This is a genomic window from Streptomyces yerevanensis, from assembly GCF_000716805.1.
In the GTDB taxonomy this organism is placed as follows: Bacteria; Actinomycetota; Actinomycetes; order Streptomycetales; family Streptomycetaceae; genus Streptomyces; species Streptomyces flaveus.
Window position 1 is genome coordinate 113,597 of record NZ_JNWJ01000027.1, and the last position, 56,984, is coordinate 170,580.

General features: G+C 69.8%; 52 protein-coding genes (2 of these 52 running past the window's edge). 26 read left to right on the forward strand and 26 right to left on the reverse strand.

Translation table 11 applies throughout. The annotated features are described in order from the left end of the window. The 5 genes from OP79_RS27010 to OP79_RS27030 form a co-directional block, all read left to right on the forward strand. Positions 1-664, forward strand: partial view of a substrate-binding domain-containing protein gene (locus OP79_RS27010; protein ID WP_033323672.1) — the 3' portion only. 410 nt of this gene lie to the left of the window's left edge; the window shows 664 of its 1,074 coding nt (coding positions 411-1,074); its start codon lies off the left edge, out of view; it ends in the stop codon at positions 662-664. A 13-nt stretch (positions 665-677) separates the two neighbouring features. Continuing rightward, on the forward strand, positions 678-1,853 hold the full coding sequence (locus OP79_RS27015; RefSeq protein WP_033323673.1) for a toxic anion resistance protein: 1,176 nt from the start codon (positions 678-680) through the stop codon (positions 1,851-1,853). Then, the gene (locus OP79_RS27020) at positions 1,850-3,409 is read left to right on the forward strand and encodes a vWA domain-containing protein (RefSeq protein ID WP_033323674.1); all 1,560 of its coding nucleotides are present in this window, start codon (positions 1,850-1,852) and stop codon (positions 3,407-3,409) included. Before OP79_RS27015 ends, OP79_RS27020 begins: the two co-directional genes overlap by 4 nt. Positions 3,410-3,413: 4 nt before the next feature. Then, positions 3,414-3,998, forward strand: a complete 585-nt coding sequence (locus OP79_RS27025; RefSeq protein WP_033323676.1) for a hypothetical protein — start codon at positions 3,414-3,416, stop codon at positions 3,996-3,998. Positions 3,999-4,210: 212 nt separating this feature from the next. Then, a complete protein-coding gene (locus OP79_RS27030; protein WP_033323677.1) occupies positions 4,211-4,558 on the forward strand; it encodes a DUF190 domain-containing protein in 348 nt (115 codons plus the stop codon). A 215-nt stretch (positions 4,559-4,773) separates the two neighbouring features. Here OP79_RS27030 and OP79_RS27035 read toward each other — a convergent pair whose 3' ends face one another. The 3 genes from OP79_RS27035 to OP79_RS27045 form a co-directional block, all read right to left on the reverse strand. Next, a complete protein-coding gene (locus OP79_RS27035) occupies positions 4,774-6,177 on the reverse strand; it encodes a cation:proton antiporter (protein ID WP_078492030.1) in 1,404 nt (467 codons plus the stop codon). A 365-nt stretch (positions 6,178-6,542) separates the two neighbouring features. Beyond that, on the reverse strand, positions 6,543-7,268 hold the full coding sequence (locus OP79_RS27040) for an HNH endonuclease family protein (RefSeq protein ID WP_245685463.1): 726 nt from the start codon (positions 7,266-7,268) through the stop codon (positions 6,543-6,545). 245 nt (positions 7,269-7,513) lie between these two features. Beyond that, positions 7,514-9,337 carry a phosphoenolpyruvate carboxykinase (GTP) gene (locus OP79_RS27045; RefSeq protein ID WP_033323678.1) on the reverse strand — a complete coding sequence of 608 codons (1,824 nt, stop codon included), beginning with the start codon at positions 9,335-9,337 and terminating at the stop codon, positions 7,514-7,516. Between the two features lie 341 nt (positions 9,338-9,678). Here OP79_RS27045 and trhA point away from each other — a divergent pair, with 341 nt between their 5' ends. From trhA to OP79_RS27065, 4 genes are all read left to right on the forward strand, one after another. Then, positions 9,679-10,395, forward strand: coding sequence for a PAQR family membrane homeostasis protein TrhA (gene trhA, locus OP79_RS27050; RefSeq protein ID WP_033323679.1), 717 nt, complete (start codon positions 9,679-9,681; stop codon positions 10,393-10,395). 103 nt (positions 10,396-10,498) lie between these two features. Then, entirely contained in the window at positions 10,499-12,073 is a 1,575-nt protein-coding gene (locus OP79_RS27055; RefSeq protein ID WP_033323681.1) for an MFS transporter, read from the forward strand. Between the two features lie 5 nt (positions 12,074-12,078). Further along, on the forward strand, positions 12,079-12,711 hold the full coding sequence (locus OP79_RS27060; RefSeq protein ID WP_033323682.1) for a TetR/AcrR family transcriptional regulator: 633 nt from the start codon (positions 12,079-12,081) through the stop codon (positions 12,709-12,711). Positions 12,712-12,789: 78 nt separating this feature from the next. Further along, the gene (locus OP79_RS27065; RefSeq protein WP_033323683.1) at positions 12,790-13,515 is read left to right on the forward strand and encodes a Mut7-C RNAse domain-containing protein; all 726 of its coding nucleotides are present in this window, start codon (positions 12,790-12,792) and stop codon (positions 13,513-13,515) included. 16 nt (positions 13,516-13,531) lie between these two features. On the opposite strand, the gene OP79_RS27070 is transcribed toward OP79_RS27065, so the two are convergent. Both OP79_RS27070 and OP79_RS27075 read right to left on the reverse strand, forming a co-directional pair. Beyond that, the gene (locus OP79_RS27070) at positions 13,532-14,302 is read right to left on the reverse strand and encodes a class I SAM-dependent methyltransferase (RefSeq protein WP_033323685.1); all 771 of its coding nucleotides are present in this window, start codon (positions 14,300-14,302) and stop codon (positions 13,532-13,534) included. Positions 14,303-14,419: 117 nt separating this feature from the next. Then, on the reverse strand, positions 14,420-15,274 hold the full coding sequence (locus OP79_RS27075) for an alpha/beta fold hydrolase (RefSeq protein ID WP_033323687.1): 855 nt from the start codon (positions 15,272-15,274) through the stop codon (positions 14,420-14,422). Between the two features lie 27 nt (positions 15,275-15,301). On the opposite strand from OP79_RS27075, the gene OP79_RS58080 reads away from it, so the two are divergent. Continuing rightward, positions 15,302-15,427 (forward strand): hypothetical protein, encoded by a 126-nt coding sequence (locus OP79_RS58080; protein ID WP_281193245.1) that lies wholly within the window; start codon positions 15,302-15,304, stop codon positions 15,425-15,427. Here the strand turns inward: OP79_RS58080 and OP79_RS27080 are convergent. Beyond that, complete coding sequence (locus OP79_RS27080; RefSeq protein ID WP_033323688.1) at positions 15,424-17,451, reverse strand: thioredoxin domain-containing protein; 2,028 nt, start codon at positions 17,449-17,451, stop codon at positions 15,424-15,426. The genes OP79_RS58080 and OP79_RS27080 overlap by 4 nt on opposite strands. A gap of 44 nt (positions 17,452-17,495) precedes the next feature. Next, entirely contained in the window at positions 17,496-17,813 is a 318-nt protein-coding gene (locus OP79_RS27085; RefSeq protein ID WP_033323689.1) for a helix-turn-helix domain-containing protein, read from the reverse strand. Positions 17,814-18,184: 371 nt separating this feature from the next. Between OP79_RS27085 and OP79_RS27090 the strand changes: the two genes are divergently transcribed. Beyond that, positions 18,185-21,388: a tetratricopeptide repeat protein gene (locus OP79_RS27090; RefSeq protein ID WP_033323690.1), complete on the forward strand. Its 3,204-nt coding sequence runs from the start codon at positions 18,185-18,187 to the stop codon at positions 21,386-21,388. Between the two features lie 156 nt (positions 21,389-21,544). On the opposite strand, the gene OP79_RS27095 is transcribed toward OP79_RS27090, so the two are convergent. Together OP79_RS27095 and mca are read right to left on the reverse strand one after the other, a co-directional pair. Beyond that, positions 21,545-21,805, reverse strand: coding sequence for a hypothetical protein (locus OP79_RS27095; RefSeq protein ID WP_033323692.1), 261 nt, complete (start codon positions 21,803-21,805; stop codon positions 21,545-21,547). A 6-nt stretch (positions 21,806-21,811) separates the two neighbouring features. After that, positions 21,812-22,690, reverse strand: coding sequence for a mycothiol conjugate amidase Mca (mca, locus tag OP79_RS27100; RefSeq protein ID WP_078492031.1), 879 nt, complete (start codon positions 22,688-22,690; stop codon positions 21,812-21,814). Between the two features lie 122 nt (positions 22,691-22,812). Between mca and OP79_RS27105 the strand changes: the two genes are divergently transcribed. Both OP79_RS27105 and greA read left to right on the forward strand, forming a co-directional pair. Then, positions 22,813-23,211, forward strand: coding sequence for a DUF4307 domain-containing protein (locus OP79_RS27105; RefSeq protein ID WP_033323694.1), 399 nt, complete (start codon positions 22,813-22,815; stop codon positions 23,209-23,211). 214 nt (positions 23,212-23,425) lie between these two features. Continuing rightward, positions 23,426-23,923, forward strand: coding sequence for a transcription elongation factor GreA (greA, locus tag OP79_RS27110; RefSeq protein WP_033323696.1), 498 nt, complete (start codon positions 23,426-23,428; stop codon positions 23,921-23,923). A gap of 81 nt (positions 23,924-24,004) precedes the next feature. Here the strand turns inward: greA and OP79_RS27115 are convergent, their stop codons facing one another. The 3 genes from OP79_RS27115 to ilvA form a co-directional block, all read right to left on the reverse strand. Beyond that, positions 24,005-24,850 carry an ABC transporter permease gene (locus OP79_RS27115; RefSeq protein WP_033323697.1) on the reverse strand — a complete coding sequence of 282 codons (846 nt, stop codon included), beginning with the start codon at positions 24,848-24,850 and terminating at the stop codon, positions 24,005-24,007. Beyond that, positions 24,847-25,908: an ATP-binding cassette domain-containing protein gene (locus OP79_RS27120; RefSeq protein WP_051744952.1), complete on the reverse strand. Its 1,062-nt coding sequence runs from the start codon at positions 25,906-25,908 to the stop codon at positions 24,847-24,849. Before OP79_RS27120 ends, OP79_RS27115 begins: the two co-directional genes overlap by 4 nt. Positions 25,909-26,133: 225 nt before the next feature. Then, complete coding sequence (gene ilvA / locus OP79_RS27125; protein ID WP_033323814.1) at positions 26,134-27,363, reverse strand: threonine ammonia-lyase; 1,230 nt, start codon at positions 27,361-27,363, stop codon at positions 26,134-26,136. 163 nt (positions 27,364-27,526) lie between these two features. Here ilvA and OP79_RS27130 point away from each other — a divergent pair, with 163 nt between their 5' ends. From OP79_RS27130 to OP79_RS27140, 3 genes are all read left to right on the forward strand, one after another. Beyond that, positions 27,527-28,039: a MarR family winged helix-turn-helix transcriptional regulator gene (locus OP79_RS27130; RefSeq protein ID WP_211270871.1), complete on the forward strand. Its 513-nt coding sequence runs from the start codon at positions 27,527-27,529 to the stop codon at positions 28,037-28,039. A 131-nt stretch (positions 28,040-28,170) separates the two neighbouring features. Beyond that, positions 28,171-28,680: a sigma factor-like helix-turn-helix DNA-binding protein gene (locus tag OP79_RS27135; protein WP_033323698.1), complete on the forward strand. Its 510-nt coding sequence runs from the start codon at positions 28,171-28,173 to the stop codon at positions 28,678-28,680. Continuing rightward, entirely contained in the window at positions 28,677-28,928 is a 252-nt protein-coding gene (locus OP79_RS27140; protein ID WP_033323700.1) for a hypothetical protein, read from the forward strand. The genes OP79_RS27135 and OP79_RS27140 overlap by 4 nt, the downstream gene beginning before the upstream one ends. A 21-nt stretch (positions 28,929-28,949) precedes the next feature. Here the strand turns inward: OP79_RS27140 and OP79_RS27145 are convergent, their stop codons facing one another. Beyond that, the gene (locus OP79_RS27145) at positions 28,950-30,104 is read right to left on the reverse strand and encodes a cystathionine gamma-synthase (protein ID WP_033323702.1); all 1,155 of its coding nucleotides are present in this window, start codon (positions 30,102-30,104) and stop codon (positions 28,950-28,952) included. Positions 30,105-30,245: 141 nt separating this feature from the next. Here OP79_RS27145 and OP79_RS27150 point away from each other — a divergent pair, with 141 nt between their 5' ends. The 4 genes from OP79_RS27150 (at position 30,246) to OP79_RS27165 (ending at position 34,552) form a co-directional block, all read left to right on the forward strand. Continuing rightward, entirely contained in the window at positions 30,246-31,367 is a 1,122-nt protein-coding gene (locus tag OP79_RS27150; RefSeq protein ID WP_033323703.1) for a hypothetical protein, read from the forward strand. A gap of 133 nt (positions 31,368-31,500) precedes the next feature. After that, on the forward strand, positions 31,501-32,616 hold the full coding sequence (locus OP79_RS27155) for an AI-2E family transporter (RefSeq protein ID WP_033323704.1): 1,116 nt from the start codon (positions 31,501-31,503) through the stop codon (positions 32,614-32,616). Positions 32,617-32,871: 255 nt separating this feature from the next. Continuing rightward, entirely contained in the window at positions 32,872-33,543 is a 672-nt protein-coding gene (locus OP79_RS27160) for a HEAT repeat domain-containing protein (RefSeq protein ID WP_033323705.1), read from the forward strand. 4 nt (positions 33,544-33,547) lie between these two features. Then, entirely contained in the window at positions 33,548-34,552 is a 1,005-nt protein-coding gene (locus tag OP79_RS27165) for a MerR family transcriptional regulator (RefSeq protein WP_033323707.1), read from the forward strand. A gap of 149 nt (positions 34,553-34,701) precedes the next feature. Here OP79_RS27165 and OP79_RS27170 read toward each other — a convergent pair whose 3' ends face one another. Together OP79_RS27170 and msrA are read right to left on the reverse strand one after the other, a co-directional pair. Then, positions 34,702-36,840, reverse strand: coding sequence for a zinc ribbon domain-containing protein (locus tag OP79_RS27170; RefSeq protein WP_245685464.1), 2,139 nt, complete (start codon positions 36,838-36,840; stop codon positions 34,702-34,704). A gap of 213 nt (positions 36,841-37,053) precedes the next feature. After that, positions 37,054-37,566 carry a peptide-methionine (S)-S-oxide reductase MsrA gene (gene msrA / locus OP79_RS27175; RefSeq protein WP_033323708.1) on the reverse strand — a complete coding sequence of 171 codons (513 nt, stop codon included), beginning with the start codon at positions 37,564-37,566 and terminating at the stop codon, positions 37,054-37,056. A 383-nt stretch (positions 37,567-37,949) separates the two neighbouring features. Here msrA and OP79_RS27180 point away from each other — a divergent pair, with 383 nt between their 5' ends. Next, complete coding sequence (locus OP79_RS27180; protein WP_033323709.1) at positions 37,950-38,612, forward strand: DUF4389 domain-containing protein; 663 nt, start codon at positions 37,950-37,952, stop codon at positions 38,610-38,612. 211 nt (positions 38,613-38,823) lie between these two features. Further along, positions 38,824-39,582: a DUF899 family protein gene (locus tag OP79_RS27185; protein ID WP_051744953.1), complete on the forward strand. Its 759-nt coding sequence runs from the start codon at positions 38,824-38,826 to the stop codon at positions 39,580-39,582. Between the two features lie 117 nt (positions 39,583-39,699). Here OP79_RS27185 and OP79_RS56465 read toward each other — a convergent pair whose 3' ends face one another. Then, complete coding sequence (locus OP79_RS56465; RefSeq protein WP_051744954.1) at positions 39,700-41,715, reverse strand: serine/threonine-protein kinase; 2,016 nt, start codon at positions 41,713-41,715, stop codon at positions 39,700-39,702. 197 nt (positions 41,716-41,912) lie between these two features. Next, positions 41,913-42,953, reverse strand: coding sequence for an NAD(P)-dependent alcohol dehydrogenase (locus OP79_RS27195; protein ID WP_033323712.1), 1,041 nt, complete (start codon positions 42,951-42,953; stop codon positions 41,913-41,915). 185 nt (positions 42,954-43,138) lie between these two features. Between OP79_RS27195 and OP79_RS27200 the strand changes: the two genes are divergently transcribed. Then, a complete protein-coding gene (locus OP79_RS27200; RefSeq protein ID WP_033323714.1) occupies positions 43,139-44,050 on the forward strand; it encodes a helix-turn-helix domain-containing protein in 912 nt (303 codons plus the stop codon). A 47-nt stretch (positions 44,051-44,097) separates the two neighbouring features. Here OP79_RS27200 and OP79_RS27205 read toward each other — a convergent pair whose 3' ends face one another. Both OP79_RS27205 and OP79_RS27210 read right to left on the reverse strand, forming a co-directional pair. After that, positions 44,098-44,868 (reverse strand): group II truncated hemoglobin, encoded by a 771-nt coding sequence (locus OP79_RS27205; protein WP_033323716.1) that lies wholly within the window; start codon positions 44,866-44,868, stop codon positions 44,098-44,100. A 126-nt stretch (positions 44,869-44,994) separates the two neighbouring features. Then, positions 44,995-46,248 (reverse strand): L,D-transpeptidase, encoded by a 1,254-nt coding sequence (locus OP79_RS27210; RefSeq protein ID WP_033323820.1) that lies wholly within the window; start codon positions 46,246-46,248, stop codon positions 44,995-44,997. Between the two features lie 408 nt (positions 46,249-46,656). On the opposite strand from OP79_RS27210, the gene OP79_RS27215 reads away from it, so the two are divergent. After that, entirely contained in the window at positions 46,657-46,998 is a 342-nt protein-coding gene (locus OP79_RS27215) for a hypothetical protein (RefSeq protein WP_211270873.1), read from the forward strand. Between the two features lie 4 nt (positions 46,999-47,002). On the opposite strand, the gene OP79_RS27220 is transcribed toward OP79_RS27215, so the two are convergent. From OP79_RS27220 to hutH, 3 genes are all read right to left on the reverse strand, one after another. Continuing rightward, the gene (locus OP79_RS27220; RefSeq protein WP_078492032.1) at positions 47,003-48,496 is read right to left on the reverse strand and encodes a DEAD/DEAH box helicase; all 1,494 of its coding nucleotides are present in this window, start codon (positions 48,494-48,496) and stop codon (positions 47,003-47,005) included. 121 nt (positions 48,497-48,617) lie between these two features. Continuing rightward, positions 48,618-48,821: a cold-shock protein gene (locus OP79_RS27225; RefSeq protein ID WP_033323720.1), complete on the reverse strand. Its 204-nt coding sequence runs from the start codon at positions 48,819-48,821 to the stop codon at positions 48,618-48,620. A gap of 198 nt (positions 48,822-49,019) precedes the next feature. Continuing rightward, positions 49,020-50,558 (reverse strand): histidine ammonia-lyase, encoded by a 1,539-nt coding sequence (gene hutH, locus OP79_RS27230; RefSeq protein ID WP_033323722.1) that lies wholly within the window; start codon positions 50,556-50,558, stop codon positions 49,020-49,022. A gap of 139 nt (positions 50,559-50,697) precedes the next feature. Here hutH and OP79_RS27235 point away from each other — a divergent pair, with 139 nt between their 5' ends. Further along, positions 50,698-51,282 (forward strand): antibiotic biosynthesis monooxygenase, encoded by a 585-nt coding sequence (locus tag OP79_RS27235; protein ID WP_051744955.1) that lies wholly within the window; start codon positions 50,698-50,700, stop codon positions 51,280-51,282. 24 nt (positions 51,283-51,306) lie between these two features. Here the strand turns inward: OP79_RS27235 and OP79_RS27240 are convergent, their stop codons facing one another. Both OP79_RS27240 and OP79_RS27245 read right to left on the reverse strand, forming a co-directional pair. Next, on the reverse strand, positions 51,307-52,467 hold the full coding sequence (locus OP79_RS27240) for a GGDEF domain-containing protein (RefSeq protein WP_033323726.1): 1,161 nt from the start codon (positions 52,465-52,467) through the stop codon (positions 51,307-51,309). A gap of 89 nt (positions 52,468-52,556) precedes the next feature. Then, positions 52,557-53,366, reverse strand: a complete 810-nt coding sequence (locus OP79_RS27245; protein WP_033323728.1) for an enoyl-CoA hydratase/isomerase family protein — start codon at positions 53,364-53,366, stop codon at positions 52,557-52,559. Positions 53,367-54,029: 663 nt separating this feature from the next. On the opposite strand from OP79_RS27245, the gene OP79_RS27250 reads away from it, so the two are divergent. Beyond that, a complete protein-coding gene (locus OP79_RS27250; protein WP_169786218.1) occupies positions 54,030-54,632 on the forward strand; it encodes a hypothetical protein in 603 nt (200 codons plus the stop codon). 3 nt (positions 54,633-54,635) lie between these two features. Here the strand turns inward: OP79_RS27250 and OP79_RS27255 are convergent, their stop codons facing one another. Both OP79_RS27255 and OP79_RS27260 read right to left on the reverse strand, forming a co-directional pair. Then, on the reverse strand, positions 54,636-55,838 hold the full coding sequence (locus OP79_RS27255) for an adenylate/guanylate cyclase domain-containing protein (protein WP_033323730.1): 1,203 nt from the start codon (positions 55,836-55,838) through the stop codon (positions 54,636-54,638). Positions 55,839-56,153: 315 nt separating this feature from the next. Next, a protein-coding gene (locus OP79_RS27260) for a biotin--[acetyl-CoA-carboxylase] ligase (RefSeq protein WP_033323732.1) crosses the window boundary here: on the reverse strand, positions 56,154-56,984 show its 3' portion. Its footprint extends 63 nt past the window's final position; 831 of the gene's 894 nt are visible here — the last part of the coding sequence; its start codon lies beyond the right edge, outside the window — the gene reads right to left on this strand; it ends in the stop codon at positions 56,154-56,156.

Genomic DNA, 56,984 nt, shown 5'->3' on the forward strand with positions numbered 1-56,984 from the left:
GGGAAACGGCACCCTGAAAATGGGCGCCTATCTCGATGCCGCCCATGCCAACAGGACCTGGCAGCAGCTCAAGGGCGCGGACAAGTACGGGGAGTTGACCGGGACGCTGTTCGTGTCCACCACCGACCCGACCAGTTCGAACTCCGGCGCGCTCTACCTCGCCGCCGCCTCGTACGTCGCCGCCGGCGGCCGTGTCGCCGCCGACACCTCGGCCGTCGACGAGACCGCGCCCCTGATGCGCAAGCTCATCAACGTCCAGGGCGCCCAGCAGACCAGCTCGGACGCGACGTTCAGGGACTTCATCAGCGGGGTCGGCAACCCGCTCGTCCTCGTCTACGAGTCCCAGGTCGCCTCGCTGCTCATGCGGGGCCAGTCCGTCGACGACCTGACCGTCCTCTACCCGGACACCACCGCCAACAGCGACCACACCGTCGTCCCCCTCACCGAAGAGGGCCGGGCGCTCGGTGAACTCCTCAGCACCGACAAGGAGTTGCGCAAGCTGGCGGTGCGGCACGGGTTCCGGCCGCAGGACGCGAGCGCGGAGTTCACGGCGGCGACCGCCGCCCACACCACGTATCTCAACCAGAAGCTGACCGGCGTCCGGCAGGCGCCCGTGCCCGCCTCCAAGGTGCTGCACGAGATGGCACGTCAGGCCCGGGGCTAAGGGGAAACAACAAGTGACCAGCGACAACGAAGACTTCACCCTCACTCCGCCCGAGCCCGTCGCGGCCGTGCCGAAGGAGAAGGCCGGCGGGCTCGTGCCCGTCGACGAGTCGGTCCGTACGGACATGGACCGCAAGGCCGCCGAGTACGTCGACTCACTCGCCGCCCTCGACGCCCGCTCCCCCGAATTCGCCGGCAAGCTGGGGGAGATCGTCGCCCTCGGCTCGGGCGAGATGCGTGCCGCGTCCGCACAGTCCAACCGCATGCTGGACCGCACGATCCGCAGCCTGCCCTCGAACGGCGAGGACGCCCAGTCCCGCGTCTCGTCCTCGCTCGTCGAACTCCGGCGTACGGTCGAGGACCTGGACCCGCGCGACCTGCCCGCGGGCAAGGGCCGCAAGCTGCTGTCCAGGCTCCCCGGCGGCAACAAGCTGCGCGATCACGTCGCCAAGTACGCCTCCGCACAAGGCACGTTGAACAAGATCGTCGGCTCCCTGCGCGGCGGCCAGGACGAACTGCGCCGCGACAACGCCGCCCTGCAGACCGAACGGGTCCGCCTCTGGGACACGATGGGCAAGCTCCAGGAGTACGTCGTCCTGACGCAGGCCCTGGACTCGGCGGTCGAGCGGCACATCGCCGGCGTCGAGGCCACGGATCCGGCGCAGGCCGACACCCTCCGCGCCGACGTCCTGTTCCCGGTGCGCCAGAAGCACCAGGACCTGCTCACCCAGCTCGCGGTGTGCGCGCAGGGCTACCTGGCCATGGATGTCGTACGCCGCAACAACGAGGAACTGATCAAGGGCGTCGACCGCGCGGCCACCACCACCGTGTCCGCGCTGCGCATCTCGGTGATGCTCGCCTCCGCCCTCGACAACCAGAAGAAGGTCGTCGAGCAGGTCAACGCGCTGCGCGGCACGACGGAGGACCTCATCCGCGGCAACGCGGAGATGCTCGCCACGCAGTCCGGCGAGATCCAGCGCATCGCGGCGGACCCGGCGGTCGGCGCGGAGACGCTGCGCAGCGCCTTCCAGCAGATCTACCGGACCCTCGACACGATCGACAACTACAAGGCCCAGGCCACGGAGACGATGGCCGCCACGGTGGAGTCCCTGACCTCCGAACTCCAGCAGGCCACCGCGTACTTGGAGCGGTCCCGCTCGCAGGGCGCGCTGGAAGGAGGGCTCGCGTGAGACTCCGCCAAGTACGCAGCACCGCTCTGGCCGCCGTCCTGCTGCTGGCGGCCACCGCGTGCACCGGGGGCGAGAGCCCGAAGGAGGAGCCCGGGCAGCCCGCCGAGGCCAAGCCCGGTGTCCTCCGCGTCCTCGCCTCCAGCGAGCTGTCCGACATGGGCCCCGTACTGGAGGAGGTCCGCAAGGACACCGGCATCACGGTCCTCCCCACCTATATGGGCACGCGCGACGCGGTCGACCGGCTCGCGTCGGGGAAGGCGGACCGCTATTTCGACGCCGCGTGGCTGGCCTCCAGCGACTATCTGTCCCTGGAGGCGGGCGCCGCGAAGAAGGTCGTGTCCCAGACCTCGATCATGTCCAGCCCGGTGGCGATCGGCGTCAAGCCGGAGACGGTACGGCGGCTGGGCTGGAAGCCGGAGGACCTGACCTGGTCGCAGGTGCACCAGGCGGTGGCGGCCGGTGATCTGACGTACGGCATGACAGATCCGGCCCGCTCCAACTCCGGTTTCTCCGCGTTGATCTCGGTGGCCTCGGGCCTTTCCGGCGCCCAGTCCGCGCTGACGGACGTGGACGTGGACCGGGCGACACCCAAGCTGGCGGAGTTCTTCAAGGGGCAGGAGCTGACCTCGGGGTCCTCCGGCTGGCTGGCGTCCGCGTACAACCGTCGCGGCAACGTCGACGCGCTGCTCAACTACGAGTCGGTGCTGCTGGGCATGAAGGACCTCACGGTGATCCGTCCCAAGGACGGCGTGGTCACGGCCGACTACCCGCTCGCCTCGCTCGCCTCCACCGACCAGAGGACTCGGGAGACCGTCCGCCGCCTCACCGACGCCCTGCGTGCCCCGGACGTCCAGAGCAAGATCACGAACCGTACGTATCGCCGTCCGGTCGTCGCCTCCGTACCGCCCGCGTCCGGTCTCGACACGAGCCGCCGCCGTGAACTCCCGTTCCCCGGTAGCAAGTCCGTCGCCGACGGGCTGCTGGACGCGTACGAGAACAAGCTGCGCCGGCCATCGCGCACGGTGTACGTCCTCGACACCTCGGGCTCGATGCGCGAGGACGACCGCCTGGGCAAGCTGAAGAAGGCGCTCACCGCTCTGACGGGCGACTTCCGCGACCGTGAGGAGGTGACGCTGATGCCGTTCGGCTCCGCCGTCAAGAGCGTACGGACGCATGTGGTGCGGCCCGAGGACCCGCGGGCGGGTCTCGACGGGATCCGCCGCGACACCGAGGCGCTCACGGCCGCCGGGGACACGGCGATCTATACGTCGCTGGAGAAGGCGTACGAGCATCTGGGCACCGATGGCGACACGTTCACGTCGATCGTGCTGATGACGGACGGCGAGAACACGGTGGGGGCGGGGCCGGAGGACTTCGACGGCTTCTACGCCGGGCTGCCCGGCGGGCAGCGGGAGATCCCCGTCTTCCCGATCCTCTTCGGCGACTCCGACCGGGCCGAACTGGAGCACATCGCCGAACTGACCGGCGGCCGTCTCTTCGACGCCCAGAAGGGCTCGCTCGACGGTGCCTTCGAGGAGATCCGTGGCTACCAGTAAATTCATGGCGTACTTGGAGTCCCGCAAGAACCTCACGGGCAGTGCGCTGGGCATCGTGGGCCTGGGCCTGACGTTCACGGGCCTGGCGGGCGCGTACTGGCCGGTCGTGGTCGCGGGTCTGTACGGCGCGGGCGCGCTCCTGGCCCCGCCGGAACGCCCGCCGCTGCCGGACTTCCCCGATCCGTCGGCCCAACTGGACGAGCTGCGAGCCGACTTCGGCAAGCTGCGCGACTACCTCGCCGACATCGAGCTGCCACCCGCAGCCTCCGGCCGCCTCACCGAACTGACGGAACTCCTCACGGCCCTCCTCGACCCGGGTTGGGTCACCGAGGTCCTGGCGCAGGAGCCGGAGGGGGTACACGCCCTGTCCCGGGTCGTACGTCAGGACGTCCCGGAGGCGGTGGACGCCTACGTACGGACGAGGTGGTGGACGCGGCTGACGCCGGGCACGGATCCGCCGGAGCGGCACCTGGAACGCCAACTCGCGCTGTTGCAGGGCGAGATGGAGGAGCTGACGGCGAGCCTGAGAGAGGTGGAGGCTCGCCGCCAGGAGTCACATACGCGGTATCTGGAAGACCGTTCCAACTGAGCTCAGTTGCTGCTGACCTCGATGCACCGACTGGGGCGGTCGTTCCTCGGCATCGGCGTTTTGGGTGGTTTCGCCACATTTCCCACCTATGCTGTCGACTCCCGGGTGCCTGGTAGACGCAAGTCGGGGTGGGCCTGGCGTCTGGCGCTGACGTCAATGGTGGCGTGGAGGGCGGCGTCGACCACGCGCCGTCTGATCGAACGGAGACGGGCATGACTTGCTCGATGAGCAGCGGGCTGCGGGTGACGGTCTTCACCGGGGACAGGGACCTGTGGCGCCGCAAGCCGCTGTCCAGCGAGATCGTCCACCGGGCTCGCAAGGCGGGGCTGGCCGGGGCGAGCGTGTTCCGAGGGTTTGAAGGTTTCGGGGCCTCCTCACTGATCCACACCACCCGGCTGCTGTCACTGACCGAGAATCTGCCGGTCGCGGTGGTGATCGTCGATGAGGAGAGTCGCATCCGGGCGTTCCTGCCGGAGCTGAACGAGCTGGTGGGCGGGGGTCTGGTGGTCGTGGACAAGGTCGAGATCATGCGCTCGGTCGGCAGGGAGTCCGCAAGTTGAACCGGCTGCTGTCGGAGTATGGACTCAACTCGCGTGTACGCCGACAGCTGCTGCTCGGCACGGGGCTCTGCGGGGCGCTGATCGCGTACTCGAGGTTCGCCTACGAAACCTTGCCGGCCCGGACTCACGCGCTCGGTTCCTTGCAATGGCCAACGCCGTCGCCGACGTGATCGGCGGGCTGCGCCGACACGGCGTTGGCCGAGGCGGTGTGGGGATCAGTGGGGCGTCGAGCGTGTCTCCGGTGGGGCCACCACCGTTGCGGAGAGTGGTTCGCTGGGCAGCGACTGTTGTCCGACCAGGGCCTCCGCCGGTACGTGCGGCCGGTCCGAGGAGACGAACGTCGGGTCCTTCGAGAGCACTCGGGTCAGCCATGCGCCGGCGAGCTGGGAGGTGAGGATGGACAGCAGCACGAGCGCGACGAAGAACTGGCCGTTGATGACCCCTGCGCCGAAGGTCACCGATGCCACGACGATGCCGGGGCCGCCGCGGGCGTTCATCGCCACAGCGAAGTGGGTCGACCACGACGGTGACTTGCCGGCCAGGCGCGCGCCCACCCACACGCTGCCGAACTTGATCACACAGGCAAGGACGAACAGCTGGCCGAAGAAGACCAGATCCAGGTTCTGGACCAGATCCAGACGGAAGCCGACGAGCGCGAAGTAGATCGGCACGAAGAAGGCCAGCGAGAAACCCCGCACCGCGCTCAGGCCGGGTGAACCCGTCTTCGCGTCCTTCTTCTCGGCCATGGCGATGCCCGCCGTGAGCGCGCCGAAGATCGGGTCGATTCCCAGGCCCATGCAGCTCAGGCAGAGCGCGAACAGGAACACCAGGCGGAACGCCGCGGGACTGCGCCGCTCCAGCGCACCGAGCGGACCTGTGGCGAGCCGTTGGAACGCCGCCCGGCCTCCGGCGAGGAGGAGCGCGAAGAACAGCAGCGACGCTCCCACGTAGTAGGCCACGTCCCAGCCGATCGAATCGCCGGGGAGCAGGGCGGGCAGGCCGTAGGAGGTGTCCGCCTGGATGTGGGCGAGCCCGAGGATCACCGCCAGGACTACATAGAGGAGAACGTCCTCGACGACGGCGACCGTGAGCACCGTCCGGGCGAAGAGGCTGTCCATGATGCCGAGATCCATCATGATCCGGGAGATGACCGGGATGCTGGTCACGGCTATCGCCAGGCCCAGGACGAGTGAGATGCTCATGGCGGATCCGTGCGGGCCCGCCAGGGCTTCGGGGTCGACCGCCTGGGCGATGGCCAGGCCCCCGACGAACGGGATCACCAGGCCGGTGACGGTGGTGTAGAGGACGGTCCTGCGCTCCGCCCCCAGGCCGCTCTGGCGCATTTCCAGCCCGGCCAGGAAGACCATCAGAATCGTGCCGAGCTGGTACACCGCGCCCAGCACATGAGCGGTGGGGCCGGAGGGCGGTATCAGCCAGTCGGCCACCGACGGGGCGACCAAACCGAGAGCGCTCGGCCCCAGCAACAGCCCTCCCACGATCTCACCGATGACCGGAGGCTGACGCAACCGCGCAAATATGTAACCGCCAAGGTGCGCCGCCAGCAGGAACACGGTCAGCACGATCAGGATTTTTGCCACTTCGGCAACGGTGAGGGACATGAGCTTGCCTCCGGCTCATCGGGGGATCAGGCATTCGAGCGCCGGAGACGCGGGTGCACCCACTCCCTCCAACGATCAATAACACTGTGCGAAGGGATGGAGACTCTCCGCAACCGAGCCGTGGCATTCGGGCCGACTGCGACTCTGGCCGGGTTGACCGGAAAGTTGATCGGTGCCGGACTTCAGGAAGCCGCCCCCCTTCCTTGCCATGGCAGCGACTCGCCCGCTGCCATGGCAAGGAAGGGGGGCGAGCCCCTTCCACACCTGTTGATCGATTTCCGCGCGGAGCGGGAGCCGCTCTGCCTGCGACTGAGCGTTCCCTCTGAGCGTTACGAGGATCAGGACCCGGCGGCTCGCACCACCCGTCAGGGGCAGGTGTCCAGCATGGAGCTCAGTGCGGCCTTCTCCTTCGCGGTGACCGAGAGCCCGTAGGTGAACTTCACATGGGTCCAGGCCCTGCTGTACACACAGTGGTAGGCGGTGTTCGGCGGGACCCACTGGTCGGGCGACTGGTCGCCCTTCGTCCTGTTGGCCACTACCGAGACGGCGACGAGCTGCGTGGTGGACAGGTCGTTGGCGAATTTGTGGCGCCGCGCCGGGCTCCACTTGTCCGCTCCCGAGCGCCATGCGTTGGCCAGGGGTACGACGTGATCGACGTGGACCTGCGATGCCGCGGTGAGGATCCGGTCGTCGTAGGGACTGTGCCATTGCCGTGAGGCCGTCTGGGCCTGCGTGCCCGGGCCGGCAGCCTTGGCATCGCGATGGATCACGACCTGTTGGGTCTCGGACCAGCGGTCCTCGATGGCCCAGTGCTCGAATTTGTCCCTGCTGTATCCCTTCAGCGAGTGCGGAGCCTCGACGGCGAGGGCGGCGAGTTCCTTACGGACCACGTCGGCGGACGGCGCCTCGGGCACCATCTGCCGCTGGCCGAGAAGCCGTGCCGACGCCGGCTGGGGGGACGTCGACACGGACACCGGTGCGGTCGGCCAGAGCAGGGCTACGGCCAGGACGACCGGGATGGGGAGGAATGCCGCGACCAGGGCGATGGCCACGCGATAGCGGCCTGACAGGTCTATGTGTGTTTTTCCCATACAGGAATAGATACTCCTGTATGCGCAGTTTGCAGATTTGAATTGGCCCAAAGTGATTAATTGGGCCGAAGGTTGGCGTCATCCGTCAGGTTCGCTCAACTGGCCCCCGTAGCCGGGAGGCCGGGGCCCACACGCCGGCGTGTGGGCCCCGGCCTCCCGGGGTGGTGCTCACTGCGGTCGGCCGTGACGACGTCGCAGGTCGAGACGGATCGGACCGGCCGCGGAGCTCAGGGACGGACTGGGCGTCAGCCCAGGCGCTTCACCAGCGTCCGGTACTCGTCCCACAGCTCCTTGGGCGTGTGGTCGCCGAACGTGTTGAGGTGGTCCGGGACCAGCGCCGCCTCCTCGCGCCAGACGTCCTTGTCGACGGTGAGGAGGAAGTCCAGCTCGGACTCGGAGAGTTCGAGACCCTCCGTGTCCAGGGCCGCCTTCGTCGGGAGGATGCCGATCGGGGTCTCGACGCCCTCCGCCTTGCCGTCGAGGCGGTCCACGATCCACTTCAGGACACGGCTGTTCTCGCCGAAGCCGGGCCACACGAACTTGCCCGCGTCGTTCTTGCGGAACCAGTTCACGTAGTAGATCTTCGGGAGCTTGGACGCGTCCTTGTCCTTGGCGACGTCGATCCAGTGGCCCATGTAGTCGCCCATGTTGTAGCCACAGAAGGGGAGCATCGCGAAGGGGTCGCGGCGCAGTTCGCCGACCTTGCCCTCGGCCGCCGCCGTCTTCTCGGAGGCGACGTTCGCGCCGAGGAACACACCGTGGTTCCAGTCGAAGGACTCCGTGACCAGCGGGACCGCGGTGGCGCGACGGCCACCGAAGAGGATCGCCGAGATCGGCACGCCCTTCGGGTCCTCCCACTCGGGCGCGATGATCGGGCACTGGGACGCGGGGACGGTGAAGCGGGCGTTGGGGTGGGCGGCCGGGGTCCCGGACTCGGGCGTCCAGTCGTTGCCCTTCCAGTCCGTGAGGTGGGCGGGCGTCTCCTCGGTCATCCCCTCCCACCAGATGTCACCGTCGTCCGTCAGCGCGACGTTGGTGAAGACGGAGTTGCCCCACAGCGTCTTCATCGCGTTGGCGTTGGTGTCCTCACCCGTGCCGGGCGCGACGCCGAAGAAGCCGGCCTCGGGATTGATCGCGTACAGGCGACCGTCCTCGCCGAAGCGCATCCAGGCGATGTCGTCACCGATCGTCTCGACCGTCCAGCCGCGCACCGTGGGCTCCAGCATGGCGAGGTTCGTCTTGCCGCAGGCGCTCGGGAAGGCTGCGGCGACGTACTTCGACTCGCCCTGCGGCGGCGTCAGCTTCAGGATGAGCATGTGCTCGGCCAGCCAGCCCTCGTCGCGCGCCATCACGGAGGCGATGCGCAGGGCGTAGCACTTCTTGCCGAGCAGCGCGTTGCCGCCGTAGCCGGAACCGTACGACCAGATCTCGCGGGTCTCCGGGAAGTGGGAGATGTACTTCGTGGAGTTGCACGGCCACGGCACGTCTTCCTGGCCCTCCTCCAGCGGCGCCCCGAGCGTGTGCACAGCACGCACGAAGAAACCGTCGGAGCCGAGCTCGTCCAGGACCGGCCGGCCCATACGCGTCATCGTGCGCATGGAGACGGCGACGTATGCGGAGTCGGTGATCTCCACGCCTATCGCGGAGAGGTCCGAGCCGAGCGGGCCCATGCAGAACGGGACGACGTACATCGTCCGGCCCTTCATCGAGCCGCGGAACACGCCCTGTTCACCGGCGAAGATCTCCCGCATCTCGGCGGGGTCCTTCCAGTGGTTGGTCGGGCCCGCGTCCTCCTCCTTCTCAGAGCAGATGAAGGTGCGGTCCTCGACCCGGGCGACATCGGTCGGGTCGGAGGCCGCGTAGTAGGAGTTGGGGCGCTTGATCGGGTCGAGTTTCTTGAAGGTGCCCTTACGGACGAGCTCCTCGCTCAGTCGCTCGTATTCCGCCTCTGAGCCGTCACACCAGACCACGTTGTCCGGCTGCGTCAGTTCTGCGATCTCGTTGACCCACGAGATCAGTTCCTGGTGATTGGTGGGAACGGCAGGGGGAGCCGCGATGTCGCGCGCCACGATTGCTCCTAGATGAGGGGTTTTATTGTCGAATGCCCCTTGGGGGCCGCGGCCCGGATGCTTCACGTCTGGATCATTGGCGCTCATCCGGTGCCGACCGCACTCATTTGATCATCCGACGGGTTCGCGCATATGTCCAGAGCGCCTCACACCTGAGCAAGCGTGACCATCACCACGCGATTCCCCTCGGGGTTCACCGTTTATTGTCCGCTTCGCCCCCAAATCGTCACAGCGGACTGCTTCACCTGACCCTCAAACCTCGGTGAGACGATGGCCACTTGAGGCTTCCCACCTGACCGAACTGATTCAGTACTTACGGTTCCGTAGGTACGATTCGCCCTATGACTGCGTCCGTCCCCGACGCGCCCTCGGACTCGCCGGTCGCCGACCGCGTCTCCGCAGCGCTATCCCACCTGCCGCACCCGGACAAGCCCAAGCTCCGAGGCTGGCTGCACGCCGGGATGTTCCCGGCCGTGGTCGTCTCCGGCCTGGCCCTGACCGCCCTCACGGAATCGACGCGCGCCCGCATCGCCTGCGGGATCTACGTCCTGACCGCCTGCCTGCTGTTCGGCGTGAGCGCGCTCTACCACCGGGGAGACTGGAGTCCGCGGGCCGACGGCGTACTGCGCCGACTCGACCACGCGAACATCTTCCTGATCATCGCGGGGACGTACACACCGCTGACGATGCTGCTCCTGCCGGACACCACGGGGCGGTGGCTGCTCTGGAGCATCTGGGGCGCGGCGGCGGCGGGCATCCTCTTCCGGGTGTTCTGGGTCGGCGCCCCACGCTGGCTCTACACCCCCTGCTACATCGCGATGGGCTGGGCGGCCGTCTTCTTCCTCCCCGACTTCATGCGCGCGGGCGGCATCGCCGTCCTCGTCCTGGTGATCGTCGGCGGCCTGCTCTACAGCGCGGGCGGCGTGATCTACGGCCTCAAGCGCCCCAACCCGTCACCGCGCTGGTTCGGCTTCCACGAGGTCTTCCACTCCTTCACGCTCGCGGCGTTCGTCGCGCACTACGTCGGGATCTCGATCGTGGCTTACCAGCACGGGTAGGCGCCTCCGACTTCACTTCGAGTGGCCGCGGCTTTCGAGCCGCGGCCACTTTTGCGTGCCCACTCATTGACGGACGGCACCTTTTGACAGTTACTCTCATTTCATGGCTACTGTCACTTCACGGGCCGAGACCCAGCCCGACCCCCGCCGCTGGTGGGCCCTCGGCGCCCTCGTCGCGAGCATGCTCGTCCTCGGCTTCGACCTGACGATCCTCAACGTCGCGCTGCCGACGATGGCCGAGCAGCTGGATGCCGGCACAGGTGAACTCCAGTGGATCGTGGACTCGTACGTCGTCGTGTTCGCGGCGCTGATGCTGCCCGCCGGACTGCTCGGTGACCGCTTCGGACGGCGCAGGATGCTGATCGCGGGGCTCCTGGTGTTCCTCACCGGCGCCCTGTTCGGCACCCTCGTCTCCACGCCCGAGCTGGTCATCGCCGCCCGTACGGTCATGGGCGTGGGCGCCGCGCTGGTGATCCCGCTCGGGCTGTCCGTGCTGCCGTCGATGTTCGGGCCCGAGGAGCGCAGTAAGGCAGTCGCCGCCGTCACCGCCTCGATGGCCGCGGGTATGCCGCTCGGGCCGCTCGTCGGCGGGCTGCTGCTCGACCACTACTGGTGGGGCTCGATCTTCCTGATCAACATCCCGATGGTCGCGATCGGCGTCGCCGCCTGTCTGTTCCTGTTGCCGGAGTCCCGCGACCCGGCATCGCCGCGCGTCGACGTGCTGTCCACCGCGTACAGCGCGATCGGTCTCGGTGCGCTGGTCTTCGGCATCATCGAGGCGCCCGAGCACGGCTGGGGCAGCTTGCTGGTCGTCGGCTCGTTCGCGCTGTCCGCGGCTCTGCTCGCCGCCCTCGTCGTACGGGAGCGCCGGGCGGTGCGGCCCATGCTCGACCTGAAGCTGCTCGGGCACCGCGGTTTCCTGTTCAACAGTCTGGCCGCGACGCTCGGCACCTTCGTCTTCTCCGGTCTGCTGTTCATGCTGCCGACGTACCTCCAGGAGGTCGGCGGCAGCGACGCGTTCGGCACCGGGCTGCGGCTGCTGCCGATGATGGGCGGTCTGATGGTCGCCGCGCGGGCGAGCACGCCCCTGGTGCGGCGTGTGGGGCCCCGCCCGGTGGTGACCGCGGGCCTGGCGGTGCTGTGCTTCGCCGCGCTGCTCGGCTCACGTACCGAGGCGGACAGCGGCTACGGGTTCACCGCGCTCTGGCTGACCATCGCGGGACTGGGCTTCGGCCTCGCGATGGTGCCCGCGATGGACGCGGCGCTCGGCGGGATCCCCCGCGACGAGGCCGGCAGCGGATCCGGGCTGCTGATGACGCTGCGCCAGGTGGGCGGCGCGATCGGCATCGCGCTGCTCGGCAGCCTGGTCGCCAGTGCCTACGGCGACCGGATCGACACCTCGCGTCTCCCGGCCGAAGCCGCGGACGCGGCGCGCGAGTCGCTGACCGGCGCGCACGCCGTCGCCGAGCGGCTCGGCCTGCCCGGCCTCGCCCGCTCCGCCGACGCCGCGTACGTGGACGGCATGGGCGCGGTCCTGGTGGTGTGCGGCATCGCGGCGCTCGTGACCGCCCTGCTGACGGCGGCGCTGCTGCCGAACGTACGGCCCGCCATGGCCGAGGGGGCCACGGAGGGCGAGGCTCCGGTCATGGCTCGTACCGAGTCCGATGGCGGACAATGACGGGCATGACCACGGCACGCACCTCCCTCCCCGAAGCCGCCCGGCACCTGAGCCTGCGGGAGCGGAAGAAGCTCAAGACGCGTATCGCGATCAGGAACGCCACTTACGAGCTGATCGAGGAGCAGGGGTACGACGCGACGACCGTGGAGCAGATCGCCGATCGCGCGGAGGTCTCGCCGAGCACCGTCTTCCGGTACTTCCCGACCAAGGAGGACATCGTCCTCACCGACGAGTACGACCCTCTGGCGGAGGAGCTGCTGCGGGCGCGACCGGAGGACGAGAGTCTGCTGGACTCTATGCGGTTCGCCATCCGGCAGTCGATGAGCATGGCGATCACCGACGACCCGACCTTCGTGGAACGCGAGATGAAGTTGCGCCTCCGGCTGATGACGGAGGTCCCTGCCGTGCGCTCCCGGGTCATGGAGAGCATGTCCGTCACGGGCCGTCTGATGTGCCGGGCGGTCGCGGAGCGCACCGGGCGTGACCAGGACGACCTGGAGGTACGGGTCTACACGATGGGGCTGATGGGCGCGCTCCTCGAAGCGACCATCTACTGGGTCGAGCACGACTACCAAGGTGACGTGCAGGACCTGCTCGACCGCACCCTCGCCACCTTCAAGGACCTCCCCAAGCGATGACCCGGATGACCCGGCGATGACCTCAGGGCGCCGGAAAAGGACCCGGCCCCCGCACGGCGGTCATGGCATCCTGGCCCCGTGAACGGACCGGAGATCCGCATCGAGTTCGCCCCCGAGCTGGGCATTTTCGTCCCGCAGGCGCGGCGCGCGGGGGCCACCGAGGTCGTCACCGACGGAGTCTCCACGCTCGGGCATGTCGTGGAGTCGCTGGGTGTGCCGCTTACGGAGGTCGGCGGGCTCGTCGTGGACGGGCGTGCGGTGGCCGTGTCGTACGTGCCGAAGGCGGGCGAGTCCGTCGAGGTACGGGCGGTCGCACGCCCGCAGCTCGTGCCGGGGGCGCCGCTGCGTTTCCTGCTCGACGTACATCTCGGGACGCTCGCCCGGCGGCTGCGACTGCTGGGCGTGGACGCCGCGTACGAGTCCACCGACATCGGCGATCCGGCCCTGGCCACGCGCTCGGCGGCCGAGCGGCGCGTGATGCTCAGCCGGGATCGCGGTCTGCTGCGCCGACGCGAGCTGTGGGCCGGCGCGTTCGTCTACAGCACGCGGACCGAGGACCAACTCCGGGACGTACTGGGCCGGTTCGAGCCGGAGCTGAAGCCGTGGACTCGCTGCACGGCCTGCAACGGCCTGCTCAAGGAGGCCGTCAAGGAAGACGTCGCGGACCGGCTCGAAGGCGGGACGCAGCGGTCGTACGACGTGTTCGCGCAGTGCGAGGAGTGTGGGCGCGTGTACTGGCGGGGCGCGCACCATGACCGCCTGGAGGCGATCGTGACGCGCGCCGTTTCGGAGTTCGGCTCCTGAGCCCTACTGCCCTTGGTCAAAGCCGGCGCGCGATGACCAGCCAGGCGCGGGAATCGAACCATACGCCGTCGCCGGTGTCGTGCGCCTCGAGAGTCGCGCCAAGCCGATCCAGCGCACGCTCGGCGGACGCGGCATCCAGATCGGTGACCAACTCCTTCGCCATCCACAGCTGGAGTACGGCAGCACGCGCGCGGGCGGCGTCCGGGCCGTAGTAGACAGGCTCGCGTACGTCGACGACGTCCACCGCGGTGAAGCCGGCCGCGGTCAGGTGGCCGGCCACGACGTCCGGATCGGCCAGCGTGAAGGGATCGACGGCCGCTGGGGCCGACGTCGATGACGCATGCCCGTGAGAGAGCGCCGCCCGGATCGCGGTATGCCACTCCTGACGGTCGGCGGCCTGCCAGACCAGCTGCACGAAGCGCGCACCCGGACGCAGGGCTCGCCCGATGTTGGCGAACGCGGCGATGGGGTCGGAGAAGAACATCGTGCCGAACCGGCTGACGCCCAGACTGAAATACTCCGGCGGGAAAGCATGGGCCTGGGCGTCGGCCTGCACGAAATCGACATTGCGGAGCCCTTCCGTCTCGGCTTGTTGGCGGGCCCGCGCCAGCATCGGGTCCGAGACGTCGACGCCGAGCGCGGTCCCCGGCGACGCGGCTCGAGCCGCGTCCCGGGTGGTCTGACCGGTGCCGCAACCGATGTCGAGGACATGGTCGCCGGGTCGGATGTCGAGGGCGTTCCGCAGCCGCTCGTGATAGCGAGCGAGCTCCGAGTCGTAGTCGAACAATGCGATCTCCTCCTTATGCCGCGGGGCCGTCGCGGAGTACGCCCCGCACGGTGTCGAGTCGTACACCCGGATCCACTTCTGGGAAGAGCAGCAGCCAGAGTGCCGACCGCAGCCGGTTCATGGACGGCCTCCTTCCGTGTGCCGCACCAGGGCCGACACGAAGTCGTCCCACACCGCCCTCGGCAGGTCGTGTCCGGCCCCCTTGAGGACCAGCAGCTCCGCACCGGGAATCGCGTCGCGCAGCGCCTCGCCGTGCGGCAGCGGCAGGAGTGGGTCGTAGTCGCCGTGAGCCACGAGCGTCGGCGCCGCGATGTCGCCGAAGCCGCCTCGCGCCGGACCGTCGAACTCGATGGCGTAGTGGTTGACCAGAGTCGACGCGTAGCTCCTGGCGCGCGCCACGTCACGTTCGGCCAACGCCCGGATCGCGGCCTCGTCGAAGTACGGCGAGCCACCGGCGTACGCCCTCGCGCCGGCGACCACGTACTCGACGACCGCGGCCGGGTCGGAGGAATCCGGCTCGGCCGACATGGCGAGATCGCTCGACGGCGGCGGCAGGTCGTCAGCCCCGGTCGAGCTCGAGACGAACGTCAGCGACGCGACCCGATCGGGATGGTCCACACCGAGGATGAGTCCGATCCCGCCGAACATCGACTGACAGACCACATGGGCGCGCTCGATGCCCAAGGCGTCCTGGATGCCGAGCACGTCGAGGGTCAGGTCCGTGAACGAGTAGGCCGGCTGTCCCGGCGGATAGCAGGTCGAGCGGCCGGTGTCGCGGTGGTCGTACCGGACCACGAACCGGCCACGGGCGGCGAGCTGTTCGCACAGTTCGGCGTCCCACCACAGCATCGAGGCGGCCGCCCCGGCGACCAGCACGATCGCCGGGCCCGCAAGGTCTCCGAAGGTCTCGGCACACAACTCGACGCCGTTGATCCCGAGCAGTCGCTCGCCGTGAGACTGATGTGAGGTCATGTCTGGCACGCTAGAGCCCGCGACTTCATGTCGCGGGAGATCTACCTGCACTGGCGGGCCGGACGCACCCACTCGTCACTTGCCGACCGGGCCATCGAGATCGCCGTCGAGGTCGCGGCCGATCTCGCGCCGCCGCCGGCAGACCGGCTCTAGGAGACCAGCTTCTGCCGGAGGCCCGCCGTGTCCGTCACCGGTGCGTCGCAGGTGAACCGGCGGCAGACGTATGCCGCCGGTTCGCCCTCCACCAGCGGGCGGTCGGCGAGGAGCGGGAGTTCGTCGCTGCCGGGGGTGCCCACCGCGACAACCGCGCCGGGGGCGGTGGCGAGGAGGGCGGTGCGGTGCAGTTCCTTCGTCGCCGGGTCGTCCGCCGGCCCGACCACGGCCACCTCACGCGGCCCGTCGAGCAGGGCCTCCGCGGTCGCGAGCCCCCAGCCGATGAAGCGCGGCGCCCGCGGGCCGAGCGCCTTGACGACGCCCAACGCCCGTTCCGCGGCGGTGCGATGGGGCTCGGCGCCGGTCTGTGCCGCGTAGCTCAGCAGGGCACCGGCCGCCGCGCTCCACCCGGAGGGCGTGGCGCTGTCGGTCGGGTCCTGCGGGCGGCGGATCAGCTTCTCCGCGTCGGCGGCCGTGTCGTACAAGGCGCCGGACTCCTCGTCGACGAACCGCACCAGCACATGGTCGAGCAGGAACCCGGCGAACTCCAGCCAGACCCCCTCACCGGTCACCGAGGCGAGCGCCAGGAACCCCTCGGCAACATCCGCGTAGTCCTCCAACACGCCTGCATTCGCGCCGACTTGGCCGTCCTTCGACGTACGGGCGAGCCGGGCCCGCTCGTCCAGATGCAGACGTACGAGAAGATCGGCGGCACTGAGCGCGGCCTCGACGAGGTCGGGGCGGTCGAAGTACGCACCGGTCTCCGCGAGGGCGGCGATCGCCAGCCCGTTCCAGGCGGCGACCACCTTGTCGTCACGGCCGGGAGCGGGCCGCTCGGCGCGGGCCTCGCTGAGGCGCTCCTTGATGGACTCGATCCGCTCGGCGTCGAACACGCCGTCCTGCTGAGGGAGTTGAAGGACGGAGGCCCCCTCCTCGAACGTGCCCTCGTCCGTCACGCCGAAGTACTGGGCGGCGAGCTCGGCATCCTCGTCGCCGAGGACCTCGGCGAGCTGCCGAGGCGTCCACACGTAGTACGCACCCTCGACATGCTTCCCTGTTCCGTCGTCGCTGTCGGCGTCCAGCGCGGAGGCGAACCCGCCCTCGTTCGTACGGAGTTCGCGGACCATGAAGTCGGCGGTTTCGAGGGCGACGCGGCGGGCCAGGTCGGAGCCGGTGGCTCGCCACAGGTGGGCGTAGACGCGGCACAAAAGGGCATTATCATAGAGCATCTTCTCGAAATGCGGCAAAACCCACTCGCGATCGACGGAGTACCGCGCGAATCCGCCGCCAAGTTGGTCATAGATACCGCCGCGAGCCATCCGCTCACACGTATCGGCGGCCATCTGCAACGCACCCTCGGAACCGGTCCGCGCGTGATGCCGCAACAGGAACTCGATGACCATGGACGGCGGGAACTTCGGCGCTCCGCCGAACCCGCCGCGCTGGGCGTCGTAATCCCGCGTGAGCCCGAGCAGCGCCTGCGCCAGCTCCTCCTCACCGGGCGCGGTCGTGTCCCCGTACGAGATCTCCCGCCCGGCGAGATCCCGCGCGATCTTCCCGGCGACGTCTGCGACCTCCTCGCGCCGGTCACTCCAGGCGCTGTGCACACCTTCCAGAACCTGCCGGAAGGACGGCATGCCCTGCCGGGGAGCGGGCGGGAAGTAGGTCCCGAAGTAGAACGGCTCGGCGTCAGGGGTGAGGAAGACGGTCATGGGCCAGCCGCCCTGCCCGGTCGCCGCCTGCACGGCCTCCATGTAGACGGCGTCGACGTCGGGGCGTTCCTCGCGGTCGACCTTGATGCTGACGAAGTGCGCGTTGAGGTAGTCGGCGGTCTCCCGGTCCTCGAACGACTCGTGAGCCATGACGTGACACCAGTGGCAGCTGCTGTAGCCGACGCTCAGCAGCACGGGAACGCCGCGTTTGCGCGCCTCCTCGAAGGCCTCTTCACTCCAGGGCCACCAGTCGACGGGGTTGTCGGCGTGCTGGAGGAGGTACGGGGACGTCTCATGGGCCAGGCGGTTCATGCTCCCACCCTCCCACGCGATCCTGGTTCCGCCACGTACTCGCCTCAGGCGATGGCCGCGATGTCCCCGTCGTCGAAGTAGATGGCCTGATGCAGACGTCCCCCCAGCGCGGCAGCAAACCGAGCGAGGACGTCCTGACCGGAAATGTGTCCCCGCTCGATCTGCGACACACGCCCCTTGGTGACGCCCATACGGTCGGCCACATCCTGCTGAGTCAGCCCTCGGGCTCGCCGCAGCTCCGCCAGGCGGCGCCCGGTCATCTCTGCGAGAAGCTCTTCCTTACCCTCCCGCACAGCCTCTTCACCGCCGGCACGAGCAACATGCTCAGCACGGATGTCCTGCCAGCGCGCGTAGCCGCTCACGATCGTCCTCCTTCTTCTTGAGCTCGTTCCTTCACGTAGATCTCGTAGCGCTCCTCAGCCAGAGGAATCGCCTCCCGGTACCACTCGTTCCACCGCCCCGTGCCGACGTCACCGAGGGGCCATCCTGCCGCAGCACGCGGAACGCGGTGCGGATCAAGGGGGCGCGACGCGGATCACGGGTCCGCACCGGGGGTAGGTGATGGGTCCGGGCAAGTGCGGATCAAGTCCGTACGGGTGCGGATCACAGATCCGTGCGGGTCGGTGCGGTCGGGATTCTGAGAGCGTGAACATGCCAATCGCTCTCTCGCCTTCCCGCTCCGTCCGCAGGACACTTGACCGGGAAATTCGTTGCTGGCGGAGGGGGACCTGACATGCGGGACAGCCATCGGGCTGATGCCGAGCGGCTGTTGGCCCGGGCCGTGGAGGAGGAGGTTCGGCGGTCGGGCGGGCGGACCGACGGGAGTGTGCTGCTGTCGCGGGCGCGTGGGGCGCTGGACGCCATCGCGGGGACGGCCGCGGAGGAGTACGAGGCGTACACGAGGGCTCTGGACGAGGCGGAGGCCGGGCGGCTGACGTTCGGGCAGCGGTATGCGCGTGAGGGCGCCGGAACTCCCCTGCTGGTCGCGGTCGTTGCCGCCGCCGCGGCCTGTGTGGCGGACCTGGCGCTCGGTACGAGCGCGGGGACGGCGCTCGGTGCCGGAGCCGTGGTCGGTGTGGCGGGCGCCGCGGCGACGGTGGCGAAGGTGACCGCTTCGCATCTGCCTGCCGCGAGTCGTCGGGCCGGAGCGCTGGGCCAGCCGGGCGGTCCTGAGCAGTTGCGGCTCCAGTGGCTGACGGCGCTGGAGGTGCGTGGTATCCGACCGTTCCTGGACCAGCAGCGGGTGCTCAGCGCGTCGACCGGTCCGAAGCGGAAGGCGCCGCAGCTGCGGCGTACGGACAAGAGCGCGGCGGCGCGCAGCCGCAGTGTCCTGGAGCGGTCCTTCGATCAACTCCCGGAGCCGGACGGCCCGTTCGCGGGCCGCAGGCAGGAGCTGGGGCGGGTGACGCAGTGGGTGCACGCGGCCCGCGCCAGTACGGAGACCAAGCCGACGGTGGTCGTACTGCACGGCGCGCCGGGCTCGGGCCGCAGCACGCTCGCGATCCGTTCGGCGCATGCGCTGAGGGATCAGTTCCGGGGCGCGTGCGTGGTGGACCTGCGCGGCGACAGCCCGGAGGAGCCGCCGCTGTCCACCCGCGACGCGCTGCTTCACCTGCTCAACCGGCTCGGCGCGTCCCGCGAGCAGTTGCTGTTCCGGGAGCGTTCCTCGCCGGAGCAGCAGGTGCGGCGGCTGAGCGAGCTCTACCACCAGCATCTGACCGGCCTGCCGGTGACGATCGTGCTGGACGACGCGAGCGACGCGGAGCAGGTACGGACCTTGGTGCCCGAGCGTTCCGACAGCCTCGTCCTGGTCACGGCACGCAAACCGCTCGATCTGCCCGCCGACCTCCCCGCCTGGGTGCACCAGCTGCCTGTGGAGGCGCTGGACGCGTCGGGCGCCGAGGAGTTGCTGAAGGCGGCGGCGCAGGACGCCTCGGGTCCGTACGACGCCGAATCCTGCGACCGGGTGCGGGAGTTGTGCGGCGGCCTGCCCCTGGCGCTGCGGATCGCGGGCTCCTCACTCGGCCCGCGTACGCATCGCCGGCTGGCCACGGATCTCGAGGCGTACGGTCCGGTCGAGCCGGCCGAACGCGTGCTGTGGCTGCGCTACAGCGACCAGTCGGACACGGCCCGGCGGCTGCTGCGTCGCCTGGCGCTGGCGGGCCGCGCCTCCCTGGGCGCCGCGGCGGCGGCCGCCCTGCTCGCGACGGACGAGGCGGAGGCGACCCGGCACCTTGAGGCGCTGTCGCGGGCCGGCCTCATCGATCATGTACGGGGCAGCCGTTACCGCCTGCACGATCTCGTGCGCGCCTTCGCGCAGGCCCGTCTGCTGGACGAGGAGGATCCTGCCGAGCGTACGGCCGCGCAGGAACGACTCATCGTGAACTACGGCGAGTTGGCGGACTCGGTGATCCGTCTCGTCGACGGCAAGACGTCCACGCGCGCCGACACGGTCGGCCCGCACGGCTTCACCTCGCTGGACGCGGCGCTTCGCTGGCTGGACGACGAGTCGAGCTTCATCACGGCGGCGCTGCGGCACGCGGAGGGTGTGAACCAGGCGGCCGTACTGAATCTGCTCGGCGCCCTCTGCGACTACTGCCTGCTGCGCGGCGATCTCTACCGGCTGGGCGAGATCAGCGAGTTGACGCAGGCGGTGGACCAGGGGCTGCTGGTGCGCTCGGTCCAGTGGCGTACGGGTATCGCGGCCCGTCAGCTCGGCGAGCTCGACAAGGCGCGTACGCAGCTCGCTTCGGTGGTGGACCTCTACTTCGAGGCGCACCACGACGCCGGCGCGGCAAGGGCGTTGTGCTCGCTCGGCATCACGCTCCACCACCAGGGCAATCTCACGGAGGCGGCGGCGAAGCTCCAGGAGGCGATGGACCTCCAGGCTTCTCCCGAGCTCGCGGCGGACCGCGCCTGGACGATGCACGCGCTGGCGGCGGTGGAGCGGGACCGGGCCCGTCTCGCCACGGCCCTGGATCTCCTCACGCAGGCGCTGGTCCTGCACCGGCAGGGCGAGTCCGTGCACGGCGAGGCCTGGGCGCACTTCCAGCTCGGCCAGCTCGGCCTGCGTATGGGCGACGTACCGCGTGCGGAGGCGGAACTCCGCGAGGCCCTCGATCTGTACGGCCGTACCCGTGACCCTCGCGGCGAGGCCTGGGCCCTGACCCAGCTGGCCCGGGCCCGCCTGGTCGACGGCGACCCGTCCTCCGCCGTGGACGGCCTCCGCCAGGCGATCTCCCGCCACCGTGACAACGAGGACGCGCGGGGCGAGGCATGGACGGTGTACTACCTGGGCCAGGCGCTGGAGGAGTCGGGCAGTCTGGACCAGGCGGTGCGGGAACTGGAGCGTTCACGGACGATGTTCTCCCGTATCCGGGACGTGTACGGCCTGGCGTGCGCCCGCCACCATTCGGCCCGGGCCACGCGCGACCAACGGGCGGTCCAGACGGGTTCGTTGCGCAACTCGGGCTTCGCCCGCCAACTGCTCGTGGACGCCCGAGCGGACTTCCAGCGCATCGGCGTGGCGCACGGCGAGGCGTGGACGTGCCTGGAGCTGGCGGTGGTGGACGCGGGCAACGCCCGTACGCAGTCCGCCCTTTCGCTGTGCGACGAGGCGGCGACACTCTTCGCGTCGTACGGCGACCGGCGGGGCGAGGACTGGGCCCGTTTCCTGCGCTGCACCTTGCTCCCGTACGCCTCCCCGGGCGGCACCGAGATCGGCACCGCCGTGGCCCAGGAGGAGCTGACCCAGCTCTCCCGCACCAACCACCCGTCCCGCGACGGAAAGCTCGACGACTACGTCGAGGCGTATCAGCTGCTGCTGGAACGGGGCGTCGACCTGGACGCGGGCTGGCAGGCCTGGCGCTTGGGGATGGTGCCGAGCCGGCACGCCCGGGAAGTCATGGGGGTGGCGGTGGCGGCTCAGTCCTCGTAGAGGCGGTTCAGTCCTCGTAGGGGCCACCGAGGCGCAATGGCCGGCGGACTCGTCGATCCTGAGCCGTCGGAGCGGGCGTATGAGGCAGCGTGGCTGAATGAGAGCCAGTGGGTCTCATTCAGCCACGCTGCCTCAGCAGTTCAAGCCGCTGAGCTCTCAGCCCTTCGCGGGCGAGGCCTTCCCCCCGGAACCGGCCTTCTTGTCGGAGGCGTCCCCCTTCGGGTCCTTGTCCTCCTCGAAGTCGACCTTCCCCATGTGCCGGTTCATCGACTTCATAAGCCCCCACACCGCCACGGCCATCACCGCGAACACGATGAAGCCGAGGACGCCAGGGGTCACCTTGTCCTCGTCGACCTCCGCCGCGAGGGGGACGAGGTGCGTCATTGCCAGGCTTGCGCTTGCGCTCATGTCAGGCATTGTCCCTCAGGACTGCCGGATGCCCGCGAAGAGGTCGTCCTCGGGGAGGGACGTAGCGACGAGGGACTTCGCGAGCTCGTACTCCTCCGTCGGCCAGACCTCCTTCTGGATCTCCATCGGGACGCGGAACCAGCCCCCGTCGGGGTCGATCTGCGTGGCGTGCGCGATCAGGGCCTTGTCGCGGATCTCGTAGAAGTCAGCGCACGGAACGTGCGTGGTCAGGGTCCGCTCGTCGCGCTGGAACTCGTCCCAGCGCTTCAGCCAGTCCCCGTAGGGGGACTCCATGCCGCGCTCCAGCAGCGCGTTGTGCAGTGCCTCGGTGCGCGGGCGGTTGAAGCCCTGGTTGTAGTAGAGCTTCTGCGGCTGGTAGGCCGGGCCGAACTCCGACTCCGGGTACGTCTCGGCGTCCGCCGCCCCCTCGAACGCCACCATCGAGATCTTGTGGGTCATGATGTGGTCGGGGTGCGGATAACCGCCGTTCTCGTCGTAGGTGGTGATCACCTGCGGGCGGAAGGAGCGGATCTTGCGGACCAGTTCGCCCGCCGCCTTCTCGACGTCCTCCAGCGCGAAACAGCCCTCGGGCAGCGGCGGCAGCGGGTCGCCCTCGGGCAGCCCCGAGTCGACGAAGCCGAGCCACTCCTGCTTGACGCCGAGGATCTCGCGGGCCTCGTCCATCTCCTTCTTGCGTACCTCGTGGATGTGCTCCTCGACGTACTTGTCACCCTGAAGCTTCGGATTGAGGATGGAGCCGCGCTCCCCGCCCGTGCAGGTCACGACCAGCACGTCCACCCCCTCGGACACGTACTTCGCCATGGTGGCCGCGCCCTTCGACGACTCATCGTCGGGGTGGGCGTGTACGGCCATCAGTCGTAGCTGGTCAGTCAAGACTCAATCCTCGTCAGTCGGCGCCCCGTTGTATCGGCGCGATCGGCGGCTTCTATAGTGACCGAAATCGGGGGCGAAAAATTCCGGGGCCCGGCCCTGTCCGCCCCGCAGAGAGGACGATCATGAGTACGGCCAGTACGCAGCTGCCCGAGGGCCGCTACGGCCGCTCCGCGGACGAGCGCGCCGACCGCAAGCTCAAGATCATCGGCAGTGTTCTGGGCGTCGCTCTCCTCGTCCTCATCGGCTGGTTCGCCTACTACTACGTGGGCGGCAACAAGATCAGCGCAGAAGTGATCAGCTTCGACACCTCCGCCGACTCGGTCAAGGTGCACCTGGAGGTGCGCAAGGACGCGGACGTCGCCGGCTACTGCACCATCCGCTCGCAGGCCGAGGACGGCGCCGAGGTGGGCCGCGCCGACTTCCGCTTCGACCAGAACGCCACGCGTATCGACAAGGTCGTCACGCTGCGTGTGACGGCCCGGGGCACCACGGCGGAGCTGCTCGGCTGCCACGCCGACTGACGCCGGGCTCGGCGCATGACGGTGCCGCCGGACCCCGATCCGTACGCGCCGACTGCAATACGTAGGCGCTGACCTGCATTGATGCGATTCTGATGGCTTATGTCCTCCCCCTTCGCCCGCTGAATTGTTAGGCTCGTGGTTTCGCCCTCCCCTGGAGGAACATTCTTCTGGGTAGGGCGATGCTTTGTATTCCCAGTACCGACGAGGAGCACCTGTGACCCAGACCAGCGAGAACGTCACCTGGCTGACCCAGGAGGCGTACAACCAGCTGAAGGCCGAGCTGGAGTACCTGTCTGGTCCTGCGCGCACGGAGATCGCCGCCAAGATCGCGGCCGCGCGCGAGGAGGGCGACCTGCGCGAGAACGGCGGGTACCACGCGGCCAAGGAGGAGCAGGGCAAGCAGGAGCTCCGGGTGCGCCAGCTGACCCAGCTCCTTGAGAACGCGAAGGTCGGCGAGGCGCCGGCGGCCGATGGTGTGGTCGCGCCCGGCATGGTCGTCACCATCGCCTTCGACGGTGACGAGGACGACACGGTGACATTCCTGCTCGCCTCGCGCGAATACGCGAGCTCGGACATCGAGACGTACTCGCCGCAGTCCCCGCTGGGCTCCGGCGTGAACGGCAAGAAGGTCGGCGAGGACGCCCAGTACGAACTGCCGAACGGCAAGCTCGCCTCGGTGAAGGTCCTCAAGGCCAAGCCGTACACAGCCTGAGTCCCTGAGTCCGAGCCGCGCCCCCGGCCGAGGCTTCCCTCGCGCCGGGGGTCTCTTCATGGCCGGGGGCTTCCTCGTGCGTCACGCCGTCGCCGAGCGGTACTTGCGCACCGCCAGCGTCCGGAATATGACGATGATCGCGATCGAGTAGATCAGCGAGGCCCAGACCGGGTGCTGCATGGGCCAGGCGTCCGACTGCGAGACTCCTGGGTTGCCGAACAGCTCGCGGCAGGCCTGCACCGTGGCGCTGAACGGGTTCCAGTCGGCGACATGACGCAGCCAGGGCGTCATCTGGCCGGTGTCCACGAACGCGTTCGAGACGAACGTGACCGGGAAGAGCCAGATCAGCCCGCCGGAGGTGGCCGCCTCCGGCGTCCGCACGGAGAGGCCTATCAGCGCGCCGATCCAGGTGAACGCGTACCCGGCCAGAAGCAGCAGTCCGAAGGCTCCGAGCACCTCGCCGAAGCTGGTGTGAGTGCGCCAGCCGACCAGCAGGGCGACGACGGCCAGCACGAGGAGCGTGAGCGCCGTCTGTACCAGGTCGGCGAGCGTGCGGCCGGTCAGGACGGCTCCGCGCGCCATGGGCAGGGAGCGGAAGCGGTCTATGAGCCCCTTGTGCATGTCGTCGGCGATGCCCGCTCCGGCGCCTGCGGTGGCGAAGGTGACGGTCTGCGCGAAGATGCCGGCCATCAGGAACTCGCGGTACCTGTCCGGGTTGTTGGATCCCGCGATGGTCATGGAGCCGCCGAACACGTAACTGAACAGCACCACGAACATGATTGGCTGGATGAGCCCGAAGATCACCATCTCGGGGATGCGGCTCATGCGAATGAGGTTGCGCTGGGCAACGACCAGGGAGTCTCGCACGGACTGGCCGATGGCACTCCCCGGCTGCGCGACGCGCACGGTGTCGCTGACGACGCTCATGAGGCGGCCTCCTTCTTGGCCTTGTCCTGCACCGGGTCCTTGTCCTGCACCGGCTCCTGCTTCGCCTTGGCCTTGCGGCCCTTCGCGTCCTGCACCCCGCCGTTCTCCTCGTTCTCGGCCTCGGCGAGGTGTCCCGTCAGGGAGATGAAGACGTCGTCGAGGGTGGGGCGGCGCAGACCGATGTCGTCGATCTCGATACCGCGGGTGTCCAGCTCGCGGATGACCTCCGCGAGGAGCTTCGCGCCGCCGGTGACGGGCATGGTCAGCTTGCGCGTGTGCTCCTCGACGGTCGTCTCACCCTTGCCGAAGCCCCGCAGCACCTCGGACGCGGTGGCTATGTGCTCGCGCTCGTGGACGACGACCTCTACGCGCTCGCCGCCGGTCCGGGCCTTGAGCTGGTCGGAAGTGCCGCGGGCGATGACGCGGCCGTGGTCGACGACGCAGATGTCGTGGGCGAGGTGGTCGGCCTCTTCGAGGTACTGCGTGGTCAGCAGCAGGGTCGTACCGCCGGAGACCAGCCGTTTGATGACCTCCCACAGCTGCTGGCGGTTGCGCGGGTCGAGGCCGGTCGTCGGCTCGTCCATGAACATGACCGGCGGCGAGACGACGAGCGCCGCCGCGAGGTCGAGCCGGCGGCGCATGCCGCCGGAGTACGTCTTGGCGGGGCGGTCGGCGGCGTCGGCGAGGTTGAACTGCTCGAGCAGCTCGCCCGCCCGCACCTTCGCGTCCTTCGCCTTCATCTGGTAAAGCCGGCCGACCATCTGGAGGTTCTCGCGGCCGGTCAGATACTCGTCGACCGCGGCGAACTGGCCGGACAGGCCGATCGAGCGCCGCACTTCGTTGGGGTTCTTGAGCACGTCGATGCCTGCGACGATCGCCTTGCCCCGGTCGGGGCGCAGCAGTGTGGTCAGGCAGCGGACCGCGGTGGTCTTGCCCGCGCCGTTCGGCCCGAGCAGGCCCAGCACGGTGCCCTCCGGGACATCGAAATCGACGCCGTCCAGAGCCCTTACGTCACCGAAGGTCTTCACGAGGCCTTCGGCGTAGATGGCGCCTGGCATGTGAGTTCTCCACGTCGTTGGGGTTTCTTCGGAAATACTGGGTTTGCGCGCTTGGTCCCGCCATGAGTGGCGAGAGACACACCATAACGCGATGTATCGCGTCTCTCAACGGATTTTTCCAGGTTGTGGATAAGCCGGTCCCTGACCTCGGCCGCCGGCCTGACGGGCTGCCGGCCTGAGGCACTTGCGACCTGTCGCAGTCCCGACCTGACGGACTGCCAGGCGTCAGTCGATGACCGTGTAACCGGCCTCGCGCAGCGCCTGCCGCACCTCGGCGCAGTGCTCCGGGCCCTTCGTCTCCAGGTGCAGCTCCACCTCCGCCTCTGTGAGCCCGAGCCGCGGATCGGTCCGTACGTGGCTCACATCGAGGACGTTAGCGTCCACCACTGACAACACCCCGAGGAGCGTGGCCAGGGCGCCGGGGCGGTCCGTCAGCCGCAGCCGTACCTGGAGGTAGCGGCCGCCCGCGGCCATGCCGTGCCGAAGGATGCGCTGCATCAGCAGCGGGTCCACGTTTCCGCCGGAAAGCACCGCCACGACCGGCCCTTCGAACTCCTCGGGCGTGCTCAGCAGCGCCGCGACGGGGCTCGCGCCGGCCGGCTCGACGACCAGCTTGGCCCGCTCCAGGCACAGCAGCAGCGCGCTGGACAGGGCGTCCTCGGAGACCGTACGGACCTCGTCCACCAGGTCGCCGACGATCCGGAACGGCACGTCGCCGGGCCGCCCCACCTTGATGCCGTCGGCCATCGTCGCCGGGTTCTCGATGGACACCGGGCGCCCCGCCGCCAGCGAGGGCGGGTACGCCGCCGCGCCCGCCGCCTGCACTCCCACGATCCGTACATCGGGCCGCAACGACTTCACGGCGATCGCGATGCCCGCGGCGAGACCGCCGCCGCCGATCCCGACGACGATCGTGCGTACCTCGGGGCACTGCTCCAGGATCTCCAGGCCGACCGTGCCCTGGCCCGCGATGATGTCGGGGTGGTCGAAGGGGTGGATGAACACGGCGCCCGTTTCGGCCGCGTGCTCCTGGGCGGCGGCCAGCGTCTCGTCCACCACCGTGCCGTGCAGTCGCACCTCGGCACCGTAGTGGCGCGTCGCGGCGACCTTCGGCAGCGGGGCGCCGGTCGGCATGAACACCGTGGAACGCACTCCGAGCAGGGAAGAGGCCAGGGCGACGCCCTGGGCGTGGTTGCCGGCGCTCGCCGCGACGACACCCGCGGCGCGCTCCTCGGGAAGCAGCCCGGCGATCCGCACATACGCGCCGCGCAGCTTGAACGAACCCGTCCGCTGGAGGTTCTCGCACTTGAAGTGCACGGGCGCGCCCACCAAACCGGACAGATGCCTGCTGCCCTCCATGGCGGTCACCCGCGCCACGCCCGCGAGCATTTTCTGGGCGCCGCGCACATCGTCGAGGGTCACCGTCGGAAAGGAGTCAGCTGTGCTGTAGCTCATGACCACCAGTCTCGCAGCTCACGCCCCGCCCCACGGGCGGTGAATCAAGGTCCCGTACAGGTTTGCGCAGCGCCGGTACGGCCCGCCCCCCGTCCGCGTACTCTGTCCCCCAACCCAGCCCCACGCATGAATAGAGCCCCCGGCCATGCCCACAACACCAGAAATGTCGATGGACATGACGACCGTCGGTGACACCGGTCTTCTCGAATCGCTCCAGCACGAGGTGGCAGTGTTCGCCCGCCGTGCAGAACAGACCCGGCTCGGCGGGGTCGGGCAGGTCCGCAACTCCATGGACCGTGCCGCGTATCTGCTGCTCAACCGCCTCGACAAGGAGGGCCCGATGGGCGTCAAGGCGCTCGCCGCGAGCATGGGCATCGACTCGTCGACGGTCACCCGTCAGGTCGCGCCGCTCGTGGACACCGGGCTCGTCAAGCGCACCTCGCACCCGGAGGACGGGCGCGCCGTGGTGCTCCAGCTGTCGCCGCGCGGGCTCTCCCGCCTGGAGGAAGTCCGCTCCTCCCGGCGGCAGTTGATGGCCGAACTCACCGAGGACTGGACTCCGGAGGAGCGGGAGGCGTTCTGCACGCTCCTCACGCGTTTCAACGGCGCGCTGTCCACGCGGATGGCCGCGGCGTCGGTGGAAGGGGCCTCCGTAGAGGCGTCCTCGCCGTCCTGACCGCCCCCGCATCGTGTCGGCCTCTTGACCAGGGGGCCGTGCCTGGCCTCAGATGAGATCGGGTCCCTGTAGTACTCGATTTTCCTCGTGGTACGCCCCAGGGGCCCGGTTTCCCAGAGTCGGGAGGCGCGGTGCGAGAACGGCAGGCGTCCCAAGACGCCCGCCGGGCCCGGGAGTTCGAGGCGTTCGTCGCGGGCGCGGCAGGGCGGCTGCTGCATGCGGCCACACTCCTCACGGCGGAGTCGCCAGACGACAACCCGCGCGCGCGGCGCCTGCTCACGGCGTCCCTGGCCCATACGTACGCCTCCTGGGACCGGCTGCGCGGCGAGGACCCGTACGACCGCACCCGGCAACAGCTGGCGGTGCGCTTCGCGCGCGGGGCCTGGCATCAGTACGGCGCCCTGAGTTGGGCGCACCCTCGTGGCCGCCCGAACACCGGCGGCGTACTGCACCGTCTCAGTCCCCAGGAGCGGCTGATCCTGGTCCTGCGCCTTTTCGAGGGCGTGGCCGAGGAGCAGACGGCGGCGCTGCTGGGGCTGCCCCTGGAGCGCGTACGGGCGATCTGTGCCCGCGCGATGGCGAACCTGCTGCATCCGCCGCGTGAGGCACCTCCGGCGGTGGCGAAGGTGGTGCCGTCATGAGTTCGACGGACCGCAGGGAGGACGCCGTCCGCCGCATCCTGGAGGGTACGCCGCCCCCCGTGCCACCCAACCTGCACGCGGACGTCGTGCGGCGCGGCAGCCGCATGCTGCACCGCCAGAGGGCGGCCCGGCGGCTGATGTGGCTCCTGCTGTTCGCGGCCGCCGTGGCCTTCGTGGTGTGGGCGTCGGTGGCCCAGCCGTGGGTGGAGCCGCCGTCGGAGACGACTCCACCGCTCACCGGCTGGTAGGCCTCATCGGTCGGCAGGCGATCAGCCGAGGGCCTGGGTGAGGTCCTGGAGGAGGTCGTCGACGTTTTCGATGCCTACGGAGAGGCGTACGAGATCGGCGGGCACCTCGAGTGCCGAGCCGACCACGGATGCGTGCGTCATGCGCCCGGGATGCTCGATCAGGGACTCGACGCCACCCAGGGACTCGCCCAGGGTGAACACCTTGGCGCGGTTGCAGACCTCCACAGCCGCCTCCTCCCCGCCCGCGACCTGGAAGGACACCATGCCGCCGAACGCCTTCATCTGCTTGGCGGCGACCTCGTGACCGGGGTGCTCCGCAAGGCCCGGGTACAGAACACGCGTCACGCGCGCGTGCCTGCTGAGCATCTCGGCGACCTTGGCGGCGTTCTCGCTGTGCCGGTCCATCCGTACGGCGAGGGTCTTGATGCCGCGCAGCACCAGCCAGGAGTCGAAGGGTCCCGCGACCGCGCCCATCGCGTTCTGGTGGTACGCCAGTTCCTCGCCCAGCCCCTCGTCGTTCACGACGAGCGCGCCGCCCACGACGTCCGAGTGGCCGCCCATGTACTTGGTCAGCGAGTGCACCACGAGGTCCGCGCCGAGCGCGAGCGGCTGCTGGAGGTAGGGGCTGGCGAAGGTGTTGTCGACGACCAGCCTGGCGCCCGCCTCGCGCGCGATCTGGGCGACCGCCGCGATGTCGGTGATGCCGAGGAGCGGATTGGACGGCGTCTCCACCCAGACGATCTTGGTCTTGGGGGTGAGGGCGGCCCGTACGGCGGCGGGATCACTGGTGTCGGCGACCGACCATTCCACCCCCCACCGGGAGACGACCTTCGCGAAGAGGCGGAACGTACCGCCGTACGCGTCATTGGGGATGACCACGTGGTCGCCGGGGCTGAGCAGCGTACGCAACAGGCAGTCCTCGGCCGCCAGTCCGGACGCGAACGCGAGGCCGCGGCGACCGCCCTCCAGGGCGGCGAGGTTCTCCTCCAGGGCCGTCCTGGTCGGATTGGCGCTGCGGCTGTACTCGTAGCCGCCGCGCAGTCCGCCGACGCCGTCCTGCTTGTAGGTCGAGACCTGGTAGATCGGCGGGACGACCGCGCCGGTGAGGGGATCCGCGGTGTTCCCCGCGTGGATCGCCACGGTTTCGAAGTGCTGGCTGATGTGCCTGTCGCTCATGGGCACCGAGGGTAATGCGCTTGCGCGGATCGTGACGGCCCGAGACTGTGACGTGCCGGGACGGCGGTGCGAGAGACGGTTTTCCACAGGAACTGCCGACCAGGTTGGCCAATTGTCGGACCCGTCTGGTTCGCTTGAGACATGGAGATTCTCTGGGTCCTGATGGCGCTGGTCATGATGGGCTTCGTCCTCGGGCCGATCTTGATGCGCAGGCGTGCCGGTGGTATCCAGCAGGTCGCTCCCGGCGACCCGGATGCGGCCGACCCGGCGAACTACGGCTTCCTGCGCCAGGAGGAGCTGGACATCCGCATGCCCGGCCCCGACCCGGATCTGCTGGAGGTCCTGGACCTGGTGCAGCGCAGCCAGGACTACCGGGGAGCGTCGCAGCTCCTCGCCGGCACGGAGACGGACGGCGAGCTGCGCTGGCAGCGCGTGCAGGCCTTCGCGGGCGCCGCGTCGCTGGAGCTGCACCAGCGCCCCGGCGGGGTCAGCGAGAGCCCCGGCGGGCAGTGGCTGCGGGTCTGGCGGACCGAGAAGCCCAAGGACGCGGGCGGCGCGGCCGTGCATGCGGAGTTCCTGGTGCAGCAGGCGTGGCGTACGTCGACGCCGGGCACGGACGAGTTCCGGATCATCATGGAGGAGGCGAAGTCGGCCTGCGACGAGGCGGCGCTGCTCTCCCCCGGTGACCCGATCCCGTACATCATCGAGCTCTCCGTGGCACGCGGACTGGCGTATTCACAGGCGGAGTTCGAGAAGCTCTGGCTGAAGATCCTGGACCGCGCCCCCGCGCACATGGGAGCGCATCTGGCGGCGCTGCACTACTGGTGCGAGAAGTGGCACGGCTCGCGCGAGGTGGCGTACACCTTCGCGGAAGCCGCTGCGGCGCGCGCCCCGCAGGGGTCGCTGCTCGCGGCGATGCCCCTCTTCGCGGTCTTCGAGCACCTGCCGGAGGTCAACCTCGTCCAGGGCTTCTACCAGAGCGAGGTCGTGACGAAGGCGGTCCACGGCGCGCTCTTCGCGGTGCACGCGGCCCGCCCGGACGACCCGATGCTCGCCCACGTACGCCATCTCCTGGTGTTCTTCCTGGTACGCGGCGAGCGCTGGGCCGAGGCGATGAGCCAGCTCGTGCACGTCGACGGCCACGTAGGGGCGCTGCCATGGACGCTGACGCCGGACCCCGCGGCGGACTACGCGGTGTACCGGGCGCTGGCGGTCGCGGGATACGAGGCGAACGGAGGGAGCCCGGCGACGCTGCCGCACTGAACGACCCGGTTGGAGTTCCGGACGGGCCCCGTACGTTCTGCCACGCGACAAGTAGCGCCCGCGCTCTCAAGTTGCCGCACAGTAGCGCGAACAGCGATACCAGTGTGACTTGAGTAAGCAATAGGGTGCCCACGTGACTGCCACGTTGAGTTCCACGAGGACCCGCGCCGCGCTCCGCACATCGGCGCGTGTCTCCGGAGAGTTGCTACTGATATTTGTGATGCTGGCGGTGACTTTGTGGCTTTTGGGGCGGATGTGGTCGGTCATATGGCCGCTCGTAGTCGGCCTGCTTCTGACCACACTGACTTGGCCCCTGACTCGTTTCCTCCGTCGTCACGGGTGGAAACCCGCCCTCGCCGCGTCGGTCGTGACAGTGCTGTTCCTCCTGGTCGCGGCGGGCGTCGTGGCGTTGATCGCAGTACCGGTGGCGTCCCAGTCCGGCGAGCTGACCGACGGCGTGATCGAAGGCATCCAGGAACTGCGCGAGTGGGCCGCCGGGCCACCGTTGAACATCGAGGACGCCCAGATCACCAAGGCCACCGACACCGCGGTCGCCCGTGCCCAGGACGCCCTCGGCAGCATGGTCAGCACGGTCGTCACGGGAGTGAGCACCGTGGTCAACGGCGTGGTCACCGCCGTCCTGGCACTCTTCCTGATGTTCTTCTTCCTCAAGGACGGCCCGCGGTTCCTGCCGTGGCTCGCCCGTCAGCTGCCCGGTCGGCTCGCGACCGACGTCCCGACCGTGGCCGCGCGCGGCTGGGACACCCTGAGCTCGTTCGTGCGTTCGCAGGCGGCCGTCGGCCTGCTCGACGCCGTCCTGATCGGCCTGGGTCTGTGGATTCTGGGGGTACCGCTGGTGCTCCCGCTGGCGGTGCTGACCTTCGTCTCCGCGTTCGTGCCGATCATCGGCGCCCTGTTCGCCGGTTTCGTCGCGGTGCTTATCGCGCTGGTCTCCAACGGCCTGACGGACGCGCTGATCGTGCTGGCCATCATCGTCGTGGTGCAGCAGCTGGAGGGCAACGTGTTCCAGCCCATGATCCAGAGTCGGGGGCTCGGCCTCCATGCGGCCGTGATCCTGCTGGCGGTGACGTTGGGCGGCAGTCTGGCCGGCATCGTGGGCAGTCTGCTCGCCGTACCGATCGCCGCGCTGATCGCGGTGGTCTGGAACTATGTGCGCGAGCAGCTCAGCGCCCCGTCACGGGAACCGGGGACCGGGGAGTCGGACACCGGCGCCGCCGTCCCGTCATAGCAGGTGCCCATTGGCCCCCGACGCCTGACGAACCGTTGCCCCAAGGGCGGGTCACATGACAGCACAGACACGGCGGGACGAGCGTCAAGCCAGGTGACCCGTTCGAGACGAACTGGGGAGCTTCCTGCCCGACGGGCATCGCTGCGGCTCCCACGGATGAGCCCTCAAGACCGGCGAAGGTGCAAAGTCGCCCGGTGACCCTTTGACCTTGACACGGTGACAAAGCCTTCACTGCTTGCCAAGGAGGTGGTCCCGATGACCATGACGAGAGGGGACACGGATGCGATACGAGCACTCCGGGGCCTGGAGGACAGCCGTTCGTCCGTGCGACTGCGGGCGGCTCTGGCGGTCGGTACGGCGCCTGACCCGTGCTTCGTCGACAAGCTCATCGAACGATGCGCGATCGAGCCCGAGTTCTTCGTCCGCGACATGCTGACCTGGGCGCTCACCCGCCACCCAGTGTCCCTGACGCTCCCCGAGCTGGTCCGTGAAGTCCGCTCGGAGCGTGCGCAGGCACGCAGCCAGGCGCTGCACACGCTGTCCAAGATCGGGGACCGGCAGGCGTGGCCGGCGATCACACGGGCGCTGTTGTCCGACGCCGACGACGAGGTGGCGCGGAGCGCCTGGCGGGCCGCGGTCGTGCTCGTGCCGGAAGGCGAGGAGTCCGCCCTGGCCGCGGTCCTGGCGACGCAGCTCGGGCGCGGTGAGCAGGAGACGCAGCTGAGTCTCAGCCAGGCGCTGGTCGCGCTGGGTGAAGTGATCGTGCCGGTTCTGCGTGCCGCGACGACGGCTGATGACCCGCGTGTGCGTGCGCACGCGCTCGCCACACAACGGCTGCTGCGTGACCCGGACGCCGGATTCGAGCTGGCGATCGAGGAGGCCAAGCGCGTGGTGGCCCTCGCCGGGGCCCCTCAGGACGGACGATAGAACCGTGCTGATCGGTGAGGTGGCGCGACGGTCCGGGGTCAGTGCCCGCATGCTCAGGCATTACGAGTCGCTCGGCCTCATGCGGCCTTCGGGTCGTACGGGCTCCGGCTATCGGGAGTACTCCGGCGAGGACATCCGGCGGATCTTCCACATCGAGAGCCTGCGATCGCTGGGTCTGTCGCTGCGTGAGATCGGACGCGCGCTCGACGATCCCGGCTTCACGCCCTCGGCGCTCGTCGACGACCTCATCCGTCAGACACGCGACCGCATCGCGGCCGAGACCGAGCTGCTCACGCGGCTCCGCCGGATCGATGCCGCGGACCCCGCCGGCTGGGAGGACGTCCTCCAGGTCGTCGCATTCCTCCAGGCGCTGGGGTCGCAGAGCGCCGCCACCCGCCAGCGCGCGGCCCTTTCCTCGGTCGACGAGGCTCCGGTACCGGTGGAGGCCCTGGTCGAGGCGGTACTTCGGGAGACGGAGCCGAACGTCGCCGGAGCCCTACGATGGGCGCTGGCGCGATCGGGCGACGGCGGCACGGCGCTCCTGGCGGAGGGCCTCGGCTCACCGGTGGCCGCGGTGCGGGAACGTGCCGTTCGGTCCCTCGCCGAGATGCCCGGTGATGAGGCCACAGCCCGGCTGCGGGACGCCCTCGCGAACCCCGATGTCGTGGTCCGCGGCCATGCGGCTGTGACGCTCGGGACGCGTGGAGTCGCCGATGCGGTCCCGGCACTCGTCCACATGATCGTGGAGGGAAGGAACGACACCGACGCAGCCGATGCACTGAGCATGCTGGCGAGCGACACCGCGACGGCGGATCAGATCGCCACCAGGCTCGTAGACCGCCTCGCCCACGACACCACTGAAGCATCTGCACGCGTACGGCTGACCCAGGCGCTGGCGGACATCCCGGGGAGCACGGCTTCATGTGCCCTCGTGGAGCTGTCGCATGACGGGGACCGTGCCGTTGCGCTGACCGCGGCGTACCTTCTTCAGCTACGCGACGCACGGTGACGGATCTCTCCTGGGGTGCCGCAGCGCCCACCCCGTCCGGCTCGGCCGACCGGACGCTCGGCCGAGCCGATTCGGGCGCCGAAACGCCAACTGCGCCACTCAGCCACAGCTTCGTGGCGTCGCTGCCCGGCGGAACGGGTCACACGGCATCACAGGCCCGGCGGGGCGGGCGCCGAACTGGGTGACCTGCCCCGACTGTGTACCGCTGCCCGTCCCTTCGCCCACAGCGGGGCACCCGGCCCCGCAGAGGCAAGCGTGGCCCGGCTTGCGGAGCGTCTCTGATCAGCTTGATCCCATGTCAGACATAGCGTCTGCGTGGGTTCTGCCCATCGTGGAGAGGTGGCGTGGGCGTGCAGGTGGAAGCCCGCGCCCAGTGCCGCTCCTCGTGGCCGGTGTCGGCCGGATGGGCGTCCCCCCGGACGGAGTCCGGGAGAGGGTGTGCTGATCGTCGTCACGCCCTGGTGCCGGTGGGCTGCGCGGGGCAGCGTCCTCCGGCCCGTTGGTGCGTGTCCCTCCGGACGCTGGCCCGCCGGACCCGAAGGGCCGGTGGGGGAGGGTGCCCCGCGTCGCCTGGGCGCGGGGTGTGTGGCTCGGCGCCGGGTGGGGCCGGTCTTGGACCGGTCGGCCCGGCTGGTCTCGGCGGTCTCGGTGATGACCGCCTGGGTTTCGAGTTTGTCCACCACCGTGCGGATCGCCGTCTGCCCGGTGGCTCGGTCGGTGACGGTCTTGGTCTGATGCGTGAGGCCGCGTGCGGCGATGCGCTGCCAGGCGCCGTGGTCGCGGTCGCCCTGCCAGCCACATCCGGCCCGGTCGGGGCAGACGGCCCACTTCCAACCCGTCACGGTGGGGCGGTCGGGGGCCTTGCGGTGCCGCAGCGGGGTGAGGCACTGCGGGCAGTGCTTGGAGGTGTTGCGGGGCGGGACGGTGACCACGGCGATACCCACTTCTGCGGCCAGGTGCCGGATGCGGTCGGCGATCTGTCCGCGCACCGTCTGGGACAGGCGCGTATTCGTGGTGCGGCCCATGCCGCCCGCTTCCATCGACCGCAGGTCTTCCAGGTAGATGACCGTGGCGTGGGCGGTGATGGCCTGGTCCACCGTCCAGCGGGCGGCGGCCCAGGCCAGGGCGTCGTTGAGGTTCGACCTGCGGGCGGACACGAAGCGGATCTCGTCCCGGAGCACCTCGTGTCTGCCGGACAGCTCATGCTGCTCGTCGGCGTCGATGAGCCGCTCGATGTGGTCGGCCTTGGAGTGCAGGTGCTCCGACAGGCGCCGCAGCCGGTGCTGCTTCGCGAGGGTCCCGGCGGCCCGGAACTGGGCGCCGTGCCCGAGCGCGGTGATGTGCCCGTCGTCGTGCAGCCGGGCCGGGCCTGCGGATAGCAAGGTGTTTAGGCCCCAGTCCACGCCGAGGGCCACGCTGTGGCCGATGCGACGGGGCTTGGGTACGGCGTGAGTGTAGGCCAGGTCGGCGCGCACCTTCCCGCCCACAAGGCGCAGGGTGGGCAGGTGCAGCACCGCGCCGGGCGGGATGGTGGGCGGCAGCGTGATCGGGCAGGCCACCCAGGTCCAGTCCCGGTAAGTGCGCGGGTCGGGCCGGGTGGGCAGCTGCAGGCGCAGCAGCGCGCGTTGCGGATCGTCCTCGCCGCGTTCGAGGGTGGCCTGCTGCCCATCACACGCCGACAGCAGCAGCATCCGCGCCGCCCCGGGCGGAGCCTCCAGCTCGAACACATCGGCCGGCAGACGGCCGTTCTCCGCAGCGAAGGCGGTGATCTGCCGGGTGCGGGAACGGATCACACTCGACGGGAGGTGCTCGCCGTCAGGGATCGCCTCCCGGACCGCATCCCACTCCTCAGGAGTGCGCTTGCCCGGTTCGGCGGGCCACGTCGTGCGGACTCCGGCGGTGAGGTCGGCCCGCCATTTCGCCGACCGCAGCGTGCGTCCGGCCTGTTCCTGGGCCATGCGCACGATCCGGTCGTTGACCCTCACGCCCCCGGCCGGGGCGGCCGTCCAGCCCAGCCGACGCAGCGCCATCCACGCGTTCGACGGCAGCTTTTGCCCGCCCGCGTCCTCACCGGAGGCCAGTCTGTCCACATCGGTGGCGTTCCAGTGCCCGGCCAGCAGTTCGGCGGCCATGCCGGAGACCAGATCGGCGGCCCAGCCGACCCGCTGCGCGAGCACAGTGGCCGACAGCATCTCGCCCGTCTTCTCCACCACGCCCGCACGCAGCAGTCCACGGGCACAGGCGGTCCGGGCCGTTTCACCCTCGCCGAGCGGCAGCTTCCGGCTCACCGGCACTCCCCTTTCCTGCCCGTGGTGCTGTCATCCGATCAACGACACTCCCGCGAAAAGGTCACGCATTCGATCCGCGCACCCACATGCGACGCCGAGGCCGGTACCGGACACACGGCACAACACCGAGGGACGATGTATCGCTACGGATGCCAAAGGAAACACGTGAGCCTCCGCCAATCAGCCTCCGCCGTCCGCCGGGCCGCCCTGCGGTCAGCCCTCAGCGCGGGCGGGCAGCCGCCACCCCGGGCGCGGGAAGTGGCAGGTGTAGCCGTCCGGGTAACGCTGCAGGTAGTCCTGATGCTCGGGCTCGGCCTCCCAGAAGGGACCCACCGGCTCTACCTCAGTGACGACCTTGCCCGGCCACAACCCAGAGGCGTCCACATCCGCGATCGTGTCCTCGGCGATCCGCTTCTGCTCGTCATCCACGTAGTAGATCGCCGAGCGGTAGCTGAGGCCGATGTCGTTGCCCTGGCGGTTCTTTGTGCTCGGGTCGTGGATCTGGAAGAAGAACTCCAGGATCGCGCGGAAGTCGGTCTTCGCGGGGTCGAAAAGGATCTCAATGGCCTCCGCGTGCGTGCCGTGGTTACGGTACGTCGCGTTCGGCACGTCACCCCCGGTGTATCCCACCCGGGTCGCCGTCACCCCCGGAAGTCGGCGGATCAGCTCTTCCATCCCCCAGAAGCATCCGCCCGCCAGCACGGCCCTCTGCGTCTGCGCAGCCATTGCGACCCTCCCATATCTGCCAGTTCGGTCACTCGGGCTACTCGGCTCGCACACCACCGGCATCCCATGCCCACCCTCCTCAACGCGCGAGGGTTCCAGGTGATTCCGTGCCCGTCCGACCGGCCGCGGTTGCCCACCCCATCTACGTCATGTCCGAGTCCTGCGTCTCCACAGCACCGCCGACATCCAGCTTGTCATCCGGGACGTCACGTATCTCAGGAGTGCGGGCAGGCGGGACAGCCCCGTACGAACAGACTTGTCCCACGCGAAAAATAGTGACAAGTCGCGACCTTCCTCCCCACATGCGAGCCTGAGTTCATGATCGGCGATCACCTCTGCCGGGGCGCCTGCCGGACAGGACGCTCGAAAGGAGCTGTGCCCCCATGATTCCCGCCACCGCTTCAGCCGTGCGTATCGAGGCGTCTCTCGATCCTCGACTGTCCCGATGGATGTGGCTGGTGAAATGGCTTCTCGCCATTCCGCACTACATCGTGCTGTTCTTCCTGTGGATCGCCTTCGCGCTGGTGACCGTCGTCGCGTTCTTCGCCATCCTCATCACCGGCCGGTATCCGCGGGCCCTCTTCGACTTCAATGTCGGCGTAATGCGCTGGAACTGGCGTGTCAGTTATTACGCCCATACGGCGCTCGGCACCGACCGGTACCCACCGTTCACCCTCGCCGACGTGACGGATTATCCGGCGCACTTCGACGTCGTCTATCCCGAGCGCCTCTCCCGCGGTCTCGTCCTGGTGAAGTGGTGGCTGCTGGCGATTCCGCAGTACATCGTCGTCGGGATTCTCGTCGGCGGCTGGGGCAGTGATGACGGCTGGCGTTACAGCGGCCTGATTCCCTTTCTGTCGCTGGTCGCCGTGATCATTCTGGCGGTCAGGGACCGTTATCCGGGGCACCTCTTCGACTTCCTGCTCGGTCTGGCCCGCTGGGTCGCCAGGGTCACCGCCTATGCCGCATTGATGACCGACCAGTACCCGCCGTTCCGGCTCGACATGGGAGGGCGGGAGGCGGTACCGGCGACGCAGCCTGACTGACCAGGCAATCCCCATGCTGATCGTGCGGCGGTGGGTGCGCGAGTTCCGCTCCGGGCGGCGGGTCGGTGACTCTGGTGGTTCCGCCGGACGTTTTCGCCGCGGTGCCGGTCGGCGCACTTCTGGGCGGGTCGTGGACTGGCTGTGGACGCTTGGCCCGCCCGCCTCGGGTCTCCGCCGATGAGTTTCTGTCGGCTGCGGGGTCAGTATGGGCATGACTGCTATGAGCAAGCCGCCGGTCGTCTCCCGCACGGAGTGGCTGGCCGCAAACGACACCCTGCGTGCCCGGGAGAAGGCGCACACCCGGGAGGGCGATGCGATCGCCGCCGCACGGCGACGCCTGCCCATGACCGAGGTCGACCCGTCGACTCCGCTCGTCGGAGGCAACGGAAAAGTCCCCCTGATCGACGTCTTCGAGGGCCGTACGCAACTGTTCGCGTCGTATCACATGTGGCACGACGGCCGCCCCGCCGCCGACCAGTGCGTGGGCTGCACCTTCTTCACCGGCCAGGTCCGTGAACTGTCCTATCTGCACCAGCGGGACGTCACCTTCGCCGCCTTCTGCCAGGGCCCCTACGCGGAGTCGGACCGCTACCGCCGCTTCATGGGTTGGGAGATGCCCTGGTACTCCGTGCCCGCCGAGTCGCACGAACGGCTCGTCGCCGGCCGCCACTTCGGCATGAAGGCGTGCTACCTCCGCGACGGGGACCACGTCTACGAGACGTACTGGACCACCAGCCGCGGCGTCGAGCCCATGGCGCCCTCCTACGGCATCCTCGACATGACCGTCCACGGACGGCAGGAGACCTGGGAGGACTCCCCGCCGGGCTGGCCGCAGCCGTATGAGACCCGCGGCCAGCAGTTCCGCAAGGACGGACGGCCGACCGCGCAATGGGCTCGGATCGCCGCCGGGTACGACGACGACCTCCACGGCGGACAATCCGGCACAGGCAGCTCGGGCTGCTGCGGCTGAGCCCGGCCCGGCAGCCACGGCGGAACCACCGTCCGAAGACCGCGGTGGGCACAGCACGTGTGCCCACCGCGCTCCTGGAAAGCGGGAGGACCGGAGGGGTCCCTGCCCGACCGGGACTCACCCCCGCGTATAAGTGAGCCGCTCGCCATCGGACAGCACGCGTACGAGTGTGTCGCCCTCGCGGCGCACCGTGGAGGAGCCGCCGAAGCGGCAGGAGCCGGAGGAGTTCGCCCGGTCGGCCTCGGGCGGGGCGAACCGTATCGGACTGTCCGCCTCCCCTGTGGCGACCAGGTTCATGCCGGCCTCGCAGTGGTTGCCGGTGCCGTCCGAGACCAGCGCGGCGGCCGGGCTGCCCACCGGCTTCTGCTCGATGGTCATCCGCTGCGTGCCACCGCCGTCCAGGGTCCGCTGCCAGGTGCCGAGCAGCCCTGCGGGGAGCTTCTCCGGTCCCTCGATCCTGTGCAGTTCGGCGGTACGCCCCGCCGCTTCCCAGCGGAGCGAGTCACCGGCGGTCCGGGAGAGGACATGCTCGCCGAGGGCCGAGCAGGTGCCCTCGGGGACGCTGCTGACGACCTTGGTGTCCAGCCGCAGTGACGTATCGCTGTCGGCACTGCCACCGGACGGCTTGGCGGTGAGTTTGCCGTCGCTCTTGCACTCGTAGTCCTTGCCGAGGCTGATGCTGGTGGCGACGATCTCGCCCAACTGCCCCGGTGAGACGGCGAACCGGCGGTACTGACCGGTGGGCTTCCCGTCCCGCTCGACCTCGCCCGCCCAGATGCCCACGAACTCCTTGGGCACATCGGATGCCGGGCCGCCCGTGTCACCGGAGCCGGAGTCCGAGTCCGAGCCCCCGTACGGCAGTGGCAGACCGGCGGCCGACGCGGCGAACGCGGCTCCTGCCACTACGGCGACGACCCCCAGCGCGATCGCGGCCCGCCGACCCCAGCCCGCGCCTGTGCGACGAGGGCGCGGCGACGGAGTCGGCTCCGCGTGCCCAGGCCTGAGGTCCGGCTTCGGCAGGACCTGCGTCCCCCACTCCGACCGTTCCGACTGCCCCGGCTGGTCCGACGCGGGAGGTTCCTCCCAGGTCACGGGGAAAGCGGCGGGCGACTGTGCGGAGGCGGCCGGTGCGGACGACGGCGTGGAGACGCCCGGTGCCGACGTTGTCGGCGTTGTCGGAGTGCCGGCCCGCGCCGGTGTATCCGTATCGAGCAACTGCACGGCGCTGCGCCCCAGTTCGGCGATGATCTGGGCGGGCAGCCACGGCGGTGACGAGCCACCGGTCGCCTCCGGCTGCACCCGTGCGGCCACCTCCTGGGGAGTCGGCCTGGCCGTCGGCTCCTTGGCGAGGCAGTCCGCGATCAGTCCCCGCAGCGGCTCCTCGATCCCCGTCAGGTCCGGCTCCTCCTGTGCGATGCGGAACATCACGGCGTGTACGCCGCCGGAGCCGCCACCGCCGAACGGGGTCTGCCCGGTCGCCGCGTACGCCAGCACCGCGGCCATGCAGAAGACGTCGGCGGCCGGGCCCACCGGCTCGTCCCTGATCTGCTCGGGCGACATGAAGCTGGGCGAGCCGACCAGCATGCCCGAGCTGGTCAGGGTCGAGCCGGGCACCGCGTCCACCGCCCGCGCGATGCCGAAGTCGATGACCCGGGGGCCGTCGATGGTGATCAGGATGTTGGAGGGCTTGAGGTCGCGGTGGACCAGCCCGGCCCCGTGAATGTCCAGCAGGGCGGAGGCGAGTCCGTAGGCGAGGGTGCGTACGGACAGGGCGGGCAGCGGGCCGTGCCCGCGGGGCGAGACGATGTGTTCGAGCGAGGGCCCCGCTATGTAGCCGGTGGCCACCCACGGCGTTTCGGCCTCGGTGTCCGCGTCGAGGACCGGCGCGGTCCAGCGGTCGCTCACCCTGCGCGCCGCCGCCACTTCCAGCCGGAAGCGCTCGCGGAACTGTGGTTCGGCGGCCAGCTCCGGCTTGATGAGCTTGACCGCGACCGTACGCCCGCCCTCCGAGCGCGCCAGGCAGACCCGGCCCATGCCGCCGGCGCCGAGGTTTCTGAGCAGCCGGTACGGCCCGACTCTGTCGCCGATTCCAACGGGGCCGGCACCGAAGTCGCCCGTCGCCGGCTTCGTCATCTGGCTGTTCTCCCCTCGGTCGGCGCTCCACCCCACTCTGCGCCACGAAGGTCACGAGTCGGCTGCCTATGAGCTTCCGTTTGACGAGAACAGACGCTACCTGGCTTCGGGTTGCTGATCGCGGGTTACTGCATGGGTTGGCTGGAGGCGGCCGACGCGGGTGAACCCTGGTCGGCCGCCTCCAGCCGTACGACGACTCAGATCGTCGCGGTGTCGATCACGAACCGGTACCGCACATCGCTGCTCTGCACGCGCTCGTACGCGGTGTTGACCTCGGCCGCCTCGATCAGCTCGATCTCGGAACCGATGCCGTGCGCGGCGCAGAAGTCCAGCATCTCCTGGGTCTCCGGGATGCCGCCGATCATGGAACCGGCGAGGGTCTTGCCGCCGCCGATCACCGAGAAGAGGTTGAGGGAGATCGGCTCCTCGGGAGCGCCCACGTTCACCAGCGCACCCTCCGTCTTCAGCAGCGTCAGGTAGGCGTTGAAGTCCAGCGGGGCCGAGACCGTCGAGACGATCAGGTCGAAGTTGCCCTGCAGTTCCTGGAAGGTCTTCGGGTCGCTGGTGGCGTAGTAGTGGTCGGCGCCCAGCTTCAGGCCGTCCTCCTTCTTGCGCAGGGACTGCGACAGCACCGTCACCTCGGCGCCCAGCGCGTGCGCGATCTTCACGCCCATGTGGCCGAGGCCGCCCATGCCGAGGATCGCGACCTTCTTGCCGGGGCCGGCGTTCCAGCGCTTCAGCGGGGAGTAGAGGGTGATGCCGGCACAGAGCAGGGGCGCGGCGACGTCGAGGGAGAGGCCGTCGGGGATGCGGAGGACGTAGTTCTCGTCGACGACGATGTTCTGCGAGTAGCCGCCGTAGGTGGGCTCGCCGTCCTTGCCGATGGCGTTGTACGTGGCGACGCCGCCGGTGACGCAGTACTGCTCCTGACCGGCCTTGCAGTTGTCGCACTCACGGCAGGAGTCGACGAAGCAGCCGACGCCCACGCGGTCGCCGACCTTGTACTTGGTCACGCCGGGGCCGACCTCGGAGACGATGCCCGCGATCTCGTGGCCCGGGACCATCGGGAAGATCGCCTCGCCCCAGCCCTCCTGGGCCTGGTGGATGTCGGAGTGACAGATGCCGGCGAACTTGATGTCGATCAGGACGTCGAACTCGCCGACCGGCCGGCGCTCGATGGTGGTGCGCTCCAGCGGAGCCTTGGCGGCGGGTGCGGCGTATGCGGCAACAGTGGTCATGCCGGGGGTTCTCCTAGCGAGGGTTCGTGCCCGGCTGCCTTCTTTCCGTCCGGGCACGGGGTCCAGCCTGCCGGACCTTTGAACATTCACCCAGACCACAGTTCTGCGTACGCACGCCGTGCGTACCACTGGCGGGGTCAGGCTCCTGTGCGTACGACCGCGAATCTGCGGTGAATACTGGACACATGGACGAACAGCCCGATCCCGCACACGAGCCCGGCACGGGCCTGGACCGGCGCGCCGAGCTCAGCGAGTTCCTGCGCACCCGGCGTGCCCGGCTGAAGCCGGAGGACGTGGGGCTGCCCGACTTCGGGCGGCACCGCCGGGTGCCGGGACTGCGCCGCGAGGAGCTGGCGCAGCTCGCCGGGGTGTCCGTGGCGTACTACACGCGCCTGGAGCAGGGCAACGGGCAGAACGTCTCGGCGGAGGTGCTGGACTCCATCGCGCGCGCCCTGCGCCTGACCAGTGCCGAGCACTCACACCTCACCCACCTGGCGAAGCCGAAGCAGCACAAGAAGAAGCCGGCCGCGCGGGCCCAGCAGGTGCGGGTCGCGCTGCGGCAGCTGCTGGACTCGATCGACGGTGTCCCGGCGTACATCGTGGGGCGCCGCTCGGACATCCTGGCCTGGAACCGGATGGCCGCGGCGGTCTTCGGCGACTGGGCGGAGCTGCCGCCGCAGGAGCGGAACTGGGCGCGGCTGGTGTTCCTGAACCCCGCGTACCGCGAGCTGTTCGTGGAGTGGGACCAGAAGCAGTCCGACATGGTCAGCTATCTGCGCATGGACGCCGGCTGTCATCCGGAGGACCCGCGGCTGTCCGCCCTGGTGGGTGAACTCTCCGTCAAGAGCAAGGAGTTCCGGCGGCTGTGGGCCACGCACGACGTCAAGGAGAAGAGCCACGGCGTCAAGCGCCTGAGGCATCCGCTGGTCGGCGAGCTGGCGTTGTCCTTCGAGACGTTCAGCATGGTCGACGACGCCGAGCAGTCGCTGATCACCTACCACGCCGAACCGGGCTCCCCGTCGGCCGAGGCCCTGCGTCTGCTGGCCAGTTGGGGCACGGATGCCACCCACGCCGGCAGGTCCGCTCCCCGGGCGTAGCACCCCGCCGCGAAAGCCGCTGAAGCCGCTCTGAAGCCGCAGAAGTCCTACGGCCGGTACGGCGGAGCCGCCCCCCAGTTCCACTTCGGCACCGGCTGCTCAGCCGGAGGCACGGCGTCCGGACCGGAGAAGTACACCGCGAGCCGGGTCCCCCACTCCGCGTACGCGACGAAGGCCGAGCGGAACTCGGCGTCGGTCGGCAGGCCCGCCTCGTCCGCCGCGTCCTGGAGGAGGTTGACCCAGCGGCGGCGCTGCGCCTCGGTGATGCCCTTGCCGAGGTGTTTGGCGACCATGTGACCGTGGCCTCCCTGCGTCTCGGAGTAGGCCGGCGGGCCGCCGAAGACCTCGCCGAGCCAGAGCGCGACGTGTGAGGCGTGTTCGGGGGCGAGACCGGCGAAGACGGGGGCGAGGACGTCGTCCTTGACGACCTTGTCGTAGAAGGCCTCGGTGAGCCGGGTGAAGGCCTCGTCGCCGCCCGCCCAGGCGTACAGCGTCGGCACGGACGCGCCCGTGCCGCGTACGGTCGTCGGCTTGTAGTGGCGCATCTCCTCGATGCAGCCCACGTACGGCCGGATCTCGGCGAGGAAGTCGGAGAACAGCTCCGACTTGCGGAAGCCCTCGATGTGGTCCTCGCTCGAGGTCCAGGTGATCCGCAGGATGAAGTGCTCGAAGTCCTCCTCGCAGCGCGCCAGTTCGTAGTCGACGCACTGCGGGGCCGCGGCGAGGTGGACGGCGGCACGGGTGTAGGCGGCCAGGAACTGCGCCGACTGCTGCTCGGGAATCCGGTACCTGATGTACTCGACGGTCTGAACAGTCATACCCCCCACACAAACACGAACGGCCCGCCGGGACCATGAGGTCCCGGCGGGCCATCATCCGTCTATGCCCACCGCGTAAGAACTGGACGCGTCACATCCGCGCCGCGCCGTCCGCGGATTCGGCCGTCAGGCCTCCGAACCGGCCTTCCACTGCGCCCAGTCCATGTTCCAGCCGTTGAGGCCGTTGTCCGGGGCGATGGCCTTGTCGCCGGTGTTCTGCACCACCACGACGTCACCGATCATCGAGTTGTTGTAGAACCAGGCGGCTTCGGTGTTCGGGTCGTTCGCACCTTCGGTGTCGTTCAGGCCGACACAGCCGTGGCTGGTGTTGGCGTTGCCGAAGACGGAGTCGGCACCCCAGTAGTTGCCGTGGATGAAGGTGCCGGAGGTCGACAGGCGCATGGCGTGCGGCACGTTCTCGATGTCGTACTCGCCCTTGCCGTCGTCGTCGGTGAAGCCGACCGTCGCGCCGTTCATCCGGGTCTCCTTGAACTTCTCGGAGATCACCATCTGGCCCTCGTACGTCTTGTTCTCGGGCGAACCGGCGGAGATCGGAATGGTCTTGATGGTCTTGCCGTCGCGCATGACCTTCATCTGCTTGGTCTTGGCGTCGACGACCGAGACCTGGTTGCGGCCGACCGTGAAGGAGACCGTCTTCTGCTGGACGCCGGTGACGCCCTCAGCGCCCTCGACGCCGTCCAGGGCCAGCTTGAGGGTGACCTTGGAGCCGGCCTTCCAGTACTCCTCGGGGCGGCAGTCCATGCGCTGGGTGTTGAACCAGTGGCAGACGACCTCCTGGCCGCTGCTGGACGTGACCGTGATCCCCTTCTGCACGGCGGCCTTGTTGGTGATCTCCTTGTCGAAGTTGATCGAGACCGGCATACCGACGCCGACCGTGGCACCGTCGTCGGGCGTGAAGGTGCCGATGAAGCTGTTGGACGGGGAGACGGTCGTGAACGAGGCGTTCTCGTGGGCGGCGCGGCCCTCGGAGTCCTTGGCGGCGACCGTGAGCTTGTAGGTGGTGGACCGCTCCAGCTGAACGCTGGGCGACCAGCTCGTCTTGTCGGCCGATATCTCCCCGTCGACGGCGTCGCCGGCCGAGGTCTTCATGGTGACGTCGGTGAGCGTGCCCTTGCTCACGGTGACCTTGGCGGCGTTGTTGATGGAGGCGTTGTCGGTGCCGTCCTTGGGCGTGATCTTGATTTTGGCTTCGGAGCTCTTCTTCGCCGCCGCCTCGTCGACCTTGGACTGCGAGGTGCCACCGTCCCCCTCGGCGCCGGAACCGCCCTCGTCGCCCCCGCTGCACGCAGAGAGCACCAGCACCCCTCCGAGCAGTGCGGACGCGACCGTCAGGCCTTTGCGCCGCTTACTGTTCGTCATCACACGCTTCTCCATCGTCGCCGAATCCCCAAGACACCTGAAGGTCCCCGTAACTTCTAGAAACGCTAAAACCGATCCGTCCCGTTCCACATGGGTCGCCGGTGTGGGGCACAACACGTCGGTACGACGTCGTACGACTGGTGCGTCGGTCAGCGCTCTCCTTGAGACGACAGAACCCTGGCCCCGGTTGCGGTCGTCCACCGCGACATCTTCCTCGTCGAGGCACCGATCCGGCGAATCGGGGCCGCAGTGTCTTCCGTCACTGCCCCATCACTACACCGTCACCGCACCCTCGCGGCGCCGGTCCGCACGGCTCACAGGTACCGTGACTTTCCTGAGACCCGCGTTTTTCATTAACATCAGTCCCCCACGGCCAATTCGCCTGCACCGCAAGGGGATCGATATTCCGTGTCCGCCGCTCGTCGTTCGTTGCTGACCGCCACCGCCGCGGGCACCCTCCTGGGTGCCCTGTGGTTCGTCCCGTCCGCCAATGCGACGTGGGACGGCCCCGCGGCGGAGGCCAGAGCAGAGCGGACGTCGACGATCACGACGCAGGCCGAGCCCGCTTTCTCCTCCGACTCGGCTTCCACCGACCAGCCCGCCCAAACCGATCAGCCCCAACTCGCCGACACAGGCGCCTTCGACACGACCCCGTACATCGTCGGCGGCACGCTGTTCCTGGGCGTCGGCGCGGGCTTCGTCGCGTATTCGGTGCGGCGGGAGCGGGGCTGGGCTTCCGGGGCGTACTAGACGGCTAGCCGCGACTACTACGCGGACGCGGCACGCCTCTCCGCGCTCCACCTCCGCCACCCCTGCGCGGCCGGGACTTCGGCCTCGGCTGGGCGGCTGCGGGCGTCGGGAGCTCGACGACCACGGGGACACCTGAGGGCTCCCGGGCGCCGGTGATCCGCGACAACTCCTCGTCGCCGGACTTGACCCGTACCGTCCGCGGGCTGATCCCCGCGTCCGACATCAGCCGGGTCATCTCTCGCTTCTGCTCCGGCAGGACCAGGGTGACCACGCTGCCGGACTCGCCCGCGCGGGCGGTACGGCCGCCGCGGTGCAGGTAGTCCTTGTGGTCGGTCGGCGGGTCGACGTTCACGACGAGGTCGAGGTCGTCGACATGGATGCCGCGGGCCGCGACGTTCGTGGCGACCAGGGCGGTGACCTGACCGTTCTTGAACTGGTCGAGGGTGCGGTTGCGTTGGGGCTGCGAGCGACCGCCGTGCAGCGCGGAGGCCCGTACGCCGTTGGCCAGCAGCCGCTTGGCGAAGCGGTCGGCGCCGCGCTTGGTGTCCACGAAGAGGATCACGCGCCCCTCGCGGGCCGCGATGCGCAATGCGACGGCTTTCTTGTCGGTCTCGTCGAGGACGTGCAGCACATGGTGCTCCATCGTCGTCACCGCGCCCGCCGAGGGATCGACGGAGTGCACGACCGGATCCGAGAGGAACATCCGTACGAGCTTGTCGATGTTCTTGTCCAGCGTCGCCGAGAACAGCATCCGCTGCCCGCCCGGCTCGACCTGCTTGAGCAGAGCCGTGACCTGCGGCATGAAGCCCATGTCGGCCATCTGGTCGGCCTCGTCGAGGACGGTGATCCCGACCCGTGCGAGCGTGCAGTCGCCGCGGTCTATGAGGTCCTTGAGCCGCCCGGGCGTGGCCACGAGCACCTCGGCGCCGCGCCGCAGCGAGCCCGCCTGCCTGCCGATGGACATTCCGCCGACGACGGTGGTGAGGCGCAGGTTGACGGCCGTGGCGTACGGCGTGAGCGCGTCGGTGACCTGTTGCGCGAGCTCGCGCGTCGGCACCAGGACCAGCGCGAGCGGCGCCTTGGGCTCGGCGCGGCGGCCGGCGATGCGGGCGAGCAGCGCGAGACCGAAGGCGAGGGTCTTGCCGGAACCGGTCCGGCCCCGGCCCAGAATGTCGCGCCCGGCAAGGGAGTTGGGCAGGGTCGCGCCCTGGATCGGGAAGGGCTCGATGACGCCCTGAGCCGCCAGGGTCTTCGTCAGCGCGGGCGGCATGTCCAGCGCGTCGAAGGACTCGACGGCGGGCAGCGCGGGCGTGACGGACACCGGCAGCGTGAACTCGCGCGGCGGAGTGGCGGGCGACGACGGCTTCTTGCGTACGTTCCTGGCGCCGCCGTTCGCGGCAGCGGGAGCCCCGCCGCGAGCGCCACGGGAACCGCGAGCTCCTCGAGAATTCGCCGGCCGTTTACCGGCGGGTCGTTCAGGGCGTTCGGATCGAGTCATGCTGATGGGAAATTCCTTCCTATCGCGGGCCTCAAGGACCTGCTGGGCACGCGGACGGCACGAGCCGGGGCCCGCACCCGAAGGTGCGGACCCCGGCTCGATTTGAGCGTGTCCCTAAAAATTAGGCGGGGACGATGTTCTCCGCCTGCGGGCCCTTCTGACCCTGCGTGACGTCGAAGGAGACCTTCTGGCCCTCCTGCAGCTCACGGAAGCCCGAGGTGGCGATGTTGGAGTAGTGGGCGAACACGTCCGGGCCGCCACCCTCCTGCTCGATGAAGCCGAAGCCCTTTTCCGAGTTGAACCACTTCACGGTGCCAGTTGCCATGTGTCATTTCTCCTGATAGGTGGGCCCCATCCGGAAATGACCGGTAAAACAAAACGCGCCTGAGAGAGGATTCCTTTCAGGCGCACAAAGTTAATGGGTACCAAAAACGTTTCGTTACGAACCCTAGCACAGATCCTGGCGGGGGCGCTGCCTGCCGATGTGCCCCCGCTCACACCGTTCGTGGGACCCCTGGAGCCCCTACGCCAGCGGGCCCGTCACGGGCTCGACCGCCGCGACCAGATGCCCCCCGCGTACGAAGGCGTCGGCGGCCTCCAGGTCCGGCGCGAGGAAACGGTCCGGGCCCGGACCCTGGACGCCCGCCGCGCGGACCGCGTCGATGACCGCGCGGGAGGCGGGGGCCGGGGTGAGCCCCTCGCGGAGTTCGATGGCGCGGGTGGCGGCGTACAGCTCGATGGCGACGATGCGAGTGAGGTCGTCAATGGCCGTACGCAGCTTGCGGGCGGCCGACCAGCCCATCGACACATGGTCCTCCTGCATGGCGGAGGACGGGATCGAGTCGGCCGAGGCCGGGACGGCGAGCCGCTTCATCTCGCTGACCAGGGCGGCCTGTGTGTACTGGGCGATCATCAGCCCGCTGTCCACGCCCGGGTCGTCCGCGAGGAAGGGCGGCAGTCCGTGCGAGCGGTTCTTGTCGAGGAGGCGGTCGGTGCGGCGCTCGGCGATCGAGCCGAGATCGGCGGCGGCGATCGCCAGGAAGTCCAGTACGTACGCGACGGGGGCGCCGTGGAAGTTGCCGTTCGACTCCACACGGCCGTCGGGCAGGACGACGGGGTTGTCGACGGCGGAGGCGAGCTCGCGGTCGGCCACCAGGCGGGCATGCGCCATGGTGTCGCGGCCCGCGCCGGCGACCTGGGGGGCGCAGCGCACGGAGTACGCGTCCTGGACGCGCGGGGCGTCGCCCTGGTGGTGACCGGTGAGGCCGGAACCCTTCAGCACGGCGAGCATGTTGGCGGCACTGGCGCCCTGGCCGGGGTGCGGGCGGATGTCGTGCAACTCGGGGGCTAGGACCTTGTCGGTGCCGAGCAGCGCCTCGAGGGAGAGAGCTGCGGTGATGTCGGCGGACTTGTAGAGGGTGTCGAGGTCGGCCAGGGCCATGATCAGCATGCCGAGCATGCCGTCGGTGCCGTTGAGGAGGGCGAGGCCTTCCTTCTCGCGCAGCTCGACGGGCTCGATGCCGTGGGCGGCGAGCAGCTCTCCGGCGGGTCGTACGACGCCGTCCGGGCCCTCCGCGTCCCCCTCGCCCATCAGCGTCAGAGCGCAGTGGGAGAGCGGTGCAAGGTCGCCGGAGCAGCCGAGGGAGCCGTACTCGTGCACGACCGGGGTGATGCCGGCGTTCAGGATGTCGGCCATGGTCTGCGCGACGGCCGGGCGTACGCCGGTCCGTCCCGAGCAGAGGGTCTTGAGCCGCAGGAACATCAGGGCGCGTACGACTTCCCGCTCGACCCGCGGACCCATCCCGGCGGCATGCGAGCGCACGATGTTGCGCTGGAGCTGGGCACGCAGCTCCTGGCTGATGTGCCGGGTCGCCAGGGCGCCGAAGCCGGTGGACACCCCGTACACGGGTTCCGGCTTGGCCGCCAGCGCGTCCACGATCTCGCGCGCGACGCCGAGCGCCGTCACGGCGCCATCGGAGAGCTCGACGCGCACCCCGTCCCGCGCCACGGCGAGCACGTCGGCCGCGGTGACACCGGTCGTCCCCACCACCACAGTATGCATATCCATATTCAGGAGCCTAGAGAGTGAATCGCCAATTGTCACGACCGCTGCCGGGTCGGGGTCCTTACAGGGCCCTGCGGGAGCCCTACGGTGCCCTGCGCGGGGCATGAGGCGCGCGGTCCGTGGCACGCGGGTCCGTATGAACCACAGCGCCCTCCGTACGGACCACAGCACCCACTGCACCGAACCGGTCACGGCCGTCTTCACCTGGAAGGTACGCCCCGGAAGAGAAGCCGAGTTCGAGCGGTGGACCCATGGCATCACCCGCAGCGCGTCGCGGTTCCCCGGGAACCAGGGGGTCGCCTGGCTGCGCCCCGAGGAAGGGCACCGCTTCCACGCGGTGGTGCACTTCGCCGATCCGGAGCGACTGTCGCAGTGGCTGACATCGCGGGAGCGGGCCGACTGGCACGCGCGGATCGAGGGCATCGCCACCGAGATCAGCGGCGAGCGTCAGTCGACCACCGGGATGGAGACCTGGTTCAGTCTGCCCGGCACGACGGCGCAGTCCCCGCCCCGCTGGAAGATGGTGCTGACCACGTTCCTCGCGGCCTATCCACTCGTCCTGCTGGTCCAGTGGCTGCTGGTGCCCCACACGACCGGCTGGCCGCTGCCGCTGCGCGCGGTGGTCTTCCCGGCGGTGCTGCTGCCCACGCTGACGTACGTACTGATGCCGCGCCTGAGCCGCCTGCTGCGACTGTGGCTCTATCCCTCACCCTCGCCATAGGCGACCGGGAGGGGCCCGGGCGGGCTAGGGCTTCCGCCCCCTGAACCGGCGCCGGTCCCCCGGCAGCTCGGGCGGCGGCCGGTCGGCGAGGCGGACGACCTGGTCTTCGGTGCCCTCGGTGCCGCCCTCGCGGCCCGCGACGACCGGCTTGGGGGCGCGGGCCGCCTTCGCCCGGTACTGAGCGGCGTCCGCGAGGCGGAAGAGGCGGCGGGCCGAGTGGACGGTGCCGATGGGGTCGCCGGTGGAGGCGACGCCGCATGCGACGCCCTCGCCGAGTTCCAACTCTGCTGCCCGGCGGCACAGTTCATCGGCGACACGTACGACCTCGTCGGCGGCCGGGCCCACCGCGAGCAGGCAGAACTCGTCACCGCCGAGGCGGGCGGCGAGCGTGCCGGGGAGCATCGCGCCGCACAGCGAGAGGACCGAGCCGAACCGCTCCAGGAGCCGGTCGCCCGCGGCATGGCCCCGGGTGTCGTTGACGCGTTTCAGGCCGTTGATGTCGCAGACCACGAGGCTGACGACCACGCCGTCGGCACGATGCCCCTCGAGGGCTTCGTCCAGGCGTACGTCCACGGCGCGGCGGTTCGCGAGGCCGGTCAGCGCGTCCGTGAAGGCGAGCCGGCGGACCTCCTCCAGGCGTTCGGTCTGGGCGATCCCGGCGGCGGCGACCGAGGCGAGGACGGTGGCGAAGTCGGCGTCGGCGCGCGCGAAGACGGGGGCTCCCGCCCGGCGGGCCACGTACAGCTCGCCCCAGGCCCTGCCGTGCAGCACTATCGGCGCGACGACACAGCAGCCGCGCCCGCGCCTGCGCAGCGCGATGACCCTCTGATGGCAGTACCCGGCGCGGTCCCCGGCCGGCCCCTCGGCCGTCTCCACCCAGGCGTTGGCCCCGCCGCCGGCGGCCCACCGCTCGTGCAGGAACTCCGTGATCTCGGGGAACTGATGCACGGGGTACGCCTCGTCGTCGGGGTACTCCTCCTCGTCCGCCGCCCGCTCCCCCACGTTCACGAGCACCCGCAGTCGGCCGAGTTCCCGCTCCCACACGGACACCGCGGCGAAACTCCCGGCCAGCGCGTGACAGGCCCCCGCCGCGGCCGCATGCCACGACTCCTGCGGGGTGTGCGCGGCAGCCATCCCCTGCGCCAGCGCCACCACGGCCCTCAACCGCACATCGTCACCGCCCATTACTCCAGGTTAAGGATATTTGCGATGATTTGTGACATAAGGGCACCGAACAGGGGTTTTATGGGGACTGCAAGGTCGCCCTCTACTCGCTACTCGCCCGGCCACTCCGGTTCGCGCTTCTCGTTGAACGCCGCGACTCCCTCCGCGCGGTCCCCCGAAAAGGCGACCGACCGCCATGCCGCGTCCTCGACCTCCAGGCCCGTACGCAGATCGAGGCCGTGCCCGAGGCGGAGGGCGCGCTTGGCGGCGCGCAGGCCGACGGGGGAGTTCGCGGCGATCCGTGCGCCCAGCGCGAGCGCCTCCTCGCGGTCGTGGCCCGCCTCGACGAGGTCGTCCACGAGCCCCAGCTCCCGCGCCTCGGTGGCCTCCACCCGGCGCGCCGAGAAGATCAGCTCGGCCGCGCGGGCCGCGCCGACCCGGCGCGGCAGCAGCTGTGTACCGCCACCGCCCGGAATCACCCCGACGGACACCTCGGGCAGCCCCACCACGGCCGTACGGTCCGCCACGATCAGGTCGCAGGCCAACGCGAGCTCGAAGCCGCCGCCGAGCGCGTAGCCGTGCACGGCCGCGATGGTGGGCATCGGCAGCTCCAGTACGCCGGTGTACGCGGCCCGTGCCACCGGTCGCTGCCGCACCAGCTCGGCGTCCGTGAGCGAGTTCCGCTCCTTCAGGTCGGCGCCGACGCAGAAGGCTCGCTCGTGGGTCGAGGTCACCACGACGACCCGCGCGTCCCGGTCGGCGGCCAGCGCCTCGCAGGCGGCGGCCAGCGAGCGCGCCATTTCGGTCGACACGGCGTTCATGGCCTTGGGGCGGTCGAGCGCGAGCTCCGCGACGTGCGTCGCGTGGCGTCGTACGGCCACGAACTCCCCGTAGCGCTGCTCTGGGCTTCGCTCGGCCATGGCGTCCTCCTTGGTTAACGTGGGTTAACTTCTGGCTCTGATCATCCCAGCGGGGTCCCTCCGGGGGAAGGGCGGTGGGGTTCGTTGTTGGGTGCGGGTTGGTGGGTGGCTGGTCGCGCCGTTCCCCGCGCCCCTGGGGTGGGTGGGAGGTGCGGGGTCGTGGGCCGGTGCGTCAGCCCGTCGCAGGCCGGGCATACGGCCCTGGACTGGTACAAGGCCCTGGTCCTCCGAGACCGGACCTAAGCGACGGGCATACGACGCACCGGCCCACGACCCCTCCCGCCGGAGGGAAACTGCGGGAAGTTGGGGGTGCGGGCTTCCCCGGGGCACCGGGGTTGCTTGGGGCGCGGGCAGCCGCAGGCTTTTGCCTTTCAGGGGCGCGGGGCTGTTTCGATATGCGGCTCCGCCGCGTGGGCGCGACCAGCCACGACGCACCCGCAGCCGCGACACGACCTGTCACCCCCACCCCCTGGCGGGGGTCTGGGGCACAGCCCCCCACGCGGCGGAGCCGCAAATTGATACAGCCGGGAAGGGACGGGGCTGGGGAAAGAACCCCCACTTTCGAGTGATACGTGGGCGAACCCCGCTGGCCCGCCCCGCGGCGCGCATAGCCTGCGCACTGCGACAGCGCGCCCGGAGGCGCGTTCACTTCGGGGAGAGCACATGCGGGACGCGGGGACCAAACCGGTGGCGGATGGGCGGGCGCCGGTGCACGAAGCGGCCTCGGTCCCGGTGGAGCGATCTCGGGGGCGTCATCGCAAGCCGCGGCCCCGGCGGGTGCTGGTCGCCGTGGGAGGGCTGGCGTTGGCGGCGGGGGCGCTGAGTCTGATGCGGCTCGCGCCGGAGCCGCCTGGCGGAGCCGACGGGGGCGGCGGGGGCGTCACTGCCACGGACATCGAGACCGCCGACATCGAACCCGCCGACATCGAGCCGACTGCGGTCGGGACCACGGAAGCTCCCCTCCCGATCTCGGACACCGGGTCGGCCGTGGCTGAGGGCACCCCGGCACCTCGTGACTCCCCCTCTGCCCCGAGCAACGAGCGCGAGCTGGCCTCGGATCCGGCTGTCACGCCCACAGCGACGCCACCCATGCCATCCCGCACCGCCGCGTCCGACCAGCCGACCGCAGCCCCCGAAGCCGCGAAGCCGCCCACCCCTGAGAAACCGTCGAACCCCACACCCCAGCCGCCGCTCCCGGCCCCTCACCCCGACCGCCCACAGTTGTGCGTACCGATCGTGAGCCTCTGCCTGGACGCCCCCGGCTGAGGCTCAGCCGCCCCTGCGGTTCAGCAGCCACGGCTCGACCACGCCGAGCCCTCGCACCGGCCGCTGCCACATCGGCTGGAGCGCGAAGCGGTACGTCGGGGGCTCCTCGCCCTCCTTCTCCGCCGCGGCAGCCGCTTCCGCGGCCTCTGCCTCGGAGGCGGGCGCGTCACCTGTGCGCGTCAGTTCCTCGGCGAGGGCGCTGTCCACCAGGACGGCGTCCCGAGGGGCTATCGAGGTGAGTCGCGAGGCAAGGTTCACGGTCGCGCCGAAGACGTCACCCATGCGAGTCGTCACCGTGCCGAAGGCTATGCCGACGCGCAGTTCGGGCATCGTCTCGTCGTTGGCCATGGTCTCGATGAGGCGCAGGGCGATCTCGGCGGCGATGCCCGGGTCGTCGGCGGCGTACAGCACCTCATCGCCCAGCGTCTTGATCAGACGTCCTCCGTGCGCGGCCACCAGGTCCGCGCACGTGGTCTCGAAGGCCTCGACGAGTTCGCCGAGTTCCTCCTCCTCCATGCGGCGCGTCAGGCGCGTGAAGCCGACGAGGTCCGCGAAGGCGACGGCGAGGCGGCGGTCGACCATCTCCTCGTCGTCCGCGGCCTGGACGACCCTGCCGGTCGCGGCGGCGAGCTGGCGCCGCCAGACGTAGACGAGGAACTCCTCCAGCTCGGGCAGCAGCAACTCGACCAGGGGGTACGTCACTTCCGTGCGCGTCATGCCCGGCTCGGGCGGCTCGGTCAGGCCCTCCAGGAAGGAGTCGATCTGCCACTCGGCCAGGCGGGCGGTGGTCTGGCCGGTGGAGCGCGCGACCTGGATCGCCATGGCCTCGCTGAGCAGCCCCGCCTCCACCAGACCGGCCAGTCGCCGCAGCGCCAGTACGTCGGCCTCCGTGAGCGCCCTGGCCTGGCCGATGTCGGCGAAGCCCATGGCCCGCCAGAAACGGGACGCCAGGTCCATGGAGACACCCGCGCTGCGGGCCGCCTGGAACGGGGTGTAGCGCCGCTCGGCACCGAGGATGAGCTGTTCCAGGCGGAGGGCGAGGGGGTCGTGGTCGTCGTCGGAGTCGTCCGCGTCCATCCGGGCGTGGGCCTCGGCCCGGCCGACCCGCGCGGCCGACGTGTCGGCGACGGAGTCGGCGCTGCGCCCCGGCTCGCCGTCGGAGGCGGGGTGTGCACCCGTGTCGGAGCCCGTGTCGTCGACGGTCACGCCTGCTGCCCTTCCGATCTGCCACGGCCACTTTCGACCGGCCTCAACTCTACGACAGGTGTGCTGTGGCTCACTCCTGTGCTGCGGGCCCGCCTGCTGTTCCCGGCTGGGGGTCCGGGGGTTATCCCCCGGGAAGACACAGCACGACAGGTGTGCTGTGTCTCACTCCTGCGCGGGCGGGCCCCAGTACGCCTTGGCCCACTCCAGAGTCGTACGACATGGTCAAACCCCCGTTTCAACAGCCGGGCTCGGGTACCCCACCAGTCGCATCGCTCACTTCATGGCCTCTCCGAACCGCAGTTCCGCGCTCGCTTCTCACTCCGCCCGCAGATGCACGATGTCCCCCGCCCCGATCGGCTGCTGCACCCCGTCCTCCGTGGCCAGCACCAGCCGTCCGTCCCCGTCGACCGCGACCGCCTCCCCCACCAGCGAGCGGTCCCCGGGCAGCTCGGCCCGCACCGTCCGCCCGAGCGTCGCGCACCCCGCGGCGTACGTCTCCTGGAGCCGGGAGGCGGCGGGATCGCCGCCGGCGGCGCGCCAGTCGACGTACCAGCGCTCCAGCGAGCGCAGCACGGTCCGCAGCAGCGGGTCACGGTCGGTGACCGGAGATCCGGCGAGCGCGAGTGAGGTCGCCGTGGGGACGGGCAGTTCGTCCTCGCGGAGCGTGACGTTGATGCCGATGCCGATGACGACGCCGTCGTTCCCGGCGCGCTCGGCGAGGATGCCGCCGACCTTGCGCTCCTCGCCGCCCACGGTGAGCAGCAGGTCGTTCGGCCACTTCAGAGCCGTGTCGACGCCGGCCGTGCGGGACAGCGCGGTGGCCGTGGCGACCCCGGCGAGCAGCGGCAGCCAGCCCCAGCGCTCGACGGGGATCTCGGCGGGCTTCAGCAGGACGGAGAAGAAGAGGCCCGAGCGCGCCGGGGCCGTCCACTGGCGTTCCAGGCGCCCGCGCCCGGCGTCCTGCTCCTCGGCCACGAGCACGGCGCCCTCCTCGGCCTTGCCGTCGGCGGCGAGGGCGACGAGGTCGGTGTTGGTGGACCCGGTACGGGACACCAACTCGACGTCGGTCCAGAACCCCCCGTCCCGTACGAGCGCGCGGCGCAGCGCGGTGGCGTTGAGCGGTGGCCGGCCGAGGTCGGACCAGCG

Bases quoted from the DNA above. Each gene is read 5' to 3' on its own strand.
- OP79_RS27025 (WP_033323676.1), top strand. From the start codon at position 3,414: ATGGCGTACTTGGAGTCCCGCAAGAACCTCACGGGCAGTGCGCTGGGC.
- OP79_RS27030 (WP_033323677.1), top strand. From the start codon at position 4,211: ATGACTTGCTCGATGAGCAGCGGGCTGCGGGTGACGGTCTTCACCGGG.
- OP79_RS27035 (WP_078492030.1), bottom strand. From the start codon at position 6,177: ATGTCCCTCACCGTTGCCGAAGTGGCAAAAATCCTGATCGTGCTGACC.
- OP79_RS27040 (WP_245685463.1), bottom strand. From the start codon at position 7,268: ATGGGAAAAACACACATAGACCTGTCAGGCCGCTATCGCGTGGCCATC.
- trhA (WP_033323679.1), top strand. From the start codon at position 9,679: ATGACTGCGTCCGTCCCCGACGCGCCCTCGGACTCGCCGGTCGCCGAC.
- OP79_RS27055 (WP_033323681.1), top strand. From the start codon at position 10,499: ATGGCTACTGTCACTTCACGGGCCGAGACCCAGCCCGACCCCCGCCGC.
- OP79_RS27060 (WP_033323682.1), top strand. From the start codon at position 12,079: ATGACCACGGCACGCACCTCCCTCCCCGAAGCCGCCCGGCACCTGAGC.
- OP79_RS27075 (WP_033323687.1), bottom strand. From the start codon at position 15,274: ATGACCTCACATCAGTCTCACGGCGAGCGACTGCTCGGGATCAACGGC.
- OP79_RS58080 (WP_281193245.1), top strand. From the start codon at position 15,302: ATGTCGCGGGAGATCTACCTGCACTGGCGGGCCGGACGCACCCACTCG.
- OP79_RS27080 (WP_033323688.1), bottom strand. From the start codon at position 17,451: ATGAACCGCCTGGCCCATGAGACGTCCCCGTACCTCCTCCAGCACGCC.
- OP79_RS27090 (WP_033323690.1), top strand. From the start codon at position 18,185: ATGCGGGACAGCCATCGGGCTGATGCCGAGCGGCTGTTGGCCCGGGCC.
- OP79_RS27095 (WP_033323692.1), bottom strand. From the start codon at position 21,805: ATGCCTGACATGAGCGCAAGCGCAAGCCTGGCAATGACGCACCTCGTC.
- OP79_RS27105 (WP_033323694.1), top strand. From the start codon at position 22,813: ATGAGTACGGCCAGTACGCAGCTGCCCGAGGGCCGCTACGGCCGCTCC.
- OP79_RS27115 (WP_033323697.1), bottom strand. From the start codon at position 24,850: ATGAGCGTCGTCAGCGACACCGTGCGCGTCGCGCAGCCGGGGAGTGCC.
- OP79_RS27120 (WP_051744952.1), bottom strand. From the start codon at position 25,908: ATGCCAGGCGCCATCTACGCCGAAGGCCTCGTGAAGACCTTCGGTGAC.
- ilvA (WP_033323814.1), bottom strand. From the start codon at position 27,363: ATGAGCTACAGCACAGCTGACTCCTTTCCGACGGTGACCCTCGACGAT.
- OP79_RS27130 (WP_211270871.1), top strand. From the start codon at position 27,527: ATGTCGATGGACATGACGACCGTCGGTGACACCGGTCTTCTCGAATCG.
- OP79_RS27140 (WP_033323700.1), top strand. From the start codon at position 28,677: ATGAGTTCGACGGACCGCAGGGAGGACGCCGTCCGCCGCATCCTGGAG.
- OP79_RS27145 (WP_033323702.1), bottom strand. From the start codon at position 30,104: ATGAGCGACAGGCACATCAGCCAGCACTTCGAAACCGTGGCGATCCAC.
- OP79_RS27150 (WP_033323703.1), top strand. From the start codon at position 30,246: ATGGAGATTCTCTGGGTCCTGATGGCGCTGGTCATGATGGGCTTCGTC.
- OP79_RS27160 (WP_033323705.1), top strand. From the start codon at position 32,872: ATGACCATGACGAGAGGGGACACGGATGCGATACGAGCACTCCGGGGC.
- msrA (WP_033323708.1), bottom strand. From the start codon at position 37,566: ATGGCTGCGCAGACGCAGAGGGCCGTGCTGGCGGGCGGATGCTTCTGG.
- OP79_RS27180 (WP_033323709.1), top strand. From the start codon at position 37,950: ATGATTCCCGCCACCGCTTCAGCCGTGCGTATCGAGGCGTCTCTCGAT.
- OP79_RS27185 (WP_051744953.1), top strand. From the start codon at position 38,824: ATGACTGCTATGAGCAAGCCGCCGGTCGTCTCCCGCACGGAGTGGCTG.
- OP79_RS56465 (WP_051744954.1), bottom strand. From the start codon at position 41,715: ATGACGAAGCCGGCGACGGGCGACTTCGGTGCCGGCCCCGTTGGAATC.
- OP79_RS27195 (WP_033323712.1), bottom strand. From the start codon at position 42,953: ATGACCACTGTTGCCGCATACGCCGCACCCGCCGCCAAGGCTCCGCTG.
- OP79_RS27200 (WP_033323714.1), top strand. From the start codon at position 43,139: ATGGACGAACAGCCCGATCCCGCACACGAGCCCGGCACGGGCCTGGAC.
- OP79_RS27205 (WP_033323716.1), bottom strand. From the start codon at position 44,868: ATGACTGTTCAGACCGTCGAGTACATCAGGTACCGGATTCCCGAGCAG.
- OP79_RS27210 (WP_033323820.1), bottom strand. From the start codon at position 46,248: ATGACGAACAGTAAGCGGCGCAAAGGCCTGACGGTCGCGTCCGCACTG.
- OP79_RS27220 (WP_078492032.1), bottom strand. From the start codon at position 48,496: ATGACTCGATCCGAACGCCCTGAACGACCCGCCGGTAAACGGCCGGCG.
- OP79_RS27225 (WP_033323720.1), bottom strand. From the start codon at position 48,821: ATGGCAACTGGCACCGTGAAGTGGTTCAACTCGGAAAAGGGCTTCGGC.
- hutH (WP_033323722.1), bottom strand. From the start codon at position 50,558: ATGCATACTGTGGTGGTGGGGACGACCGGTGTCACCGCGGCCGACGTG.
- OP79_RS27235 (WP_051744955.1), top strand. From the start codon at position 50,698: ATGAACCACAGCGCCCTCCGTACGGACCACAGCACCCACTGCACCGAA.
- OP79_RS27240 (WP_033323726.1), bottom strand. From the start codon at position 52,467: ATGGGCGGTGACGATGTGCGGTTGAGGGCCGTGGTGGCGCTGGCGCAG.
- OP79_RS27245 (WP_033323728.1), bottom strand. From the start codon at position 53,366: ATGGCCGAGCGAAGCCCAGAGCAGCGCTACGGGGAGTTCGTGGCCGTA.
- OP79_RS27250 (WP_169786218.1), top strand. From the start codon at position 54,030: ATGCGGGACGCGGGGACCAAACCGGTGGCGGATGGGCGGGCGCCGGTG.